Annotated in this window: 53 protein-coding genes and 2 pseudogenes (1 of these 55 running past the window's edge); 23 read left to right on the forward strand and 32 right to left on the reverse strand. The window is 65.9% G+C overall.

Annotated elements, in window-relative coordinates; translation table 11 throughout:
- Both BST12_RS15880 and BST12_RS15885 read right to left on the reverse strand, forming a co-directional pair.
- A pseudogene (locus BST12_RS15880) lies at positions 1-389 on the reverse strand (two-component sensor histidine kinase); the annotation flags it as partial.
- Positions 386-1,114 carry a response regulator transcription factor gene (locus BST12_RS15885; RefSeq protein WP_083114084.1) on the reverse strand — a complete coding sequence of 243 codons (729 nt, stop codon included), beginning with the start codon at positions 1,112-1,114 and terminating at the stop codon, positions 386-388. The gene BST12_RS15885 and the pseudogene BST12_RS15880, both read right to left, overlap by 4 nt.
- 86 nt (positions 1,115-1,200) lie before the next feature.
- Here BST12_RS15885 and BST12_RS15890 point away from each other — a divergent pair, with 86 nt between their 5' ends.
- The 3 genes from BST12_RS15890 to BST12_RS15905 all read left to right on the forward strand — a co-directional run bounded on the left by BST12_RS15890 (position 1,201) and on the right by BST12_RS15905 (position 3,200).
- A complete protein-coding gene (locus BST12_RS15890) occupies positions 1,201-1,494 on the forward strand; it encodes a hypothetical protein (RefSeq protein ID WP_083114085.1) in 294 nt (97 codons plus the stop codon).
- Between the two features lie 602 nt (positions 1,495-2,096).
- Complete coding sequence (locus BST12_RS15900) at positions 2,097-2,708, forward strand: TetR/AcrR family transcriptional regulator (RefSeq protein ID WP_083114086.1); 612 nt, start codon at positions 2,097-2,099, stop codon at positions 2,706-2,708.
- Between the two features lie 24 nt (positions 2,709-2,732).
- The gene (locus BST12_RS15905; RefSeq protein ID WP_083114087.1) at positions 2,733-3,200 is read left to right on the forward strand and encodes a nitroreductase family deazaflavin-dependent oxidoreductase; all 468 of its coding nucleotides are present in this window, start codon (positions 2,733-2,735) and stop codon (positions 3,198-3,200) included.
- On the opposite strand, the gene BST12_RS15910 is transcribed toward BST12_RS15905, so the two are convergent.
- The 3 genes from BST12_RS15910 to BST12_RS15920 are packed head-to-tail and all read right to left on the reverse strand — an operon-like array spanning position 3,197 to position 5,176.
- Positions 3,197-3,553, reverse strand: coding sequence for a DoxX family protein (locus tag BST12_RS15910; protein WP_083114088.1), 357 nt, complete (start codon positions 3,551-3,553; stop codon positions 3,197-3,199). The two genes, BST12_RS15905 and BST12_RS15910, sit on opposite strands and share 4 nt — an antisense overlap.
- A 9-nt stretch (positions 3,554-3,562) precedes the next feature.
- Positions 3,563-4,720 (reverse strand): SPFH domain-containing protein, encoded by a 1,158-nt coding sequence (locus tag BST12_RS15915; RefSeq protein ID WP_083114089.1) that lies wholly within the window; start codon positions 4,718-4,720, stop codon positions 3,563-3,565.
- Between the two features lie 21 nt (positions 4,721-4,741).
- Complete coding sequence (locus BST12_RS15920) at positions 4,742-5,176, reverse strand: NfeD family protein (RefSeq protein ID WP_083114140.1); 435 nt, start codon at positions 5,174-5,176, stop codon at positions 4,742-4,744.
- A gap of 57 nt (positions 5,177-5,233) precedes the next feature.
- Between BST12_RS15920 and BST12_RS15925 the strand changes: the two genes are divergently transcribed.
- Positions 5,234-6,139 (forward strand): hypothetical protein, encoded by a 906-nt coding sequence (locus tag BST12_RS15925; protein WP_083114141.1) that lies wholly within the window; start codon positions 5,234-5,236, stop codon positions 6,137-6,139.
- Here BST12_RS15925 and BST12_RS15930 read toward each other — a convergent pair.
- Genes BST12_RS15930 through fabG1 form a run of 3 tightly spaced genes read right to left on the reverse strand, consistent with a single transcriptional unit; the run spans position 6,105 to position 8,731 of the window.
- The gene (locus BST12_RS15930; protein WP_139801713.1) at positions 6,105-7,148 is read right to left on the reverse strand and encodes a ferrochelatase; all 1,044 of its coding nucleotides are present in this window, start codon (positions 7,146-7,148) and stop codon (positions 6,105-6,107) included. The genes BST12_RS15925 and BST12_RS15930 overlap by 35 nt on opposite strands.
- Before the next feature lie 10 nt (positions 7,149-7,158).
- Entirely contained in the window at positions 7,159-7,968 is an 810-nt protein-coding gene (inhA, locus tag BST12_RS15935; protein WP_083114091.1) for an NADH-dependent enoyl-ACP reductase InhA, read from the reverse strand.
- A gap of 19 nt (positions 7,969-7,987) precedes the next feature.
- On the reverse strand, positions 7,988-8,731 hold the full coding sequence (gene fabG1, locus BST12_RS15940; RefSeq protein ID WP_083114092.1) for a 3-oxoacyl-ACP reductase FabG1: 744 nt from the start codon (positions 8,729-8,731) through the stop codon (positions 7,988-7,990).
- A 151-nt stretch (positions 8,732-8,882) separates the two neighbouring features.
- On the opposite strand from fabG1, the gene BST12_RS15945 reads away from it, so the two are divergent.
- Positions 8,883-9,722 carry a DUF559 domain-containing protein gene (locus BST12_RS15945; protein ID WP_083114093.1) on the forward strand — a complete coding sequence of 280 codons (840 nt, stop codon included), beginning with the start codon at positions 8,883-8,885 and terminating at the stop codon, positions 9,720-9,722.
- A gap of 57 nt (positions 9,723-9,779) precedes the next feature.
- Here BST12_RS15945 and BST12_RS15950 read toward each other — a convergent pair whose 3' ends face one another.
- From BST12_RS15950 to BST12_RS15975, 6 genes are all read right to left on the reverse strand, one after another.
- On the reverse strand, positions 9,780-10,787 hold the full coding sequence (locus BST12_RS15950) for a VWA domain-containing protein (RefSeq protein ID WP_083114094.1): 1,008 nt from the start codon (positions 10,785-10,787) through the stop codon (positions 9,780-9,782).
- A gap of 43 nt (positions 10,788-10,830) precedes the next feature.
- Positions 10,831-11,784: a DUF58 domain-containing protein gene (locus BST12_RS15955; RefSeq protein ID WP_139801714.1), complete on the reverse strand. Its 954-nt coding sequence runs from the start codon at positions 11,782-11,784 to the stop codon at positions 10,831-10,833.
- On the reverse strand, positions 11,781-12,899 hold the full coding sequence (gene moxR1 / locus BST12_RS15960) for a chaperone MoxR1 (protein WP_083114095.1): 1,119 nt from the start codon (positions 12,897-12,899) through the stop codon (positions 11,781-11,783). The genes BST12_RS15955 and moxR1 overlap by 4 nt, the downstream gene beginning before the upstream one ends.
- A gap of 141 nt (positions 12,900-13,040) precedes the next feature.
- Complete coding sequence (gene ripB, locus BST12_RS15965; protein ID WP_083114096.1) at positions 13,041-13,778, reverse strand: NlpC/P60 family peptidoglycan endopeptidase RipB; 738 nt, start codon at positions 13,776-13,778, stop codon at positions 13,041-13,043.
- A gap of 9 nt (positions 13,779-13,787) precedes the next feature.
- Positions 13,788-15,203: an NlpC/P60 family peptidoglycan endopeptidase RipA gene (gene ripA, locus BST12_RS15970; protein WP_083114097.1), complete on the reverse strand. Its 1,416-nt coding sequence runs from the start codon at positions 15,201-15,203 to the stop codon at positions 13,788-13,790.
- A gap of 256 nt (positions 15,204-15,459) precedes the next feature.
- Positions 15,460-16,017: an Rv1476 family membrane protein gene (locus BST12_RS15975; protein ID WP_083114098.1), complete on the reverse strand. Its 558-nt coding sequence runs from the start codon at positions 16,015-16,017 to the stop codon at positions 15,460-15,462.
- Between the two features lie 303 nt (positions 16,018-16,320).
- On the opposite strand from BST12_RS15975, the gene BST12_RS15980 reads away from it, so the two are divergent.
- On the forward strand, positions 16,321-19,140 hold the full coding sequence (locus BST12_RS15980) for an aconitate hydratase (protein ID WP_139801715.1): 2,820 nt from the start codon (positions 16,321-16,323) through the stop codon (positions 19,138-19,140).
- Positions 19,141-19,161: 21 nt separating this feature from the next.
- Positions 19,162-19,725 carry a TetR/AcrR family transcriptional regulator gene (locus BST12_RS15985; protein WP_083114099.1) on the forward strand — a complete coding sequence of 188 codons (564 nt, stop codon included), beginning with the start codon at positions 19,162-19,164 and terminating at the stop codon, positions 19,723-19,725.
- Positions 19,726-19,731: 6 nt separating this feature from the next.
- Here BST12_RS15985 and BST12_RS15990 read toward each other — a convergent pair whose 3' ends face one another.
- The 6 genes from BST12_RS15990 to BST12_RS16015 all read right to left on the reverse strand — a co-directional run bounded on the left by BST12_RS15990 (position 19,732) and on the right by BST12_RS16015 (position 25,228).
- On the reverse strand, positions 19,732-19,923 hold the full coding sequence (locus BST12_RS15990) for a helix-turn-helix domain-containing protein (protein ID WP_083114100.1): 192 nt from the start codon (positions 19,921-19,923) through the stop codon (positions 19,732-19,734).
- Positions 19,924-19,984: 61 nt separating this feature from the next.
- The gene (locus tag BST12_RS15995) at positions 19,985-21,613 is read right to left on the reverse strand and encodes an ABC-F family ATP-binding cassette domain-containing protein (protein ID WP_083114101.1); all 1,629 of its coding nucleotides are present in this window, start codon (positions 21,611-21,613) and stop codon (positions 19,985-19,987) included.
- A 9-nt stretch (positions 21,614-21,622) separates the two neighbouring features.
- The gene (locus tag BST12_RS16000; RefSeq protein ID WP_211281286.1) at positions 21,623-22,471 is read right to left on the reverse strand and encodes an enoyl-CoA hydratase; all 849 of its coding nucleotides are present in this window, start codon (positions 22,469-22,471) and stop codon (positions 21,623-21,625) included.
- Positions 22,468-22,821: a thioredoxin gene (trxA, locus tag BST12_RS16005; protein WP_083114103.1), complete on the reverse strand. Its 354-nt coding sequence runs from the start codon at positions 22,819-22,821 to the stop codon at positions 22,468-22,470. Before trxA ends, BST12_RS16000 begins: the two co-directional genes overlap by 4 nt.
- A 43-nt stretch (positions 22,822-22,864) precedes the next feature.
- On the reverse strand, positions 22,865-23,227 hold the full coding sequence (locus tag BST12_RS16010; protein ID WP_083114104.1) for a thioredoxin domain-containing protein: 363 nt from the start codon (positions 23,225-23,227) through the stop codon (positions 22,865-22,867).
- An 18-nt stretch (positions 23,228-23,245) separates the two neighbouring features.
- Complete coding sequence (locus BST12_RS16015; RefSeq protein WP_083114105.1) at positions 23,246-25,228, reverse strand: heavy metal translocating P-type ATPase; 1,983 nt, start codon at positions 25,226-25,228, stop codon at positions 23,246-23,248.
- A 299-nt stretch (positions 25,229-25,527) separates the two neighbouring features.
- Between BST12_RS16015 and BST12_RS34270 the strand changes: the two genes are divergently transcribed.
- The 3 genes from BST12_RS34270 (at position 25,528) to fmdA (ending at position 30,321) form a co-directional block, all read left to right on the forward strand.
- Positions 25,528-26,634, forward strand: coding sequence for a PE family protein (locus BST12_RS34270; RefSeq protein WP_083114106.1), 1,107 nt, complete (start codon positions 25,528-25,530; stop codon positions 26,632-26,634).
- 109 nt (positions 26,635-26,743) lie between these two features.
- On the forward strand, positions 26,744-28,573 hold the full coding sequence (locus BST12_RS16025; RefSeq protein WP_083114144.1) for an acyl-CoA dehydrogenase: 1,830 nt from the start codon (positions 26,744-26,746) through the stop codon (positions 28,571-28,573).
- Positions 28,574-29,049: 476 nt separating this feature from the next.
- Positions 29,050-30,321, forward strand: coding sequence for a formamidase (gene fmdA / locus BST12_RS16035; RefSeq protein WP_083114108.1), 1,272 nt, complete (start codon positions 29,050-29,052; stop codon positions 30,319-30,321).
- 21 nt (positions 30,322-30,342) lie between these two features.
- Here the strand turns inward: fmdA and BST12_RS16040 are convergent, their stop codons facing one another.
- The 7 genes and pseudogenes from BST12_RS16040 to BST12_RS16070 form a co-directional block, all read right to left on the reverse strand.
- Complete coding sequence (locus tag BST12_RS16040; RefSeq protein ID WP_083114109.1) at positions 30,343-30,690, reverse strand: metal-sulfur cluster assembly factor; 348 nt, start codon at positions 30,688-30,690, stop codon at positions 30,343-30,345.
- Positions 30,650-31,145 (reverse strand): annotated as a pseudogene (sufU, locus tag BST12_RS16045) (Fe-S cluster assembly sulfur transfer protein SufU). The gene BST12_RS16040 and the pseudogene sufU overlap by 41 nt, the downstream one beginning before the upstream one ends.
- Positions 31,142-32,395: a cysteine desulfurase gene (locus BST12_RS16050; RefSeq protein ID WP_083114111.1), complete on the reverse strand. Its 1,254-nt coding sequence runs from the start codon at positions 32,393-32,395 to the stop codon at positions 31,142-31,144. The pseudogene sufU and the gene BST12_RS16050 overlap by 4 nt, the downstream one beginning before the upstream one ends.
- Positions 32,396-32,407: 12 nt before the next feature.
- Entirely contained in the window at positions 32,408-33,190 is a 783-nt protein-coding gene (gene sufC / locus BST12_RS16055) for a Fe-S cluster assembly ATPase SufC (protein WP_083114112.1), read from the reverse strand.
- A complete protein-coding gene (gene sufD / locus BST12_RS16060) occupies positions 33,187-34,356 on the reverse strand; it encodes a Fe-S cluster assembly protein SufD (RefSeq protein WP_083114113.1) in 1,170 nt (389 codons plus the stop codon). The genes sufC and sufD overlap by 4 nt, the downstream gene beginning before the upstream one ends.
- Positions 34,353-35,795, reverse strand: coding sequence for a Fe-S cluster assembly protein SufB (gene sufB, locus BST12_RS16065; protein WP_083114114.1), 1,443 nt, complete (start codon positions 35,793-35,795; stop codon positions 34,353-34,355). The genes sufD and sufB overlap by 4 nt, the downstream gene beginning before the upstream one ends.
- The gene (locus BST12_RS16070; protein WP_083114115.1) at positions 35,792-36,676 is read right to left on the reverse strand and encodes a helix-turn-helix transcriptional regulator; all 885 of its coding nucleotides are present in this window, start codon (positions 36,674-36,676) and stop codon (positions 35,792-35,794) included. Before BST12_RS16070 ends, sufB begins: the two co-directional genes overlap by 4 nt.
- A gap of 46 nt (positions 36,677-36,722) precedes the next feature.
- On the opposite strand from BST12_RS16070, the gene mptB reads away from it, so the two are divergent.
- The 5 genes from mptB to BST12_RS16095 all read left to right on the forward strand — a co-directional run bounded on the left by mptB (position 36,723) and on the right by BST12_RS16095 (position 42,080).
- Positions 36,723-38,429 carry a polyprenol phosphomannose-dependent alpha 1,6 mannosyltransferase MptB gene (mptB, locus tag BST12_RS16075; RefSeq protein WP_083114116.1) on the forward strand — a complete coding sequence of 569 codons (1,707 nt, stop codon included), beginning with the start codon at positions 36,723-36,725 and terminating at the stop codon, positions 38,427-38,429.
- Positions 38,426-39,367, forward strand: a complete 942-nt coding sequence (locus BST12_RS16080; protein WP_083114117.1) for an ABC transporter ATP-binding protein — start codon at positions 38,426-38,428, stop codon at positions 39,365-39,367. Before mptB ends, BST12_RS16080 begins: the two co-directional genes overlap by 4 nt.
- A gap of 59 nt (positions 39,368-39,426) precedes the next feature.
- On the forward strand, positions 39,427-40,137 hold the full coding sequence (locus BST12_RS16085) for an ABC transporter permease (RefSeq protein ID WP_245850349.1): 711 nt from the start codon (positions 39,427-39,429) through the stop codon (positions 40,135-40,137).
- Positions 40,138-40,290: 153 nt separating this feature from the next.
- Positions 40,291-41,220: a COX15/CtaA family protein gene (locus tag BST12_RS16090; protein WP_211281287.1), complete on the forward strand. Its 930-nt coding sequence runs from the start codon at positions 40,291-40,293 to the stop codon at positions 41,218-41,220.
- A gap of 152 nt (positions 41,221-41,372) precedes the next feature.
- Positions 41,373-42,080, forward strand: a complete 708-nt coding sequence (locus tag BST12_RS16095; protein WP_170062135.1) for an AMP-binding protein — start codon at positions 41,373-41,375, stop codon at positions 42,078-42,080.
- On the opposite strand, the gene BST12_RS16100 is transcribed toward BST12_RS16095, so the two are convergent.
- Positions 42,077-42,937, reverse strand: coding sequence for an ATP-grasp domain-containing protein (locus tag BST12_RS16100; protein ID WP_083114121.1), 861 nt, complete (start codon positions 42,935-42,937; stop codon positions 42,077-42,079). The two genes, BST12_RS16095 and BST12_RS16100, sit on opposite strands and share 4 nt — an antisense overlap.
- A gap of 19 nt (positions 42,938-42,956) precedes the next feature.
- Here BST12_RS16100 and BST12_RS16105 point away from each other — a divergent pair, with 19 nt between their 5' ends.
- Positions 42,957-43,931, forward strand: coding sequence for a quinone oxidoreductase family protein (locus BST12_RS16105; RefSeq protein WP_083114145.1), 975 nt, complete (start codon positions 42,957-42,959; stop codon positions 43,929-43,931).
- Here BST12_RS16105 and BST12_RS16110 read toward each other — a convergent pair.
- Positions 43,928-46,216 (reverse strand): PE family protein, encoded by a 2,289-nt coding sequence (locus tag BST12_RS16110; protein WP_083114122.1) that lies wholly within the window; start codon positions 46,214-46,216, stop codon positions 43,928-43,930. The two genes, BST12_RS16105 and BST12_RS16110, sit on opposite strands and share 4 nt — an antisense overlap.
- Before the next feature lie 180 nt (positions 46,217-46,396).
- A complete protein-coding gene (locus BST12_RS16115; RefSeq protein WP_083114123.1) occupies positions 46,397-47,311 on the reverse strand; it encodes a heme o synthase in 915 nt (304 codons plus the stop codon).
- A gap of 327 nt (positions 47,312-47,638) precedes the next feature.
- Here BST12_RS16115 and tkt point away from each other — a divergent pair, with 327 nt between their 5' ends.
- From tkt to BST12_RS16145, 6 genes are read left to right on the forward strand one after another with little or no spacing between them, the layout of a single operon-like run.
- Entirely contained in the window at positions 47,639-49,732 is a 2,094-nt protein-coding gene (gene tkt / locus BST12_RS16120; RefSeq protein WP_083114124.1) for a transketolase, read from the forward strand.
- Positions 49,733-49,747: 15 nt separating this feature from the next.
- Positions 49,748-50,866: a transaldolase gene (gene tal, locus BST12_RS16125; protein WP_083114125.1), complete on the forward strand. Its 1,119-nt coding sequence runs from the start codon at positions 49,748-49,750 to the stop codon at positions 50,864-50,866.
- On the forward strand, positions 50,863-52,419 hold the full coding sequence (gene zwf, locus BST12_RS16130) for a glucose-6-phosphate dehydrogenase (RefSeq protein WP_083114126.1): 1,557 nt from the start codon (positions 50,863-50,865) through the stop codon (positions 52,417-52,419). The genes tal and zwf overlap by 4 nt, the downstream gene beginning before the upstream one ends.
- Before the next feature lie 31 nt (positions 52,420-52,450).
- Entirely contained in the window at positions 52,451-53,362 is a 912-nt protein-coding gene (opcA, locus tag BST12_RS16135; RefSeq protein WP_083114127.1) for a glucose-6-phosphate dehydrogenase assembly protein OpcA, read from the forward strand.
- Complete coding sequence (gene pgl / locus BST12_RS16140; protein WP_083114128.1) at positions 53,359-54,102, forward strand: 6-phosphogluconolactonase; 744 nt, start codon at positions 53,359-53,361, stop codon at positions 54,100-54,102. Before opcA ends, pgl begins: the two co-directional genes overlap by 4 nt.
- Before the next feature lie 16 nt (positions 54,103-54,118).
- On the forward strand, positions 54,119-54,532 hold the full coding sequence (locus BST12_RS16145; RefSeq protein WP_083114129.1) for an ATPase: 414 nt from the start codon (positions 54,119-54,121) through the stop codon (positions 54,530-54,532).
- 28 nt (positions 54,533-54,560) lie between these two features.
- Here the strand turns inward: BST12_RS16145 and BST12_RS16150 are convergent, their stop codons facing one another.
- Both BST12_RS16150 and BST12_RS16155 read right to left on the reverse strand, forming a co-directional pair.
- Complete coding sequence (locus BST12_RS16150; protein WP_083114130.1) at positions 54,561-56,015, reverse strand: saccharopine dehydrogenase C-terminal domain-containing protein; 1,455 nt, start codon at positions 56,013-56,015, stop codon at positions 54,561-54,563.
- 2 nt (positions 56,016-56,017) lie between these two features.
- Positions 56,018-57,172 (reverse strand): type III PLP-dependent enzyme, encoded by a 1,155-nt coding sequence (locus BST12_RS16155; protein ID WP_211281284.1) that lies wholly within the window; start codon positions 57,170-57,172, stop codon positions 56,018-56,020.
- Positions 57,173-57,334: 162 nt separating this feature from the next.
- On the opposite strand from BST12_RS16155, the gene BST12_RS16160 reads away from it, so the two are divergent.
- On the forward strand, positions 57,335-57,671 hold the 5' portion of the coding sequence (locus BST12_RS16160; protein WP_083114131.1) for a TetR/AcrR family transcriptional regulator. Its footprint extends 263 nt past the window's final position; the window shows 337 of its 600 coding nt (coding positions 1-337); it begins with the start codon at positions 57,335-57,337; the stop codon falls past the right edge of the window.

The raw sequence follows: 57,671 nt of genomic DNA on the forward strand, positions 1-57,671 counted from the left end.
GGAGGTGGCGGCGGCGGGCCGGGCGGCGGGCCCGGTGGAAGCGGCGGCGGGTAGCCGGGCAATACCGGGACGGCTGGGCCGGCTTGGGTATCAGGACTGATGCTGCGATCGCCGTAGCTATTGCCGTCGGTGGTGACCAGCAGCGCCCGCACGCTGCCCCCGTTGAGTTGGGCGGCCAGTAACTCGGGTGGCGTGTTCGCGGCGCTCAGCGCATCCGCGCGCGATGTGGCCGCCAGCAGCCGATCGTGCAGACTTCGCCGGGCCTGCAATCCCAGGCTCACGTCGATGGTGAAACCGAGCACCACCAACAGCAGTGCCAGCAGCGCAATGACCATCAGCACCACCCGGCGCTGCAGTGATGGTGCGCGAGTCGCCGGCTCCGGCGTCATGAGCGCTGCGGCTGCAATCGGTAGCCCAGGCCGCGGACGGTGTGCAGTATCCGCGGCCCGTGCGTCTCGAGCTTGCGTCGCAAACTGCTGACGTGGACTTGCACCAGGTTGGGGTCATACGCGTCATATCCCCACACGGCGTTGAGGATCTGGGCGGCGCTGACGATTCGGCCGCGTTGCTCCACCAGGAAATGCAGTAGCCGCAATTCGGTGGCGGTCAGGTCCAACCGGTGTCCATCGCGCGCGGCCACACCGGCGTCGACGTCGAGCATCAGATCGCCCATCTGAATTACCTGTGGTAACCGGCCCCGACGGCGCAACACCGCCCCGACCCGCGACACCAGTTCGGCGAGTTCGAAGGGTTTGACCACGTAGTCGTCGGCTCCGCCGTCAAGGCCGCGCAACCGGTCCGGCAGACCGTCGCGGGCGGTGATCAACACGATGCCGATGTCGGCCCACTCACGGATGACGTCGATGAGCGCGAAGCCGTCGCGGCCCGGCAACATCACGTCGAGCACCACCAGGTCTGGTCGCATCCCTTCCAGGACTTCTTCCAATCCTGTTCCATCGCAACGTGTTTCGGTGTAGTAGCCGCCATCGGCCAACGCCTCGCTGACCATTTCGCGGATGGTCTCGGAATCTTCGACGACCAGAACCCGGGGTGCACCGACGCTGAACTGATCGACGCGAGCGCCGGCCGACCGGGCGCGCGAACAATCGGTCATGGCTTCATTGTTAACGCCTTGTTCTGAGATATGCCTGAAGCAGACTAGTTTCTTCATTACTCAAGTCCGACGACGTGGGGATAGACATGACTTCAGGCAACACCAACCCGCCCCCGCCGCCCGTTCCCAGCCCGCGCCATTCCACCGGGATGGTGATAGGAGCCGGGGTGCTGGGGTTGGTGATCGGCGCGCTCGCCACATTCGTATTGACCGGGCTGACTTTGAAGGTTCGCGTCGAGCTGCCGCCGCCTCCCTACCCGCAATTGTCAACGGCGCCGGTGAGCTATCCCCCGCCGCCAACCGGCCCGTCGACGACCGCACCCATCCCCGCTCCGGGTGGCTTGCCGGCACCGCCGGCTCCGCCGTTGCCGCCGCGCTGACTGGATCGCCTTCTTCAGATCCACTTCAAGTTCGTTCCCTACGGTCACCAGCATGACCACCGAAAACACCGATACCAATCCGAATATCGGCACCCCAGCCGCAGACCAAGGCACTGTCACCAATGCCGCACCGGTCGTGGCGACAGACCGTCCGCGCCGCCGGCATTCCACATCCGCACTCGTTGGCGCCGGAGTGGGCGGCGTGATCGTCGGCGCGCTAGGTAGCGCGGCGGCGTCCCTCTTCCTCTGGGCTTTTGCGTTCGGCCCGCCCCCGCCGCCGGGCCCAATGGGGCCGATGGGGCCGGGCGGGCCGCAGATGGCCTGGCATCACGGGCCGCCGGGAGTGGGCATGCCGCCAGGACCCATACAGGGCGGACCGCCTCCAATGCCCGGTCCCCCGGGAGGCCATGCGTTCCGGTTTGGTCCGCCACCGGGGGCGCCCGGTGCTGGCCGTCCTCCCATGGCGCCGCCGCCCGGAGCACCTGGTCAGGGACCTGGCGGCCCGGTATCGCCGGCGCCGACGCCACCGGCTAGTACACCCGGAACTCCCGGAACGCCACCCCGGTAAGCACCGTGGTGAACGGTTGTTTATATTTGTAAACGTGCGTTCACCTCAACCGGACGACCGAACAGCGCGAGCGCGTATACGCGACGAGGCGCTACGGCTGTTCGCAGAACGCGGTCCCGCCGCGGTCACGATGCGCGACATCGCGGCCGCGGCGGGCGTGTCTGCGCCTTTGTTGATCCGGCATTACGGCTCGAAAGATGGGCTGGTAGAGGCGGTCGACGCACACGTCGTCGCGACCTTCGAGGCGCTGCTGAGCAACATCACCGAGCAGACCGCCGGGCTCGACCAGGCTGCGGTGCCCAGTCTGCTCGACGGCCTGGCCACCCTTTTGCCGCCGGACTCCGCGATTCCGGCGTATCTGAGCCGGATGCTGATCACGGGCGGTCCGGCGGGATCGGCCCTCTTCGAGCGCCTGTTTCGGCTGAGCCAACAAACTCTCGACGAGATGGTTGCCGCCGGAACCGCAACTGCCGGTTCGGATTCGGCGGTACGCGCGGCCTTCCTGCTGGCCAATGATCTGGCAGTGCTGACGTTGCGCCCCCGGTTAACCGAAGTACTTGGCGTCGATCCGCTTTCGGAGGCGGGAATGCGGCGCTGGGCCGGCGAGGTGTTCGCGATTTACCGCGACGGCCTCGTCAGCACCTGACGTACGGAAGAAAGTGAGGCAAGGATGTCACGATTGGCCACGACCGGTGCACGGCTGCTGCGTTCCCGTCCCCTCGTGCGCGCCCCGATCTGGATCTACAAGGCCCGCGCCGGCGTGCTGTTCGGGTCTCGGACATTGATGCTCGAACACATCGGCCGCAAGTCGGGTGCACGACGCAATGCCGTGTTGGAAGTCGTCGATCACCCCGCTCGCGGCACCTACGTTGTGGCGTCCGGATTCGGACGAAAAGCCCAGTGGTTCCGCAACATTCAGGCCAACCCGCGTGTGCGCATCTACGTCGGCAGCCGCCGGCCCGTCCCGGCCACCGCGCGGGTTCTCGATCAGGAACAAGTCGACCGCACACTGGCGAGCTATCGCAGCCGCCACGCCGGTTATTGGGAACGGTTCAAACCAGTGCTCGAGCAGACGCTCGGTACTCCGATCACCGATACCGGCGTACCACTGCCGATGGTCGAGCTGCGTTTGGACTAGCCGCGCTCGGGCCCTCGTACCGTCATCAGCGCATACGTCGCCAGAAACGACGCGGCGGGAAGGGCGTTGACCACTTTGTCTCGTACGCGGATGTGCGCGGCCACGGCCAAGGCGAAGTACAACGTCAGCATCGCCGTCGTCAATCTGGCTAAAGCAGGGAACCGGCCAACCGACAACAAACCGACCGCCGAGAAGACCTTCACCACCGGCAGGACCGGCCGGACGGCTTCCGGAACTCCCAGATCGTCCAAGGTCTTAGCGATATACGAAGCCGGTATCGCGCACGCCACGGCATCGCCGACCTGGAAAACAGCAAGCGCCGCATAGGTTTTCGGTGAAGTGAGAACGCTCATCGGCGAAGCCTATTGACTCAGCTCGGGCGGTGCTCCGAAGGCGCCGTCGACCGGATTGCGGGAGAACACGTCTGTTTTTGCCCCACCGGCGGGCGGGGCCTGGGCGATCGCGGGATCCGAGTCGGTGGAAAACCAGTCGGCGACCTCGGCATCATCGTCGTCGGAGGCATGCTTGGGCAAGTCGTCGACCGGCGACGGCTCGAACCGAAACACGCCGTCCTCACCCGGGGTGCCGAGCAGCCGGGTGAAACCTTGCAATGCCGCACTGAAATCGCTGGGAACCACCCAGACCTTGTTTGCGTCACCGCGGGCCATCTCCGGCAACGTCTGCAGGTACTGGTAGGCAAGCATTTCCGGGGTCGGACGACCGGCCTTGATCGCGGCAAACGTTTTTTCAATGGCCTTGGCCTGCCCCTGTGCCCGCAGATAAGCGGCCGCTCGCTCGCCCTGCGCGCGCAGCACCCGGGACTGCCGGTCGGCTTCGGCGGTGAGGATCGCGGCCTGCTTGGCCCCCTCGGCGGCCAGGATCTGGGATGTCTTCTGGCCCTCCGCCTGCATGATCGCGGCCTGCCGGGTGCCCTCAGCCGTCAGAATCATCGCGCGCTTTTCCCGGTCGGCCTTCATCTGCTTTTCCATAGATGCCTGAATCGACGGCGGCGGGTCGATGCTGCGCAGCTCCACGCGTGCAACCCGCAGGCCCCACCGGCCGGTCGCCTCGTCGAGCACGCCACGCAATTGGGCGTTGATCTGGTCGCGGGAGGTGAGCGTCTGCTCCAGCGTCATGCCGCCGACGACGTTACGCAGCGTGGTGGTGGTGAGCTGCTCGACGCCGACGATGTAGTTGCTGATCTCATATACGGCCGCCTGCGGCACCGTGACCTGGAAATAGACGACGGTGTCGATGTTCAGGGTCAGGTTGTCCTCGGTGATCACCGGCTGCGGCGGGAACGACACCACCCGTTCGCGCAGGTCCACTCTCGCGCGGACGCGGTCGATGAAGGGCACCAACAATGTGAGCTGCCCGCTGACCGTGCGGCTGTATCGTCCCAGCCGTTCGATCACCGCGGCTTCGGCCTGCGGGATCAGCGCAACCGATTTAGCCACCACGATGATCGCAAAGATCACCAGGACGGCCAGCAACACCAAACCAGCTACCGCACCTTGCACCGGAGTTCCTTTCTCGAAGCACTATCCGTTTTTGAAGACCACGGCGGTGGCGCCGTCGATGTGCACGACGGTTACCTGCTGACCGGGCTCGTAGATATCACCCTCGTTGAGCGGGCGCGCTGTCCACACCTGACCGTCGAGCTTCACCTGGCCCTCGTCGCGGGCCACCCGATCAAGCACCAACGCGTTCTTGCCCTCCAGCGCCTTGACTCCCATCAGGACTCCTTTAGCCGGAGTCAGCCGTCTGCGCAACGTGGGCCGCACCAGCACCAGCAGCAGCAGCGAGACGATGAGGAATACCAGCCCGTCGGCCCATACCGGCCAATCCATCAACCAGCTGCTTCCGGCAGCCGCCAGGGCACCGCCGCCGAGCATCAACAAGAACATGTCGCCGGTGAGCGCCTCCGCACCGGCCAGCACCAACGCCGCGATCAACCAAATCAGCGCCACGGGCATGCGCACAGGATACGCGTGATCCGCCACGATGGCGGCGAGCAACTACACTGCGAGATCATGTGGTGTCCCAGTGTTTCGCTGTCGATGTGGGCCAACGCCTGGCTCGCGGGCAAGGCTGCGCCCGACGACGTCTTGGACGCGCTATCGCTTTGGGCCCCAACACAATCCGTGACCGCATACGACGCCGTGGCCGCAGGCCACACCGGACTGCCGTGGCCCGACGTGCACGACGTCGGCACCGTGTCACTGTTACAGACGCTGCGCGCCGCGGTGGGACGGAATGCGCTCTCCGCACCGGCACGGTTGCGCGGAACGATCAACGTCGTATTGCCGGTGCCCGGCGACGTGCGTGGGCTTTTCGCCGGAACGCAGTTCGAGCGCGACGCTCTGGCCGCAGGCGAAGCGGTGATCATCACCAATCCAGACGATCCCGGCAGCGCAATCGGGCTCGTCCCGGAGTTCGCCTACAGCGATCTCGACGAAACCGACGCAGCCGACGAAGGGGAGCTGAACCTACCGGAATTGTGTGCGCTGTCTTGGATGGTGTACTCGTTGCCCGGCGCGCCGGTGCTCGACCACCATGAGCTCGGCGATGCGGAATACGCACTGCGATCGGCGGTGCGCTCGGCGGCCGATGCGTTGAGCGCCATCGGGCTGGGATCGGCGGCCAACGATGTCGCCGATCCACGCGGCCTGGTCGAACAGCTGCTGGAATCCTCACGGCAACACCCGATTCCCGACCATGCCCCATCGCGCGCAATGCGGGTACTCGAGAACGCCGCACACGTTGACGCGATCATCACCGTCAGCGCCGGGTTGAGCCGATCACCCGGCTCAACCGTGCTCCAATCCGCCTCGCAAGGTCAGATAGCCACCGATGCGCTGCGACCGCTGACCGCGGTGGTGCGCTCGGCACGCATGGCCGCAATCACCGCGATCCTGCACTCGGCGTGGGCCGACTGATCTCGGCGTCTCGCGCCACGCAGTGCGGCGGACGACAGGGCTGTCCGTCCACACTCGCAAGGCAACCCGCTACCGGATCGTCGCCTTGCACCCGCAAAGGCTCACGCCCGTAACGTAATTCGTCGACCAAACCGGCGGCCAAGCGGGCGAACCGCCGATCGGCGTTGGGCGTGCCGGCCCGGGCTAACGTCATACCGAGTGCCTCGGCCTGCAATCGCAGTTCGTAGTCGAGGTCCCACACCACCTCGATGTGGTCGGCCACGAAGCCGATGGGACAGACGATTACAGCATCGGTGCCCACGTCGGATAACGCCTGGAGGTGGTCGGCAACATCGGGTTCCAACCACGGAACCTGCGGCGGCCCCGACCGCGACTGCCAGACCAAGTCGTATTCGGCATAGCCGGCGGCGGCGGCGACCAGCCTTGCGGCATAACCGACCTGGCGGCTGTACAGATTCGGGCCACAGCGCTGATCCGCGGCCAGCGGGATCGAATGTGCCGTGAACACCAACCGGGCATCGGGCGGCACCCGCTGCGCAGCGGCCGCGACGGCGTCAGCGAACATCTCGACGAAGAGCGGATGGTCGAAATACGGTCGCAGCTTGACCATTTCAGGAGCTCGCGGGCCGGCCGCCGCACGTGCCCGGGCGATGTCCTCGACGTACTGCGTGCAGCTGGAATAGCCACTCCACGCCGACGTGGCGAACACCGCGGTACGGCGAATGCCCTTGTCCCGCATAGCGATAACCGTGTCTTCGACGTAGGGTGCCCAATTGCGGTTGCCGAAGTAGACCGGCAGCCGCTGCTCGGCCTCCAGCTCCGTGATCAGCGCGCGGTTGATCCCGTTGATCGGTGATACGCCACCGAAATGTAAGTAGTGCTCCGCCACAGCATCCAGCCGCTCCGGCGGCACGTTTCTGCCTCGGGTGACGTTCTCCAAGAACGGCCGCACCTGCTCGGGCCCCTCCGGGCCGCCGAAGGACAGCAGCAGGATTGCGTCAAATTCCATTTGCGCAGCGTTAGAGCAACTGCGTGTGTGCGCCGCCATCGGCGAAGATGATGTCGCCGGTGGTGGCCGGCAGCCAGTCAGAAAGCAGTGCGCACACCGTCTTGGCGACCGGCGTCGGGTCTTTCATGTTCCAGCCGACCGGAGCGCGCTGATCCCAGCCCTCTTCGAGTAGCTGTATCTGCGCGCCGGCCTCCTCGCCAAGTGCGCCTCCGACGATGGCGGCCATGGCCAGCGTCCGGATCGGCCCTGCCGCAACAAGATTCGAGCGAACACCGTATTTGCCGGCTTCGCGTGCCACGAACCGGTTCACCGACTCCAGCGCGCTCTTGGCGACCGTCATCCAGTTGTAGGCCGGCATCGCCCGGCTCGGGTCGAAGTCCATGCCGACGATGGAGCCGCCGGAGTTCATGATCGGCAGCGTCGCTTTGGCCAGGGAGGCGTAGGAGTACGCGGAGATGTGGATGCCCTTGGAGACGTCCTCGTAAGGTGCATCGAAGAACGGGTTGATGCCCATGCCGGTCTGTGGCATGAAGCCGATCGAGTGCACCACGCCGTCCAGCTTGTTGCCGTCGCCGATGACCTCGGTCACCCGGCCGGCCAGGCTGGCCAGGTGCTCTTCGTTCTGCACGTCGAGTTCGATGAGCGGCGCCTTCTCCGGCAGTCGGTCCACGATGCGCTGGATCAGCCGCAACCGGTCGAATCCGGTCAAGACCAGTTGGGCGCCCTGTTCCTGGGCCACCCGCGCGATGTGGAACGCGATCGACGAGTCGGTGATGATCCCGCTGACCAGGATCCGTTTGCCTTCGAGCAGTCCTGCCATGTCCGTCCTTGCTTTTTCGTTAGTGGCCCATGCCCATGCCGCCATCGACCGGGATGACCGCGCCGGAGATGTAACTCGCGTCCTCAGAAGCTAAGAAGCTGACCACCCCGGCGACCTCGGCGGCGGTACCGACCCGCTTCGCCGGGATGAATTCCAATGCACCCGCCTGAATCCGCTCGTCCAGCGCGCGCGTCATATCCGTGTCGATGTAGCCCGGGGCCACCACATTCGCGGTCACGTTGACCTTCGACAGTTCGCGGGCGATCGAGCGGGCCATGCCGATCACACCGGCTTTGGACGCCGCATAGTTGGCCTGGTTGCCGATGCCCCAGCTCCCGGAGACCGAACCGATGAAGATCAATCGGCCGAACTTCTTTCGCTGCATGCTGCGCGATGCCCGCTGAGCCACCCGGAACGCCCCGGTGAGATTGGCGTCGATGACCTTCTCAAAGCGCTCCTCGGTCATCCGAATGAGGAACGCGTCCGCAGACAGGCCGGCGTTGGACACCAGGACCTCGACCGGCCCCTGGTGTTCCTCGACCTCTTTGAAGGCGCGATCGACGGCATCGTTGTCGGTGACGTCACACTCGACGCCGAATAGTCCCTCGGGCGCCCCCGATCCGCGGTGCGTGACGGCAACCTTGTGGCCGTCGGCGGCCAGCCGCTGCGCGATCGCCAAACCGATCCCCCGGTTTCCGCCGGTGACCAGTACTGAGCGGGAGACGAATGCGGGTTTGCCGCCATCGGTGGCTGTGTCAGTCACCCCGACAACCTATCGTCTTGGCGCCGCAGCGCCGAAATCGGCTCGCGCTGTTCACTCGCGCGAACGTAACGTGGCTGCGACATCAGGCTGCCGATTTCGCACTGGCGTTACGCTGGCGCGGGCTGTCGGTCGGGGTTGGCACACTTTCGCCATGACTGACCCGTTTCTGGGCAGCGAGGCCATAGCATCCGGTGCAGTAACCCCCTATGAGCTGCGCAGTCGCTATGTTGCGCTGCATCGGGACGTATACCTGCCGCGCGCCGTCGAGCTGACGCCGATATTGCGCGCAAAGGCGGGCTGGCTGCGTTCGCGGCGGCGGGGCATCCTCGCTGGCTTCTCCGCCGCTGCCCTACACCGCGCCAAATGGATCGACGCGTCGCTGCCCGCGGCGATCATCGACACCAACCGCCGCCCGGCGACCGGCATACAGGTTTGGGAGGAGCGCATCGCCGACGATGAGATCGCCCTGATCGACGGCATACGCGTGACCACCCCACCCCGGACCGCGCTTGACCTCGCCAGGCGATGTCAGCTCGGCCTTGCTGTCACTGCTGTCGATGCACTCATGCAGGCGACCGACCTCAAGCTGGTCGAGGTGGAGCCATTGATGGACCGCTATTCCGGCCGGCGGGGTATGAAGGCCGCTCGAGCCGCCCTCGAATTGGTAGACGGCGGGGCGCAGTCGCCGAAGGAAACCTGGCTGCGCCTGCTATTGCGGAAAGCTGGATTTCCCCCGCCGCAGACACAGATCGCGGTACGTAACGAATGGGGTTGGGTGGAAGCGTATTTGGATATGGGCTGGGAGGACATCAAAGTCGCGGTCGAGTACGACGGCGATCATCATCGGTCCAGTCGCTATCAATACGCAAAGGACATCCGCCGTCTGGAAAAGCTCGAGGCCATGGGCTGGATCGTCGTCCGGGTCATCGCCGAAGACCACCCGATTGACATCATCCGCCGTGTCCACGACGCACGTGCGCGACGAGCGTAACGGTGCTGCGAGAAATCGGGTCGGATGTCGCAGTGGCGTTACGCTCGCCGAGCAACGCTAGGTCGGCAAGCGGCGGTTGATCAGCAGCGCCGCCAGACCCGCGAGTGCCAGGATCAGCGCACCGAGCCGCAGCCAGCCCACACTCGCGTCACCCTTGATGGTCTCGTAGCCGATCTGCTGTTGCAGTGACGCGTAGACGGCTTTCAGCTCCTGCAAGGTGGCCGCGTTGTAGGAATTCCCGCCGGAGAGCTGGGCGACCTTCTTCATCGTCTCGTCGTCGACGGGCACCGGCTGGCGCTGGTCGTTGATTTCGACGAAGCCGTAGGGGGTGCCGAACGAAATGGTCGAGATCGGCACGCCCTGATCCTTGGCGGTGCGCGCGGCGGTGTAGGCGCCCTTGGGGTTGTCCGGGTTGGTCGGCATCGTCTCCTTGCCGTCGGAGAACAACACGATGCGCGCCGGCGGCGGTGTGTCGCCGCCGCCGATGACCGCGCCGACGGTCGCGATGGCCTGCAGAGCGGTGAAAATCGCCTCGCCGGTCGCGGTGCGGTCGGCGAACTGCAGCTTGTCGAGTGCGGCCTTGGTCGCATCACGATTGGTCGTCGGCGACACCAGCACCGTCGCGGTCCCGGCGTACGCGATGAGGCCGAGGTTGATGCCCGGGGTCAGCTCGTCGGCAAAACTCTTGGCGGCCTCCTGCGCGGCGGCCATCCGATTGGGCTCGACATCGGTGGCCCGCATCGACTGCGACACGTCGATCACCAGCATCACCACTGCGCGGTTGCGCGGAATGCGGACGTCGTTCGTGGGTCCGGCCATCGCGATGGTGAACAACACCAGCGCCAGCGTCAACAGGATCGCCGGGATATGCCGCCACCGCGAGGGGCGCTTGGGCGCCACGCTCTCCAGCAATTCCATGTTGGCGAACCGCAACATGCGTCGTTGCCGGGCGAGCTGCAGCACTACGTAAAGCGCGATCAGCCCGGCGACGGCGAAAAGAAACAGAAAGAACCACGAGTGTTCGAAGCCGGACAGCGTCATCGGCCCGAGCAACGGCAACGTCATAACAGACCCGTCATCCTGTTTGTGCCTGTCCTGTTTGTGTCCGTCACCGGCGTCCCGCCATTGCCCCGCGCCGGCGGGATGAGACGAAACGCACGATGTCGCCAATCCAGTCGCGGTCGGTGCGAAGCGTCATCACCGGCGCCCCGCAACCGCGAATTGTGCGCGCCACGTCGGCACGATGCGCCGCGGCGGCCCTGGCGAAGTCGGTCTGCAACTGGGCGTCGATGGTGAATTCGCGAACCGCCCCGGACTCGGCGTCCTGCAGGACCACATCACCGATATCGGGCAATTCGACGTCACGCGGATCGAGCACCTCGATGGCCAGCACCTCGTGGCGGGCCGCAATCGCGCGCAGCGGCCGCATCCAGTTGATCGGCCCGAGGAAGTCACTGATGATCACCGCCATCCCGCGACGGCGTTCCGGCCGGCGCAGCGCGTCGATGGTGGCCGCCAAGTCGCCACGTACCCCCGTGGGCGCCTTGGGCGTGGTCGCGATGGTGCGCAACATGGTGTGCACGTGCTCCCGACCGGAACGCGCCGGGACGCGAATGGTGTTGGCGCCGTTGGAAATCAGGGCGCCAAGTCGGTTTCCGCCGCCCACATTGAGGAAGGAGATGGCCGCCGCGGCCGCCACCGCCAGGTCGCGCTTCTCGCAGACGGCGGTGCCGAAGTCCAGGCTGGCCGACATGTCGACCACCAGCCAGGTCTCCAGCTCACGGTCGGCGATCATCTGGCGGACATGCGGATGGGTGGTCCGCGCGGTAACCGCCCAGTCCATTCGGCGCACGTCGTCACCGGGCTGGTAGAGGCGCGACTCCCCCGGCTCGGAACCCGGGCCCGGAATCAGGCCGAGGTGGTCACCGTGCAGGATGCCGTCCAGCTTGCGGCTGACAGTGAGCTCCAGGGTGCGCAGCGCCGCCGCGAGCTTCGGGTCGTCGATGGTGCCGCGGAGCATCGACGGCGGATGCACGACGGCCGGGGTCTTAGAATCTGTCACCGACCGCCAGCCGCCACCGTGGCGCCCTGCATCACCGGAGCCACCGAATGTCCTTGCTGCGGAACGGCATTCACCTGCGGCATGGCGACCGTCTGCAACACCCGGTTGATGACGATCTCCGAGGAGATCTCGTCGGCCAGCGCGTCGTAGGTGAGCACCAACCGGTGTCGCAGCACGTCGGGAATGACGTCGATGACGTCCTGCGGGATGACGTAGTCACGTCCGCGGACCAGCGCGAGCGCCCGGGAAGCCGCGATGATGCCCAGCGAGGCACGCGGCGAGGCGCCGAACGCGATCCAGGCCTTGACGTCGTTCATGCCCAGCTGCTCGGGGTGGCGCGTCGCGGTGACGACGCGAACCACATAGTCCACCAGCGCGTGGTGCACGAAGCAATTGGCTGCCACACCCTGCAGCCGCAGCAGATCGCCGGTGTTGAGGATCTGCTTGGCCTGCGGCGGGGTGACACCCATCCGGTAGATGATCTCCCGCTCCTCTTCGGGCGACGGGTAGCCGACGTTGATCTTGAACAGGAAGCGGTCGCGCTGGGCTTCCGGCAGCGGGTAGACGCCCTCCTGCTCGATCGGGTTCTGCGTCGCCATCACCAGGAACGGGTTGGGCAGCGGGAAGGTCTTGCCTCCGATGGAGACGTGCCGCTCGGCCATGACTTCGAGCAGCGCGGACTGCACCTTCGCCGGCGCACGGTTGATCTCGTCGGCGAGCAGGAAGTTGACCACCACCGGGCCCAGCTCGGTGTCGAACTCCTCCTTACCCTGCCGATAGATGCGAGTTCCGACGATGTCGGTGGGCACCAGGTCGGGCGTGAACTGGATACGGGCAAACGTCCCGCCGACCACGCGCGCGAAGGTCTCGACCGCCAGCGTCTTGGCGACGCCGGGAACACCTTCCAGCAGCACGTGCCCCTTGGCGAGCAGGCCGACCAGCATCCGCTCCACCAGCTGGTCCTGGCCCACGATGATCCGCTTTACCTCGAAGATCGCCCGTTCCAGGGTGTGTACCTCGGCGGCCAGCCCGTCGGCACCGCCCGACGGTGCCTCATGAGCCGGCGGGCCCGACTGCCCACCCGGACCCGGGTAACCGCCACCTGCTGATGTCATCAATAACCCTCCACAGCTCATTTGGACACGACTGCCAACACGACAAATGTCACCGGGCAGCGACGTGCCCGGGTTCAACTATTCCAGGCCTGCGGGAATCCGTCGACGCCGCCATCCCCGCCTGGCAAATCAGACTCAGGGTCAGTAGTCGATGATCCGAGTCACGAACGGCGTCATACCGGACTTGCGTACCGGGCTGATGGTGACCTTTCCGGCGCTGCCCGACGCCTCCAGCATCTGGCCGTTGCCGAGGTACATGGTGACGTGCTGGCTGCCGTTGGGACCGTAGAAGATGAGGTCGCCGCGCCTGGCCTGCGCAGGCGGTATGTGCTTGCCGGCGTTGTACTGGTCGCCGGAAAACCGCGGGATCAGCACGCCTACCCCGGCAAATGCGTAGCGCATCAGGCCCGAGCAGTCGAAGCCGACGGTGCCCGCACCGGAGTCGACGCCCTTACTGGGACCGTCCAGCGTGCCGCCGCCCCAGGAATACGGCACCCCCATCTGCGAGCCGGCCCGCCGGATCACGTACTCGATTGCCTGCCGGCCGTTGGCCCGCGGAATCCGGCTCGGGCTGGTGTTGCCGCCGCCGGGAGCCGCGGCGGGAGCGCTCGGGCCGCCGAGCCCCAGCCCGCTGAGAAACTGCCGGCCCAGATCGATCGTGGTTTGGGTGGCCTGCGCGGTGGCCTGCAGCGAGGCGTTGGCGACGGCCAGCGGATCTCCCGGGGCGCCTGCGCTTACGGCGGCGGGCAGGGTGGGGTCCCATTCGCCGGGATCAGCGTCGGCCGGAGCGGCCACAGCGATCACGAGCCCGGCTACCAACCCCAGAATCAAGGGAGTGATCCAGGCTAGGTTGATCAGACGAAATCGCTTGTGGCGCATAAGACCTCGTTAGTACTCGATATAGCGGACCACGAAGGGCGTCATGCCGCTGGTGCGCACCGGCGCGGTACGCACTTTCAAACCGATGTCGGGAGCCTCGAGCATCTGGCCGTCGCCGAGGTAGATCGTCACGTGCTGGCTACCGCCGGGGCCGTAGAAGATGACGTCGCCGCGGCGCATCTGCGACGTTGGGATCTTGCGGCCCAGGTTGTACTGCGAACCCGAGTAGTGCGGCAGCTTGATGCCCACTCCGGCGAACGAGTACAGAACAAGCCCCGAGCAGTCGAAGCCGGTGATATTGGCCCCGGAGTCGATTCCATGGCTGGGGCCGGCCGCGTTGCCACCGCCCCAGGAATAAGGAACACCGATCTGGGACATGCCGCGCCGGATCACATACTCGGAAGCCTGCCGCCCGTAAACGCGTGGAATCCGGCTTGGGGTGGCCGCGGTGGGGGCCGCATTCGTGATGCCGGTGTCGGTGGGCTTGAGGATGCCCAACTGCTGCAGGAAATTGCGCCCCATTTGGGCTGTGACCTGCGCCGAGGTCGCCGAATAGCCGAGCACCTGGTTGACCACCGCGATCGGGTCGCCCGGGATGTTGGCGCTGGGGATCTGGGGCAGCGTAGGGTCCCAGCCGTCCCAGTGCCGGCCGCCGCCCGGGCCCGATCCCGTGTCCCACATGTTTGGCGGCATGCCCTGTCCGCCGGAGGAGGTCCAGGCGACGAGTTTGGCCGCTTGGAGTTTGGCTTCGGCCTCGTCGCGCTCGGCAGCCAGTCGGTTGACCTCGTCGCGCTGCTGGTCGAACGTGCGCTGCGTGTCGGTCAGGGCCGCGACGGCGGCGTCTTGGCTGGACTTCGCATCGGCGGCGGCCTTGTCGGCCTTCTCCTTGGCCAGCCGCGCCGCCGATTCCTTATTCACCTGCTCGGTCCGGGCCCGCTGCAAATTGGCCATCACCGTCTGCGCGCTGGCGGTCAACGTCCGAGTCGCGGTCGCGGCGGCGATCATGTCGTCGGGACTCTTGGCGGTGAGATAGCTGTCCGACGGACCGTTCATATAGGTGGCGGCCGCAAACGTGTTGAACCGGCGCTGCGCCGCGGCGATCGCGTCATTGGCGTCCTTGACCGAGTGCTGGCTCACCTCGAGCGCGTGCTGGGCCTCGGCCGCGTTCTCCCGCGCGGTCTCGACGGCGACCATGGCCTTGTTGACGCTCTCCTGCTCCGTCTGCACCGCAGCGCTGAGGTCTTCCAAGCGCTGATTGGCCTTGGCGACATTGGCTATCAGGACGGCCATGGCGTCGGCATTGGGGTCCGCGTGCACCAAACCCGGCGTGCCCATCAACAGGGCGATGCTCACCACCGAAGGAATGGCCGGGCGCACGAACCTGGCGGCCGTTCGCGAAGCGGAGCTGCTGCGGGTCCGTCTCATTCGCTCAGGTCTCCTATGGGCTCAAAAATGGACGGACAGCGCCAGTTTTCACCGAAAAGCGCCAAAGGCATCACAAGCATCATTTGCACCGTACGTCACAACTGACGCTAAAGAAACGTATGTCACCGCTAAAGAAACGTATGTCACAAAGTGCACCCGGGACGTGCGATGAATGTGACCGAACGGTTATCTAGGGAGTTTGCCGAAATAGGCGGCAAGCTTGTGCGGCGGCACCAACCTTAGCGGATTTACCTGCTTAGATGCCCGAGCTTGGCTCTTCTGCCGCGACTGTGGCAGTTCCAGTGGATGTTGCTGGTTGCCTACTGCGCAGCTGCCGGAAGCGGGTGCCGACGGCCGCTGCCAACACACCAATCAGTACGAAAATGGTGAACGCAGTCCAGGGAAACTCCGGGGTAGTCAACTCATTCAAAAAGTTCTGCGCAGAGTGCACCGCGTTGCCCGTCTTGGAATGGTCCTCGCCCGCTTCCAGCGTGACCCGCGGGTAGTGCGTGCTGTAGCTGCCGACGTAGCTGGGGCTCAATGCCAGGACGGTGGCGTCGGGATAGTCGGCGCCGACGACGGTGGCGATATCGCGCAGGGGTGTGTCGTTGGGCGGGTTGTGGTCGAGCAGGACGATCTTGAGGTCGATGCCGTGGTCGTGCGCCTCGTGGACCACGCCGAGCAATCCCGGCACATCTGCCGGTGGTGCGCTTACGCCGACCGCGGCGACTTGCGACTTGACCGCGTTCATGTCGACGTCTTGCGGAATGTATGCCGGCAGAAACGGAATGATCTGGGGTTCATGGCCGGTCATCGCGTCGCTCCTCCAACTGAATTAAGAAGCACCGTACCTGTCGCCCGCGGCGCCGCTTCCGCGACACATACGCCAGGCACACGACTCGCCGACGCGGGGGTGCGTAGCTTATGTCTCGGCGCGGCGGCGTGAGATCTGGATTTCGAGGGTTTGCAAGATGCGCTCCTTGGAGAAGACTGACAATCTGCGCGTGCCACACAATGCAGGACAAGCGTACTGTTAAAGTGGCTCGCGTATTTGAAGGCAATCGAAGCGCCCGTCGGCACGGCCCGTCGACGGAAGAACTTAATCCTGGGAGTTGATGTGACTAGCAAAGATTCGGAGAATTCGTTCGGAGCCCGTGACACCCTGAAGGTCGGTGACAAAAGCTACGAGATCTATCGTCTCGACGCCGTCCCCAATACCGAGAAACTCCCCTACAGCCTCAAGGTCCTCGCCGAAAACCTGCTGCGCAACGAGGACGGCAGCAACATCACCAAAGACCACATCGAGGCGATCGCGAACTGGGACCCCAACGCGGACCCCAGCATTGAGATTCAGTACACGCCCGCCCGTGTCGTGATGCAGGACTTCACCGGCGTGCCCTGCATCGTCGACCTGGCCACCATGCGTGAGGCCATCGGCGATCTGGGCGGCAAGGCCGAGAAGGTCAACCCGCTGGCGCCGGCCGACTTGGTGATCGACCACTCGGTGATCGCCGACCTGTTCGGCCGGGCCGACGCCTTCGAGCGCAACGTCGAGATCGAGTACGAGCGCAACGGTGAGCGCTATCAGTTCCTGCGCTGGGGGCAGGGCGCTTTCCGCGACTTCAAGGTGGTGCCGCCGGGCACCGGCATCGTGCACCAGGTCAACATCGAATACTTGGCCAGCGTCGTCATGGACCGTGATGGCGTGGCATACCCCGACACGGTCGTGGGCACTGACAGCCACACCACGATGGTCAACGGCCTGGGCGTGCTGGGCTGGGGCGTGGGCGGCATCGAGGCCGAGGCCGCGATGCTCGGCCAGCCGGTGTCGATGCTGATCCCGCGGGTGGTCGGCTTCAAGCTCACCGGCGAGATCCAGCCGGGCGTCACCGCTACCGACGTGGTGCTGACCGTCACCGAGATGCTGCGCAAGCACGGGGTGGTCGGCAAGTTCGTCGAGTTCTACGGTCAGGGCGTGGCCGAGGTGCCACTGGCCAACCGCGCCACCCTGGGCAACATGAGCCCCGAATTCGGTTCCACCGCAGCGATTTTCCCGATCGACGAAGAGACCATCTCGTATCTGAAGTTCACCGGACGCAGCGAGGAACAGCTGGCGCTGGTCGAGACCTACGCCAAGGAGCAAGGTCTCTGGCACAACCCGGAGCACGAGCCGGCCTTCTCCGAATACCTGGAGCTCGACTTGTCCGACGTGGTCCCGTCGATCGCCGGGCCGAAACGTCCCCAGGACCGCATCTCGTTGGCAGACGCCAAAGCTACGTTCCGCGAACAGATTTGCGATTACGTCGGGGACGACCCGGACAAGAAGGAGTACTCGAAGCTCGACGAGACGGTCGACGAGTCCTTCCCGGCCAGCGACCCGGGGCAGCCGTCGAACGGCCATGCCGACGATCACGCCGACAAGGTGCAATCGGCGGCTGCGCACGCCAAAGGCCGGGTGAGCAACCCGATTACGGTGAAGTCCGAGGAATACGGCGAATTCGAGCTCGACCACGGCGCGGTGGTGATCGCCGCGGTCACGTCGTGCACCAACACCTCCAACCCCGAGGTGATGCTGGGCGCGGCGCTGCTGGCCCGCAATGCGGTCGAGAAGGGCCTGGCGTCCAAGCCGTGGGTGAAGACCACCATGGCCCCCGGCTCACAGGTGGTCAACGACTACTACGACAAAGCCGGCCTGTGGCCGTATCTGGAGAAGCTCGGCTTTTACCTCGTCGGCTACGGCTGCACAACCTGTATTGGCAACTCGGGCCCGCTGCCTGAAGAGATCTCAAAAGCGGTGAACGACAACGACCTTTCGGTCGCGGCCGTACTCTCCGGCAACCGCAACTTCGAGGGCCGGATCAACCCCGACGTGAAGATGAACTACCTGGCGTCGCCACCGCTGGTCGTGGCCTACGCACTGGCCGGAACCATGGACTTCGACTTCGACTCGCAGCCGCTGGGCAAAGACAAAGAAGGCAACGATGTCTACTTGAAGGACATCTGGCCGTCGCAGAAGGACGTGTCCGACACCATCGCCTCGGCGATCAACCAGGAGATGTTCACCAAGAACTACGCCGACGTGTTCAAGGGCGACGAGCGGTGGCAGAACCTGCCGACGCCGAGCGGCAACACCTTTGAGTGGGACTCAGAATCGACCTACGTGCGCAAGCCTCCGTACTTCGAGGGGATGTCCGCTGACCCCGAGCCGGTCAAAGACATCAAGGGCGCCCGGGTACTGGCGCTGCTCGGAGATTCGGTAACCACCGACCACATCTCCCCCGCCGGTGCCATCAAGCCGGAGACCCCGGCAGCGAAGTACCTCGACGAGCACGGAGTGCAACGGAAGGACTACAACTCCTTCGGTTCCCGGCGCGGCAACCACGAAGTGATGATTCGCGGCACGTTCGCCAACATCCGGCTGCGCAACCAACTGCTCGACGACGTATCCGGCGGCTACACCCGCGACTTCACCAAAGATGATGCCCCGCAGGCGTTCATCTACGACGCGGCGCAAAACTATGCCGAACAGGGCATTCCGCTGGTGGTGCTGGGCGGCAAGGAGTACGGGTCCGGTTCGTCGCGTGACTGGGCGGCCAAAGGCACGCTGCTGCTGGGCGTCCGAGCGGTGATCACCGAGTCGTTCGAGCGCATCCACCGGTCCAACCTGATCGGCATGGGCGTAATCCCCCTGCAGTTCCCCGAGGGCAAATCCGCCAAGGAGCTGGGTCTGGACGGCACCGAGGTGTTCGACATCACCGGTATCGAAGAGATCAACAACGGCAAGACGCCCAAGACGGTGAAGGTCAAGGCCAGCAAGGACTCCGGCGATCCGATCGAGTTCGACGCGGTGGTGCGCATCGACACCCCGGGCGAAGCGGACTACTACCGCAACGGCGGCATTTTGCAGTACGTGCTGCGCAACATGCTGAAGTCCTAACCAGGCGACCCACGCCCTGGCATGCCTAAAGTCAGCGAGGATCATCTGGCGGCTCGCCGCCGCCAGATCCTCGACGGCGCTCGCCGATGCTTTGCCGAACACGGCTACGACAGAGCCACGGTCCGGCGTCTCGAGCAGGCGATCGGGATGTCGCGCGGCGCGATCTTCCATCATTTCCGGGACAAGGACGCGCTGTTCTTCGCGCTGGCCCATGAGGATGCCGAGCGGATGGCCGACGTTGCCTCCCGCGAGGGACTCATCCAGGTGATGCGCGACATGCTGGCCGCTCCAGAACAGTTCGACTGGCTGGCCACCCGGTTGGAGATCGCCCGCAAGCTGCGCAACGATCCCGAGTTCAGCCGCGGCTGGGCAGAGCGTTCGGCGGACCTGGCCGCGGCGACGCACGATCGGCTGCGCCGGCAGAAGGAGGCACACCGGGTGCGCGAGGACGTTCCCGGTGACGTGCTGCAGTCCTACCTGGAACTGGTGCTGGACGGTTTGGTAGCCCGGCTGGCGTCCGGTGAAGACCCGCGGCGACTCTCCGCGGTCCTCGATCTGGTGGAGAACTCGGTGCGGCGCAACTAGATTCGGCTAGCGCGGCCTGGCTCGGTGGTTGGGGCCGCCGCGGCTACGCATCGTGGTACCCGACTCGCGCAGCATGCTGTGCACCGATCCGTAGGACCGGCCGGTGGTGGCAGCAAGGTTGCGGATGCTGGCGCCGCCCTCGTAGGCGTTGCGCAACTCGCGCATCAGCTGATCGCGCGTCTTCTTCGACTTACGCATGGCACTTAGGGTAAGAACCTGCTGCCCCGGACGGGCCGCTTTTGCGCGAATACCCGGTACGTCAGGCCAGCTCGATGAGATCCCGGTACTCGTCGGACCAATAGTCTTCGGTGCCGTCGGGCAACAGCACCACGCGTTGCGGGTCGAGCGCCTCCGCCGCCCCGGGGTCGTGCGTCACCAACACCACCGCGCCCTGATAGCTGCGCAATGCGTCGAGCACCTGCTCACGCGAGGCCGGATCGAGGTTGTTGGTCGGTTCGTCGAGCAGCAACACGTTGGCGGTGGACGCCACCAACCCGGCCAGCGCGAGGCGGGTCTTCTCGCCGCCGGACAGGGTGCCCGCGGGCTGGTCGAGCTGCGGGCCGCTGAACATGAACGCACCCAGCAGGCCCCGCAGGTCCTGTTCACCGGATTCGGGTGCGGCGTGCCGAATGTTCTGCCACACGGTGTCGTCGTTGTCGAGCGTGTCGTGCTCCTGCGCAAAATATCCAATGCGCAAACCATGCCCGGGTTCCAGGCCACCGGTGTCAGGCTGCTCGACGCCGGCCAGCAATCGCAGCAGCGTGGTCTTGCCGGCTCCGTTGAGCCCAAGCACCACCACGCGGGAGCCGCGGTCGATGGCCAGATCGACACCGGTGAACACTTCGAGCGATCCGAACGTCTTACTCAGCCCCTTGGCCACCAGCGGGACACGGCCGCACGGGGCCGGGGTGGGGAACTTGATCCGGGCCACCTTGTCGGCGACGCGCTCCTCGTCCAAAGCGGCCATCATGCGGTCCGCACGGCGCAACATGTTCTGTGCCGCAACGGCTTTGGTGGCTTTGGCGCCCAGCTTGGCGGCCTGGGTCCGCAGTGCGGCGGCTTTGCGTTCGGCGTTGGCGCGTTCCCGGCGGCGACGCTGTTCGTCGGTGGCCCGCGCGTCGAGGTACTTCTGCCAGCCCATGTTGTAGACGTCCATCTCGCCGCGGACCGCGTCCAAGAACCAGACGCGGTTGACGACATCGCCGATCAGGTCGACGTTGTGGCTGATCATCACCAGTCCGCCGGTGTGGGTGCGCAGGAAATCGCGCAGCCAGCCAACCGAATCCGCGTCGAGGTGGTTGGTCGGCTCGTCGAGCAGCAACGTCGTGGAAGACCCTGCGCCGGTGTCGGAGGCGGCGAACAGGATGCGCGCCAGCTCGACCCGTCGGCGCTGGCCGCCGGACAGGGTGCGCAGTTGCTGTGTCAGCACCCGTTCAGGCAGCCCCAGGCTCGCGCAGATGCGGCCCGCTTCGCTCTCGGCGCCGTAGCCGCCCAGCGCGACGAAGCGCTCTTCGAGTTGACCGTAGCGGCGGATGGCGCGGGCGCGGGCGTCGTCGTCGGCAACCTCGGCCATCAACGCCTGCTGCTTCTCCAAGTCGGTCAGCAGCACGTCGAGTCCGCGCGCCGACAGCACCCGGTCGCGAGCCAGCACCTCGAGATCGCCCTCTTTGGGATCCTGTGGCAGATAACCGATTTCACCGCTACGAGCGACCGACCCGGCGTACGGCTGGCCCTCTCCGGCCAGGATGCGCAGGGTCGTGGTCTTGCCCGCACCGTTGCGCCCGACCAGCCCAATCCGGTCGCCGGGCTGGATACGCAGGTCGGGGCCATCGGGCGAGAGCAGGATGCGCGCGCCAGCGCGGACCTCGAGGTCCGTGGCCGTGATCACAATCGCTCCCTATTTGTCGTCAGTGAATACCGGCGGACGCCTCTCTGCGCGCGCGGCAACCGCTTCTTCGAAGTTGGCGGTCAGCAGCCGGACGAAAAGCTGACCCAGGCCCTCGGCCTGCATATGCCCTTCCAAGCTGGCGGCGTCCAGTCCACTCCACAGCGTACGTTTGGTCAACTCAATTCCCGGGCGGGAGAACGCCGCCATCCGGGCCGCGATCGCGTAGCAGGTGTCCAGCAGCTGGCCCTCGGGCACCTGACACGACACCAGCCCGATCCGTTCGGCCTCCTCGGCGCTGACATCGCGCCCGGTCAGCATGATCTCGAACGCCCGCGACGATCCGATGGCCCTGGGCAGCAGGTAGCTCAGCCCCAGCTCGCTGGCGGTCAGCCCGTTGTTGATGCCGGCGGCGCGGAAATAGGCGGTGGTCGAGGCCACCCGGATGTCGGCGGCCAGCGCCAGGCACAGCCCGCCGCCGATGGCGGGGCCGTTGACGGCGGCAATCACGGGCTGGTGCAGCCGCCGCAGCGCGAGGATGACGTCGTCGAGCAACTCCATCGACCGCAGCGCGTACGTGGGCCGGGTCAAATCCTCGACGTGCGGCACGGCTCCGGCGGATTTGTGGTCCGCGCCCGAAGAAAACCCGCGACCGGCCCCGGTCAGCACCACCACCCGCACGGCGTTGTCGTAACTGACTCGCTCCAGGGCCTCCTTCAGCGGCACCATGACGTCGAAGGCCATGGAGTTCATCCGCTCAGGCCGATTGAGGGTGATCAGCGCAATCTCGGGCCGGGGGTTCTCAACAAGGACCAGACTCACGCTGGAAACGGTAGCCCAAGCGCCAGCGATCGCCCCTATTCGGCGGGTGCGCCCGCGTCTTCTGGGACCTCGTAGTCCTTGAGCTGCTGGATGAGGTCCTCCAGCGCCGCGGGAGGAAGCGCGCCGGCCTGATTGAACAGCAGCTGGCCCTTCTTGAAGGCCATCAGCGTCGGGATGGACCGGATCTGCGCGGCCGCTGCCAGCTCCTGCTCGGCTTCGGTGTCAACCTTGGCGAACACCACGTCGGGATGCTTCTCCGAGGACGCCTTGAATGTCGGCGCGAAGGCACGACACGGGCCACACCAGGAGGCCCAGAAATCGACGAGCACCATGTCGTTGCCATTGACGGTTTCATTGAACTGCGCGGCAGTGAGGTCTTGGGTAGTCACGCCAGCCCTAACGACAGACGGCGCTGTTCTTGTTCCCCACCGGTCATAACAGGCCCCGCTGAGCCGCGGCCGGGTCAACTCCGAACTCGTATGCGCGCAGCTGCCGCACCAGATCCCCCATGACCGACGGGTTCGCGATGCCGGCTTGTTTGAACACCAGTTTGCCCCGCTTGAAGGCCATCAGCGTGGGCAGCAACTTGACCCCGGCGAGCTCCACCAGGTCCGTCTCGGTTTCGTAGTTCACCTTGCCGTGGACGACGTCGAAGTGTTTGTCGGACGAGCCCTCGTAGGTGGGCGTGAACACGTCGCAGGGGCCACACAGCGGCGCCCAGAAGTAGACCAGCACATTCTCATTGGCATCGATGGTGTGCCGGAAAACCGCTGCCGTGAGGTCTCGGGTACCCACGACCAGGAGCCTACGACGTCAGCGGGAGGGGCAGGAGGGGGATGCCGCAGCCCGCCAGGACCGGTTGGTCAGCAGCCGCATGCCGTTGAGCGCGACCAAGACGGTGGATCCTTCGTGACCGGCCACCCCCAGCGGTAGCGGCAGCTGCCCGAACAGATCCCACAACACCAGCACGCTGATAAAGGTGGCCGCGATGGCGAGGTTGGCCGTCACCACCCGCCGTGCGTGCCGGGCCAGCCCGATGATCGTCGGGATGGTGTGCAGCTCGTCGCGCACGGTGACGCCGTCTGCGGTCTGCAGGGTGAGGTCGGCTCCGGCCCCCATGGCGATGGAGGTGCGGGCCGCGGCCATCGCAGGGGCGTCGTTGACGCCGTCGCCGACGACGAGCACCCGGTGTCCGCCGGCCTCGAGGGCCCGGACCGCCTCCACCTTCTGCTCGGGCAGCAGTGCCGCACGGACGTCGGTGATTCCGGCGTGCAGCGCGACGCGCCGGGCGGCGCGCCCGTTGTCACCGGTCAGCAGCACCGGCGGAGCCGAGGTCAACGCGGTCAACGAAGCCACCGACCGCGCGGCGTCCGGGCGAACCTGATCGGTGAGTCCGAGCACGCCCACCGCTATCCCGTCGACCAGGACGATGGCGGCGGTGGCCCCGGCCTCCTCGATCTGCGCCAGTTCGGGCGGCGGGCTACCCCGGTAGCTGTGCGGGCTGCACACCTCGACGAACTCACACCCCACGGTGGCGCGCACGCCGCGGCCCGGCAGCGCCCGGAAATCCTCGGCGGGCAAGATGGCGATGCCTCGGCAGCGAGCTTCCTCCACGATGGCCCGCCCCAGCGGGTGCTCGCTGGATTGTTCTGCGGCAGCGGCCAATTGGAGGAGACGGTGGCTGTCGACCGTGTCGGGGTCAAGTGGCTGCAGAGTCGTCAGCCGCGGGACGCCGCAAGTCAGGGTGCCCGTTTTGTCCAGCGCCACGATGCTGGTGTCGGCGAGGTGTTCGACGACGACGGCGGATTTGACGAGGACTCCGTGCCGGCCCGCGTTGGCGATCGCCGAAAGCAGCGGCGGCATGGTGGCCAGTACCACCGCACAGGGTGAAGCCACGATCATGAAAGTCATGGCGCGCAGCAGGACCTGCTGCGGATGGCCACCCATCATCAGCGGGATGACGATGAGGGCGAGCGTTACCGTCACCATGCCCAATGAGTAACGCTGCTCGATCTTCTCGATGAACAGCTGAGTTTTGGCTTTGGTGGCCGAGGCTTCGGCGACCAGCTCGACCATTCGTGCCACCACGGTCTGAGACGGGTCGCGCGCGACGACCAGCTGCAGCACACCCGATCCGTTCAGGGTGCCGGCGAATACCTCGTCGCCGGTTTCCTTGGCCACCGGCATCGATTCGCCGGTGATCGAGCGCTGGTCCACCTCCGAGTCCCCGGACAGCACCAGCCCGTCGGCCGGTATCCGCTCCCCCGGCCGCACCACCACGTGGTCGCCGATCGTCAGCTCGCCGGCCCCGATGACCCGCTCCGTACCGTCGTATTCGATCAGCACGGCCTGATCCGGCGCGAGATCCAGCAGCCCCTTGACCGAGTCGGCGGTGTGTTTGGTGGCCACGTCGTCGAGTGCACCGGACGTCGCGAAGATGACGATAAGCAGTGCGCCGTCGAAGATCTGCCCGATCGCGACCGCACCGATGGCGGCGACGATCATCAACAGGTCGACGTCGAGGGCCTTATTGCGCAACGCCTGTGCACCTGCCCATGCCGAACCCCAACCGCCGGCCAGATAACAGCTGAGATACAGCGTCCACCAGACGGTTTGGGGCGCACCGTTGCACTGCGCTGCCAGCCCGGCCAGAAACAGCGCCAGCGCGGCCGCCGCCCAGCGCACCGACATCACCGACCACAGCGCCGCCCGCCAACTCAAAGGCCGGGCAATTGCACTGGGAACGCGGTCGAAAGAAGCCTCTTGGGCGGTCACTTCGAGAGCGGTCAAAGTCATTCCGGCGGCCTCACAGGGGGGTGGGACTTCCTCAGGATGAACCGAGTCTAGGGACGCAGCGATCGCCGGAAATCTCGATTGCATTGCGGTATGCGATTGAATTGGTCACTGGCACAAGGCAAGCGGGCAACGCCCGGTTTGAGGTCTCTTCAGCCGCCCGCCCGGGCAGCGCGCAGCGGATTGAATTTGCGCGTGCGCAACGAAAATTCATTTTGGGCGGGTTCGAAAAATCGAAAACCACGGCGAACGAAAAGGGATAAGATTTTTCGGTCGCTGGCGCTTCACTGGGGAGGTTCGGGATGTCGTTCTTGCTCGCTAACACGGAATCTGTGTCGCAGGCGGCCGGAAATCTGGCCCGCATCGGTTCGGCGCTCAGCGCCGCCAACTCGGCAGCGGCGGCCCAGACCACCGGCGTGGCAGCCGCGGCCGCCGATGAGGTGTCGGCCGCCGTCGCGGCATTGTTCGGTGCACACGGCCAGAACTTCCAGGCGGTCAGCGCGGACGTCGCGGCCTTCCACGACCAATTCGTACGCAACGTGTTCGGCGGCGCTCAGGCCTACGCGACCGCCGAGGCCACCAACTTCGGCATCTTCCAGCCGATTGCCGATCTGATCAACGCGCCCGCTCTGGCGGCGTTCAACCGGCCGTTCATCGGTAACGGCGCGGACGGCACCGCGGCGAACCCGAACGGGCAGGCCGGCGGAATCCTGTTCGGCAACGGCGGTAACGGCTTCTCGCCGGGCGTCGCCGGGAAAGCCGGCGGTAGCGGCGGCGGCGCGGGGTTGTTCGGCAACGGCGGCGCCGGCGGTGTCGGCGGAGCGGGCGCGAACGGCGGCAACGGCGGCTGGGGCGGGTTCCTGTACGGCAACGGCGGTGCCGGCGGCACCAGTGGTGGCGGCGGCGGCGCCGGCGGTATCGGCGGCTCCGCACTCCTGGTCGGGTCCGGCGGCTTCGGCGGTATCAGCCCCAACGGCATGGGAGCCGGCGGCGCCGGCGGCAACGGCGGGGTGCTGTACGGCAACGCCGGCGATGGCGGCAGCAGCTTCCTCGGCGGCGGCGGTGACGGCGGAAAGGCCTATCTGCTGGGCGGCGGCGGTAACGGCGGCGACGCCCTCTCCGACGGCAGGGCCGGGGCCGGCGGCAACGCGGGTCTGCTGTTCGGCAGCGCCGGCTTCGGCGGCACCGGCTTCTCCAACGCCGACGGCGGCGCCGGCGGCCAGGGCGGTCTGTTCAGCAGCGGCGGGGCGGGTGGCAACGGCGGGCCGTTGGCCGGCAACGGCGGAAACGGCGGCAACGCGATATTGATCGGCAACGGCGGCGCCGGCGGCCACGCCGGAGCCGGCGGTACCCCCGGAACCGGCGGCACGGGCGGGCTACTCTTCGGCCAGCGCGGCGCCAACGGCTAGTAATACCAGGTCAACGCGCCGTAACAATGGTTACGGTTGCGTACGTTTTCTCCACTCGTAGAAACTAGGCCCGGTTACGGGCCGATCCACGTGAGTGAAGGGAACCGCATTGGGGCACTACATCGCCAACGTCCGCGATCTTGAGTTCAACCTGTTTGAGGTGCTTGAGATAGGCGCCGTTCTCGGCGAGGGCCGCTACAGCGATCTTGATGTCGACACGGCCCACACGATATTGTCCGAGGCCGCTCGCCTGGCCGAAGGTCCGATCGCCGAGTCCTTCGCCTTCGCCGATCGCAACCCACCGGTGTTCGATCCGGCAACGCACTCCATCAGCGTGCCGGACGAGTTGATCAAGACGGTGCAGGCGATCAAGGATGCCGAGTGGTGGCGCCTGGGCCTGGCCGAGGAGATCGGCGGCATGCCCGCGCCGCCGCCCCTCACCTGGGCCGTCAACGAAATGATCTTCTGCGCCAATCCGTCGGCGTCCTTCTACCTGCTCGGCCCCGTGATGGCCAATGCGCTTTACATCGAGGGCAACGAGCAGCAGCGCAAGTGGGCGGCGATGGGCGTCGAGCGTGACTGGCAGTCCACCATGGTGCTCACCGAACCCGACGCGGGCTCCGATGTAGGTGCCGCGCGCGCCAAGGCTTTCGAACAACCCGATGGCACCTGGCACATCGAGGGTGTGAAGCGGTTCATCTCCGGCGGCGACGTCGGGGACACCACCGAGAACATCTTCCATCTCGTCCTGGCCCGGCCCGAAGGATCCGGCCCGGGTACCAAGGGATTGAGCCTGTTCTACGTTCCCAATTACCTTTTCGATCCCGACACCTTGGAACTGGGTCCGCGCAACGGCGTGTACGTGACCGGGCTGGAACACAAGATGGGGCTGAAGTCCTCCCCCACCTGCGAGCTGACCTTCGGCGCCACCGATGTGCCGGCCGTCGGCTACCTGGTCGGCGACGTGCACAACGGGATCGCGCAGATGTTCACCATCATCGAGCACGCTCGCATGACGATCGGCGTCAAGTCGTCGGGCACGCTGTCGACGGGATACCTGAACGCGCTGGCTTACGCCAAGGAGCGCATCCAGGGTGCCGACCTGACCCAGATGACCGACAAGACCGCGCCGCGGGTCACCATCATGGCCCACCCCGACGTGCGGCGCAGCCTGATGACCCAGAAGGCCTACGCCGAGGGGCTGCGGGCGCTGTATCTGTATGCCGCCGCGCACCAGGATGCCGAAGTGGCGCAACGTGTTTCGGGCGCGGACCCCGATCTGGCGCACCGCGTCGACGATCTACTGCTGCCAGTGGTCAAAGGCGTGGGCTCAGAACGTGCCTACGAAATCCTGACCGAGTCGCTGCAGACGCTGGGCGGCTCCGGCTTCCTGGTCGACTATCCCATCGAGCAGTACATCCGCGACGCCAAGATCGATTCGCTCTACGAGGGCACCACGGCCATCCAGGCGCTGGATTTCTTCTTCCGCAAGATAATCCGCGACCACGGCCAGGCCCTTCAGCACGTGACGGCCCAAATCAGCCGCACCATCGAGAACATCGATGAGTCACTGAAGCCGGAAGCCGAGCTGCTGCAGACCGCACTCGACGATTGCACGGCGATGACCGGTGCGCTGACCGGGTATCTGATGTCGGCCGCGCAGAATCCCACCGACATCTACAAGGTGGGGCTCGGGTCGGTGCGGTATCTGCTGGCGATCGGCGACCTGCTCATCGGCTGGCGACTGCTGGCGCAAGCGAATGTCGCTCGTGCCGCCTTGTCCGACGGGCCGTCCGCCAGCGATGAAGCGTTCTATCAAGGCAAGATCGCAGTCGCGGCGTTCTTCGCGAGGAACATGCTGCCGAAGCTGGGTGGGGTACGCGCCGTCATCGAGTCCATCGACGACGACATCATGCGTGTCTCCGAAGACGCCTTCTGAGGTTTGTCGGCGGGACCCTCAGGCGCCAATCTGGTCTGCGCCGTTAGTGGCGCGGCAGTTTGCGGTGTAGTGGGTTAGTGGTCACCTTCGCCCCTGTGGATTGAGCGGGTGGCAAGCGGTTGACGACGTCGGGTACATCGGCGGTGGCGCGGGTGCGGTCGTGGAGTCGCATCGCGGTAGAGCGGCCGATGCCGATCATGGGCGCGGTGGGAATTCTTGTGGCCACGCCGGCGCAGTGCGGGCAAACGGCGCTGTCGGGTACTGCCGCCATCCGATGCTGCTCAGCAAATCTCGGGCAGCCCTGCGTGCAACGGAACACATAGCTCGGCATGCTGGCGACTATAAAGCCTTGGCGCCGGACGTGTGCTGCCAGAAGATCATCAGGACCATCACAGTCAGCCACCAACCTCGAATGAAACGGTCGTGCGCAAGCCTGATTCCAATCGATTCGTCGCGAGCTGACCAGAGAGTGCAAAGTGCCCGAACTGCTTTTCCCGCTGGATTCAAGTAAGAAGTTCAACGAGCAACAGATTATAGGCCACAATCGTTGGCATCCAGATATTCCGGCGGCCGTCACGGTGAAGCGCGATTCCACATTCCGTGCGCATTGTCGCGAGTGGTTCGACGGGGCCATCCACAACGACGATTCGGCCGAAGACATCCTCAATGCTCCGCTAAAAGGCGTGCATTGCCTGTCCGGCCCATTCGCGATCGAGGGTGCCGAGCCGGGCGACCTGCTTATCGTGGACATCCTTGATGTCGGTCCTATCCCCCAAGAAGATTCCGGTCCGCTGGCCGGACAGGGCTGGGGATACACCGGAATTTTCGCCAAACTCAATGGCGGTGGATTCCTCACTGATCAATTTCCCGATGCCTACAAGGCGATCTGGGATTTCTCCGGGCAAAGTGCGACTTCGCGGCATGTTCCCGGGGTCAAGTACACCGGCATCGTGCATCCCGGCCTGATGGGAACAGCCCCATCCGCGCAGTTGCTGGCGAAGTGGAACAAACGCGAGGGTGCACTCATCGAGACCGACCCGCACCGAGTGCCGCCTCTGGCGCTGCCGCCGGAACCCGAGGACGCCATTTTGGGAACGCTGAGCGGCGACGAATTCGGCCGTGTCGCTGCCGAAGCGGCCCGCACGGCACCGCCCCGCGAGAACGGCGGAAACCAGGACATCAAGAACCTCACCAAAGGCACCCGGGTGTTTTACCCGGTCTTCGTGCCCGGTGCGAATCTGTCGGTCGGCGACCTTCACTTCTCGCAGGGCGACGGCGAAATCACCTTCTGCGGCGCGATCGAAATGGGCGGGTTCATCGACTTGCATGTCGACGTGATCAAAGGGGGCATGGAGACCTACGGAGTCTATGAGAATGCGATATTCGTGCCGGGGAACACCGACCCTCTGTACTCGCAATGGATCGCATTCTCGGGCACATCGGTGACGCTGGATGGCGAACAAAAGTATCTCGATTCCGATCTCGCATACAAACGCGCATGTCTACACGCGATCGACTATCTGACCAAATTCGGCTACAGCCCCGAGCAGGCGTATCTGCTTCTTGGATCTGCCCCCATTGAAGGCCGTCTATCGGGTGTGGTGGACATACCGAATTCGTGCGCCACCGTCTATATTCCAACAGCGATTTTCGATTTCCCGGTGCTTCCGTCCGCGGCCGGGCCACATCAAATCGATCCCGGCATCGGGGCGCCACGCGCCAGCTTCAGCGCCGGCACAAAGGCATGATCGCAGGCCTGGTCGTGCGATTCAGACGGTGAAGCCGAGCGCCCGTAGTTGCTCGCGCCCATCCTCGGTGATCTTGTCCGGACCCCACGGCGGGTTCCAGACCCAATTGATCCGAATCTCGTCGACCAGACCACTGCCGACCAGCGCGCTGCGCGACTGGTCCTCGATTACATCGGTCAGCGGGCACGCGGCTGACGTCAGGGTCATATCGATCAGCGCGACGGTTCCCTCGTCGCCCTCCTCTACATTCAAGCCGTAGACCAGCCCGAGATCGACCACGTTGATGCCCAGCTCGGGGTCGACGACGTCGCGCATCGCCTCCTCGACGTCAGCCAGGAATTCCTCGTCGGGTGCGGCGGTTTCGCTCATTTATCGACCTCCTCGAGGGCTTGGGCCAGGGCATCTTTGAAAGCCATCCAGCCGAGCAGCGCACATTTGACCCGCGCCGGGTATTTGGCCACTCCTGCGAACGCTACTCCGTCGCCCAGGACTTCCTCGTCTCCCTGCACGGTTCCGCGCGAGGAGATCATCGCGGTGAAGGCGTCGAGGGTTCTCAGCGCTTCCGGCACTGATTGGCCGATCACCTGCTGGGTCAACACCGAGGTGGCTGCCTGGCTGATCGAACAGCCCTGGCCGTCATAAGAGATGTCGTCGATGGTCTCGCCGTCTTCTGACAGCGCAACTCTTAACGTGACTTCGTCGCCGCAGACCGGGTTGACGTGATACACCTGCGCGCCGAAGGGCTCGCGCAGGCCGCGGTGCTGTGGGTGTTTGTAGTGATCGAGGATCACGTCCTGGTAGATGTTTTCCAGCCGCAAAGTCAGTCTCTCCCAAAGAAATCCAGCGAACGACGCACGCCGGCCACCAGCCGGTCCACCTCGTCGGCGGTGTTGTACACCGCGAACGAGGCCCGTGCCGTGGCCGCCAGACCGAACCTGCGGTGCAGCGGCAACGCACAGTGATGTCCGACTCGCACCGCCACACCGTCGTCGTCGAGCACCTGCCCCACGTCGTGGGCGTGCACGCCGTCGACGATGAACGACACCGGCGAACCGCGGTCCTGCATTTCAGTGGGCCCGATGATGCGCACACCGTCGATACCGGAGAAGCCCTCGATGGTCTTGGCCACCAGTTCGCGCTCGTGGGCCTCGACAGCGTCCATGCCGATGGCGTCGAGGTAGCGAGCCGCGGCGGCCAGCGCGACCACCTGTGACGTCATCGGAGTACCGGCCTCGAACCGCTGTGGCGCCGGCGCGTAGGTAGACGCTTCCATGGTCACCGTCTCGATCATCGACCCGCCGGTGAGGAACGGGGGCATCTTGTCGATGAGTTCACGCCGGCTATACAGCACGCCGATTCCGTTGGGGCCCAGCATCTTATGGCCGGAGAAGGCGGCGAAGTCGACATCGAGTTCGTGGAAGTCGACCGGCTGGTGCGGCACCGACTGGCAGGCGTCCAGCACGGTCAGCGCGCCGACCTCTTTGGCGCGGCCGACCAGCTCGGCGACCGGCGCCAGCGCACCGGTTACATTCGAATGATGGCTAAAGGCAACGACTTTGACGCGACCATCCAGTTGCAGGCTGTCCAGGTCGATGCGCCCGTCTTCGCTGACACCGTACCAGCGCAGGGCGGCTCCGGTGCGCCGGGCCAGCTCCTGCCACGGAATCAGGTTGGCGTGATGTTCGAGTTCGGTGGTGACGATGACATCGCCCGGACCGACAGTCCGCTCGAAACGGCTGTCTCCCAACGCATATGACACCAGGTTGAGCGATTCGGTGGCGTTCTTGGTGAACACCAGCTCGTCGCTGTCGGCGCCGACGAATGCGGCGATGTCGGCACGGCCCTGCTCGTAAGCGTCGGTAGCCTCTTCCATCAACTGGTGTGCGCCGCGATGTACACCTCCGTTGGAGGTGACGAGAAACTCGCGCTCGGCATCGAGAACTTGCAGTGGCCGCTGCGACGTCGCGCCGGAATCCAGGTACGCCAACTGATTTCCGCCACGCATGACCCGCTTCAGGATCGGGAAATCCGCCCGGATCGCCGCGAGGTCCAGCGGGGTCACTTGCGCCGTCACGTCAGGCCCCTGTCAGACTTTCTCAGCCGCCGCTTGGGTGAAGCGCTCGTAGCCATTCTGTTCGAGTTCGTCGGCCAGCTCAGGTCCACCGGATTCGGCGATGCGGCCGCCGACGAAGACGTGCACGAATTCCGGATGGATGTAACGCAGGATGCGGGTGTAGTGGGTGATCAGCAGAAGCCCGCCATGCTCGGCTTCGGCATACCGATTCACGCCCTCGCTGACCACCCGCAGCGCGTCGACGTCCAGGCCGGAGTCGGTCTCGTCGAGGATGGCGATCTTGGGCTTAAGCAGTTCCAGCTGCAGGATCTCGTGCCGCTTCTTCTCACCGCCGGAGAAGCCCTCGTTGACGTTGCGTTCGGCGAAGGCCGGGTCGATGTCGAGTGCGCCCATCGCGGCCTTGACTTCTTTGACCCAGTGCCGCAGCTTGGGGGCCTCACCCCGGATCGCGGTGGCCGCCGAACGCAAGAAGTTCGACACCGAAACGCCGGGCACCTCGACGGGATACTGCATGGCCAGAAACAGTCCGGCACGCGCCCGTTCGTCGATGCTCATCGCCAGCACGTCAGCGCCGTCCAGCGTGATCGATCCGGACGTCACCTGGTATTTGGGATGGCCCGCGATGGCGTACGACAGGGTGGACTTGCCGGAGCCGTTGGGACCCATCAAGGCATGCGTCTCACCGGATTTCACGGTCAGGTCGACGCCCTTGAGGATGGGTATTTCGCGCTCCCCTTCGGCGGCGTTGGGGTTGTCGACGCTGACGTGCAGGTCGTTGATTTCCAGGGTCGTCATGAGGCGATTGATCTCGATTCCGTGATTTCTAGCTCGTGTTCGATGGCTGTGGTGAGGCGTTCGCGAACCTCGGGCACCGCGATCTTGGAGATGATTTCGCCGAAGAAGCCGCGGATCACCAGTCGCCGGGCTTGTTCTTCGGGAATGCCACGGGAACGCAAGTAGAACAGCTGCTCGTCGTCGAAACGGCCAGTGGCACTGGCGTGTCCGGCCCCGGCGATCTCGCCGGTTTCGATCTCGAGGTTGGGCACCGAGTCCGCACGGGCGCCGTCGGTGAGCACCAGGTTGCGGTTCACCTCGAAAGTGTCGGTACCAGTGGCCTCGGCGCGGATCAGCACGTCGCCGATCCAGACGGTGTGCGCGTCGGGCAGCGACGACGCCGGATCTCCTTGCAGCGCACCTTTATACAACACGTTGGACTTGCAGTCGGGGTACGCGTGGTCGACCAGTAGCCGGGACTCGAGGTGCTGGCCGTCGTCGGCGAAGTACAGACCCAGCAGTTCGGCGTCGCCCCCGCTTGCGGTGAACCGGACGTTGGCCGTCAGCCGGACCACTTCGCCGCCCAGCGTGACAGCGACGTGGCGCAGCACCGCATCCTTGCCCAGCCGGGCGTGCTGGGCGCTGAGGTGGACGGTGTCGTCGGCCCAGTCGGCGATCCACACCACGGTGAGCCGGGCGGCGTCGCCGACGACGAATTCGACGTTGTCGGCATAGGTTCCGCTGCCGCGGTGGTCGATGACCACGACAGCCTCGCCCAGTTCCTCGACCCTGATTTGCAGATGTCCGTAGGCCACCGCACCTTCGCCGGGGCCGGTGACGGTGATGTTCACCGGCTCGACCACCTGGGTGTCGCGACCGACCGTAACCAACGTGGCGGAGTTGAACGACGAAAACGCTTGGGCCGCAACCCGGTCGGCCGGTATGCCGGCTTGTCCGAGCCGCTCGTCGCCACGGCGGACCGTTTCGGTCTGGACGCCGGGGTGCTCGCTCACGGTGATCTCCGCCGTGCCGTTGGCTTTGGCGGAGCCGTCGTGCAGCCCACGCAATCGCTTCAGTGGGGTGAACCGCCAGAGTTCGTCGCGGCCGTGCGGAACCTCGAAAGCGTCAACATCGAACGACGCGAACAGCTCGCCCTTGTTCAGAGCGGCTTTAGTAGGGACGGTCATCCGACCGCGCCCTCCATCTGCAGCTCGATCAGCCGGTTGAGCTCCAGGGCGTACTCCATGGGGAGTTCCTTGGCGATCGGCTCGACGAAGCCGCGCACGACCATGGCCATGGCCTCGTCCTCGGTCAGCCCGCGGCTCATCAGGTAGAAGAGCTGGTTCTCGCTGACCTTGGACACGGTGGCCTCGTGACCCATGGTGACGTCGTCCTCGCGGATGTCGACATACGGGTAGGTGTCGCTGCGGCTGATCGTATCGACCAGCAGCGCATCGCATTTCACGCTCGACTTGGAACCGTGGGCGCCCTTGTTCACTTGCACCAGCCCGCGGTAAGAGGTGCGGCCACCGCCACGCGCAACCGATTTGGACACGATGTTGCTCGACGTGTTGGGAGCCAGGTGCAGCATCTTGGCGCCGGTGTCCTGGTGCTGGTCTTCGCCGGCGAACGCCACCGACAACACCTCACCCTTGGCGTGCTCGCCGGTCATCCAGACCGCCGGGTACTTCATGGTCACCTTGGACCCGATGTTGCCGTCGATCCACTCCATGGTGGCGCCCGCTTCGGCGCGGGCGCGCTTGGTGACCAGGTTGTAGACGTTGTTCGACCAGTTCTGGATTGTCGTGTAACGGCAACGGCCACCTGGCTTTACGATGATCTCGACCACCGCGGAGTGCAGTGAATCCGACTTGTAGATGGGCGCGGTACAGCCCTCCACATAGTGGACGTAAGCGTTCTCGTCAACAATGATCAGAGTTCGCTCGAACTGGCCCATGTTCTCGGTGTTGATCCGGAAGTAGGCCTGCAGCGGGATGTCGACGTGCACGCCGGGCGGAACGTAGATGAAGCTGCCGCCTGACCACACGGCGGTGTTCAGCGCGGAGAACTTGTTGTCGCCGGCCGGGATGACGGTGCCGAAGTATTGCTTGAAGATCTCGGGGTGTTCCCGCAATCCCGTGTCGGTGTCCAGGAAGATGACGCCCTGGGCCTCCAGGTCTTCCCGGATCTGGTGGTAGACCACCTCGGATTCGTACTGCGCGGCTACTCCAGCGACCAACCGCTGCTTCTCGGCTTCCGGGATGCCCAGCCGGTCGTAGGTGTTCTTGATGTCCTCGGGCAAGTCATCCCAAGACGCGGCCTGCTTCTCGGTCGAGCGCACGAAGTACTTGATGTTGTCGAAGTCGATGCCTTCCAGGTTGGAACCCCAGTTCGGCATCGGCTTGCGGTCGAAGATCCGCAGCGCCTTGAGCCGGGTCTGCAGCATCCAGTCGGGCTCGTTCTTCTTCGAAGAGATGTCGCGGACCACCGCCTCGGACAACCCACGCTGCGCGCTGGCGCCCGCGACGTCGGAGTCCGCCCAGCCGTAGCCGTAGTTACCCAGCGACGCTATCGCCTCTTCCTGGGTCAGCGGCTCAACGACGGTCTTGCTGGCCTCGAGTGTCATGTGGACGCTCCTCTGGTGCTTGTTGTGTCGATCATGGTGCGCCGCTCTCCCCCGCAAGCGGGAGGTGCCCCCACCTCATCGCTTCGCGATGCATCGTCGGCGGCGCGGCGCGGGCTGGGCGCCCCACTGGGTGGCATTGCAAGTGGCACGTGGGTGGTGCAGGCGCAGTCGCCGTTGACGATGGTCGCCAGCCGCTGCACGTGGGTTCCGAGCACCTCGGCCATGGCCTGCTGCTCGGCTTCGCACAACTCTGGGAATTCCTCGGCTACATGCGACACCGGGCAGTGGTGCTGGCAGATTTGCACACCGTGGATCGGTCCGCCCACCCGGGTGGTGCTGGCGACGTAACCGGCGTCGGTCAGCGCACCGGCGATCCGCTCGGCCGCGGCCTCGACCGCCGCGTCTTCGGGGCCGTCGGCAACCGCGACGCCGGACAGGATGGCGTCGATGCGGCGGCGCGCGAACGTGCGCACCGCGTCCTCGCCGCCGATTTCCCGCAGTTGCCGGATAGCCGCGGCCGCCAGATCGTCGTAAGAGTGGTCGAGTTTTGCCCGCCCGTGGGACGTCAGACGGTAGCGCTTGGCCGGACGCCCACGACCCACCTGTTGCCAGGCCGCCGCCGCCGCGGATTCGGCGTCACCGGCATCGATCAGGGCGTCGAGGTGACGGCGGACACCGGCAGCCGATAGGCCCAGGCGCTCACCGATCTCGGAAGCGGTGATCGATCCGGATTCCAGCAATAACCGCACGATGGCGCGGCGAGTGTGACCATCCGTTCCGGCAGCAGCGGCTGCAGGCACAGCAGCATCCAGTTCGGATTGGATTTTCACAACACCAGTGTGACGCAATTCCAGCGCCCGGTCTAGGAAGGGTGCCCTCACGTGACGAGCGCAACAGCGGTTCCGCACGTGCGGCTAGTCTGCTTTGATGGCAGCCCGCCACCACACGCTGAGCTCGTCGATCGCCAGCTTGCACGGCGACGAGCAGACGGTGGGCTCGCCACTCAATTCAGCCGAACTCACCGCGCTGCGGCGCACCCGGCTGTTCGGCGCAACGGGCACCGTGCTGATGGCGATCGGCGCGCTCGGCGCCGGAGCCAGACCGGTCGTCCAAGACCCCACCTTCGGCGTCCGGCTGCTCAACCTGCCGTCGCGCATCCAGACGGTCTCGCTGACGATGACCACCACCGGCGCGGTGATGATGGCGCTGGCCTGGTTGATGCTGGGCCGGTTCGCCCTGGGCAAGCGGCGCATGTCGCGCGGCGACCTCGACCGCACCTTGCTGTTGTGGATATTGCCGCTGCTGATCGCGCCGCCGATGTACAGCAAGGACGTGTACTCCTACCTGGCCCAGAGCGAAATCTCACTGGAGGGCCTCGACCCCTACCGGGTGGGCCCGGCCTCCGGCCTGGGGCTTGGCCATGTATTCACCCTGTCGGTGCCCAGCCTGTGGCGGGAGACCCCCGCGCCATACGGTCCGCTGTTCTTGTGGATCGGACGCGGCATTTCCGCACTGACCGGGGAGAACATCGTCGCCGCGGTGTTGTGCCACCGCCTGGTGGTGCTGATCGGTGTGGGGTTGATCGTGTGGGCGACGCCGCGGCTGGCGCGCCGCTGCGGCGTCGCCGAAGTGAGCGCCCTGTGGCTGGGCGCGGCCAACCCGTTGCTGATCATGCACCTGGTTGCCGGAATCCATAACGAGGCGCTGATGCTCGGCCTGATGCTGACCGGCGCCGAATTCGCACTGCGCGGCATCGATTCTGCGCACCTGCGGCCCTCATCGTGGCGGCTCGGCCCGGATTGGGAACCGTTGGGCATGTTGCTGGGCGGCTCGATCCTGATCGTGCTGTCGTCGCAGGTGAAGCTGCCCTCGATGCTGGCAGTGGGTTTTGTCACGATGGCCCTGGCCTTCCGCTGCGGGGGCACCTTTAAGGCGCTGCTGCTGGCCGGCGGCGGCATGGCCGGACTGTCCCTGGCGGTGATGGCCCTCGTCGGCTGGGCCAGTGGGCTCGGGTTCGGCTGGATGTACACCCTGGGCACGGCCAACGTGGTGCGCAGCTGGATGTCGCCGCCGACACTGCTGGCCCTGGGCACCGGACAGGTGGGGATCCTGCTGGGCCTGGGCGATCACACCACCGCGGTGCTGTCGCTGACCCGTGCCATCGGCGTGCTGATCATCATGGTGATGGTGTGCTGGCTGTTGCTGGCGGTGTTTCGCGGCCGGCTGCACCCAATCGGCGGCCTCGGTGTGGCCCTAGGCCTGACGGTGTTGCTGTTTCCCGTCGTGCAGCCCTGGTACCTGCTGTGGGCGATCATTCCGTTGGCCGCGTGGGCGACCCGGACGGGGTTCCGGGTGGCCGCGATCATCGTCACCCTCATCGTCGGCATTTTCGGCCCGACGGCCAACGGCGATCGCTTCGCGCTGTTCCAAATCGTGGACGCCACGCTGGCAAGCGCCCTGATCGTGGTGGTGCTCATCGCGCTGACATATCACCAGCTGCCGTGGCGCCGATTGCCAGAGGAAAACGACGAACCGAACCAGGCGATCGCGGTGCCCGCCGCCCAGGTGACAGACACCCCGAGGGCCACCCCTCGTTCCGAGGCGGCGCCCGACGCCTACGCTGACTCCACGTGAGCTCGCCCCCACACTCCCGCGAAGTCGTCGTTCGGCTGCGCGGGGTGGGCAAGCAGTACGGGGCCGTCACGGCAGTTTCTGGCCTCGATCTGGAAGTACACGCCGCCGAAGTCATGGCCCTGCTGGGCCCCAACGGCGCCGGTAAGACCACAACCGTCGAGATGTGCGAGGGCTTCGTCCGTCCGGATGCGGGCACTATCGAGGTGCTCGGGCTGGACCCCATCCGGGACAATGCCCGTTTGCGCGCACGCATCGGCGTGATGCTGCAAGGTGGCGGTGGTTATCCGGCGGCACGCGCCGGGGAGATGCTGAAACTGGTCGCGGCTTATGCCGCCGACCCACTGGATCCCGATTGGCTGCTGGAGACCCTGGGCCTCACCGAAGCGGCCCGCACCACCTATCGACGGCTCTCCGGTGGACAGCAGCAACGGCTGGCGCTGGCCTGCGCGCTGGTCGGCCGTCCCGAACTGGTGTTCCTCGACGAGCCCACCGCGGGCATGGATGCACACGCGCGTCTGCTGGTGTGGGAGCTGATCGATGCGCTGCGCCGCGACGGCGTCACCGTGGTGTTGACCACCCATCAGCTCAAGGAGGCCGAAGAACTCGCCGACCGCCTGGTCATCATCGACCACGGGGTGACCGTGGCCGCCGGAACACCGACGGAATTGATGCGCAGCGGCGCCAAAGACCAGTTGCGGTTCACCGCGCCGCCACGGCTCGACCTGTCGTTGTTGGCCGCCGCTCTGCCGGAGGATTACAAGGCCACCGAGGTGACGCCGGGCGAGTACCTGGTCGAAGGCCCGGTCGACCCGCAGGTGCTGGCGACGGTTACCGCCTGGTGCGCACGCATCGACGTACTGGCCACCGACATGCGCGTCGAGCAGCGCAGCCTCGAGGATGTGTTCCTAGATCTCACCGGCAGGAAGTTGCGATCGTGACCGACGTGTTCCCCGCGGGAACGTTCGCCCCCGACCCGCGCCCCAATGCGGTGCCCAGGATGCTGGCCGCGCAGTTCGGTTTGGAGCTCAAGCTGCTGCTGCGTAACGGCGAGCAACTGCTGCTGACCATGTTCATCCCGATCACACTGCTGGTCGGGCTCACCCTGCTGCCGCTCGGGTCGTTCGGACCGCACCGCGCCGCCACTTTCGTTCCGGTCATCATGGCGCTGGCAGTGGTGTCCACCGCATTCACCGGCCAGGCGATAGCGGTCGCGTTCGACCGCCGGTATGGGGCTCTGAAACGCCTAGGGGCGACGCCACTCCCGGTTTGGGGAATCATCGCGGGCAAGTCGCTGGCGGTGGTAGCCGTCGTATTTCTGCAGGCAATCATCTTGGGCAGCATCGGTTTTGCGCTGGGTTGGCGGCCGGCGGGGGCGGCACTGGCGTTGGGCGCGGTGGTCATCGCGCTGGGCACCGCGGGTTTTGCGGCACTGGGCCTGCTGCTCGGCGGCACGTTGCGCGCCGAGATCGTCCTGGCCGTCGCCAACCTGATGTGGTTCGTCTTCGCCGGGTTCGGCGCCCTGACGCTCGAGACCGACATGATCCCGGCCTCGGTCAAGTGGCTTTCCCGGTTGACGCCGTCGGGCGCACTGACCGAGGCGCTGTCGCAGGCGATGATCCTGTCGGTGGATTGGTTCGGGATCGTCGTCCTGGCGGTGTGGGGCGCGCTGGCGACGCTGGCCGCGCGGCGCTGGTTCCGGTTCACCTGAGTCGGTTGACTGCTGTTCGCGACACATAACCGAGGCACACGACACGCCGACGCGGGTGTGCCTCGTTTATAACTCGTCGCGACGCCCGCTTCTACTACGTGACGTAGTTGTCGTTACGATCGGGCGGTGCCCGTCGGACGAGTACTGCTGCGGTTGGTGGACCTGCTCCCCAACCCGAGCCTGCGCGTCCAGCGAATCGTAGCCGCGGCCGTCATCCTGACCCAGGGCGGTATCGCCGTCACGGGCGCGATCGTACGGGTCACCGCCTCGGGTCTGGGCTGCCCGACTTGGCCGCAGTGTTTCCCGGGCAGCTTCACACCCGTGGCCGTCGCCGAAGTACCGCGCATCCACCAAGCCGTCGAGTTCGGCAACCGCATGGTCACATTCGCGGTGGTCATCACCGCGGCGCTGGCCGTGCTGGCCGTCACCCGGGCCCGGCGCCGCACCGAGGTCCTGGTCTATGCGTGGCTGATGCCGGCCTCGACGGTGGTGCAGGCGATCATCGGTGGCATCACCGTGCGCACGGGACTGCTGTGGTGGACGGTCGCCATCCATCTGCTGGCCTCGATGACGATGGTGTGGCTGTCGGTGCTGCTCTACGTGAAGGTCGGCGAGCCCGACGACGGAGTTGTGCATGAGCGGGCAGCCAAGCCGCTGCGGGTGCTGACGGCGCTGAGCGCGGTCAATCTGGCCGCGGTCCTGGTGACGGGCACGCTGGTGACTGCGGCCGGCCCGCACGCGGGTGACAAGAGCCCCAGCCGAACCGTGCCACGCCTGATGATCGAGATCACCACGCTGGTGCACCTGCACTCGTCGCTGCTGGTTTCCTATTTCGCACTGCTGGTCGGGCTGGGATTCGGGCTACTGGCGGTGCACGCCGCCCGGGCGACCAGGGTCCGGCTCGCCGTGCTGCTCGCCTTGGTTGCCGCGCAGGCCGCGGTCGGCACCGCCCAGTTCTACACCGGTGTGCCGGCCGCCTTGGTCGCGGTACACGTTGCCGGCGCCGCCGCCTGTACGGCGGCCACCGCGGCGCTGTGGGCATCTATGCGACATAGGGAAGCCGGCGAATTAAACCCAGCCTGACGCCCGCCTTAGGGGGACAACCGTTCCGCCGAACGGTGGACTCCAACTAGCTACGGCTAGCGGATACATTTCCGCCGATCGTAGGGCGAGACTGGTTATGGCCAACTTCACTCCACCAGCCGTCGTGTGCGGCCATGAGGTCAGGAACACCCATGAGCGTCAATCTATTAGCGATGAATCAGACGGCACTTGACGAGCGGGCTGTTCCGCTGGCGCGAACGCAGTTGGGTGTGTGGCTGGCACAGCAGACGGACTTTTCCAATAGCACCGACCGGACTGCCCCGGCAGTGTCGGTTCCGCAGTCGTTCAGCGAGCAAGTGGCTCGCGCTCCCGAGGCGATCGCGCTGGTCTCCAACGGCACCTCATGGACCTACCGCGAGCTCGAGGAAGCTGCCAACCGACTCGCCCATCTCGTCGCCGCACACAACGCCGGCCCTGGCGCTGTGGTCGCTTTGATGTTCGAACCGTCGGCTCAGGCAATCATCGCGATGCTGGCGGTGCTGAAAACCGGTGCGACCTACCTGCCCATCGACCCGGCACTTTCGGATGCCGAGGTTGCATTCCTGCTCGACGACGCGGCTCCCAAAGCGGCTATCACCGTCACGACCCAGGCCGGCCGGCTGGCCCACCACGACCTGCCCGTCATCGATATCAATGACCCGGTCATCAACACCTCCTACCCCACCCATGCACTCCCCCATCCCAACCCTGACAACGTCGCCTACATCCTGTATCCAACGGTCGCCACCGGAAGCCCCAAAGGGTTAGCAGTCACACACCACAACATCGCTACCCAGAACCCGTCCGACCATCGCTCGATCTGGGAGATTTGGGGCGGTTTCCTGCGCACGCACGCCTAATCGCCGAAGCCGTATCGACGCGAGAACGGACCGAGGTCCAGCCGCTCCAAAGCGGATTCGACAGACAGCGCGAACTCCCGCTGGGCCAGATCGCGCGCGCGTGAGTCCAGTCGCCGCCAGCCCAGCGACGGATCCACCAACTGCAGTTCCAGCAATCTGTCGCCGACGAGATGCACTCGCGCGTACAGCAACTCCTCGACACGCACGCCCGCCTGGATGGCCGCGGCGGCCAGCGCTGCGGTCCCCACATCCCAGAGCTCGAAGTCGGCCTCGCCCTGACGCAGCACATCTTCCTGGGCGACAAACGCGTGCGACGGCGTGCCGCCGAGGAAAACCAACACCGTCTCAGAACCCGAACCAGTCTGCACCGAAACCCGGTGGCCGGCATCCTGCAAATCGGCGATGTGGGCCGCGGCTGCGGACCGGTCACTGAAACGCCTCGTGCCAGTGCCGATTTGAGGGCCGACAAAGAGAGGGCCGGCGCTGGGCAGCCGAAGCGGCCGCCCCGGCGCGTACACCTCGGCGGGCACCGCGGGCACTCCCCGTGCCGCGAGATCGGCCAGGTAGCGCCGGTTGGCGTTCCAGGCGACGACGGCGGGCGCGTTCAGCAGACTCTGCACGCCGGTGCTCCAGGTTAGGAATTCCTCGAGCCGCGCCGCGTAATCGCGGGGCGCCCGCAGGATCACCAGGTGGGCGCGCTCGGTCTCCGGGTCGTCCCAGGACAGCCAACGCGCATGCAGTCCGCGCCGACGCAGGGCGCCGACGAGACCGGCGTCGTCGCCGTCACCAGCGACTTGCCCTGGCCAACCCGCCAACACGATGCGCGGGTGGAAGACGTCCGGGCGGGCGAGCTTCATGCTCGGGCATGATAGCCAGGTGCACGCAATCGAAGTCACCGAAACCGGCGGTCCCGAGGTTCTGCGCTACGTGGGGAGGCCACAGCCCGAGCCCGGCCACGGCGAGCTGCTGATCAAGGCCGAGGCTATTGGCGTCAACTTCATCGACACCTACTTCCGCTCGGGCCAATATCCGCGAGAGCTGCCCTTCGTCATCGGCTCCGAGGTGTGCGGCACCGTGGCGGCAGTAGGTGACGGCGTGGCAGGCTTCGACGTGGGCGACCGGGTGGTCAGCGCCTCAGCGAACGGCGGATATGCCGAATTCGCCACCGCCCCAGCCTTTTTGACCGCCAAGGTACCGGGCAACGTCAGTTCCGAGGTGGCGGCCTCGGTACTGCTCAAGGGGCTTACTGCGCATTACCTGCTGAAGTCGGTGTATCCCGTGCAAAGTGGTGACACGGTGCTGGTGCACGCCGGCGCCGGCGGCGTCGGGCTCATCCTCACTCAGTGGGCCACTCACCTGGGCGTGCGAGTCATCACCACCGTCTCGACCGCCGAGAAGGAACGACTGTCCCGCCAGGCCGGCGCCGCCGAAGTGCTGTCCTACCCCGAGGACGCCGCACAGTTCGGCGGCAAGATCCGTGAGCTCACCGGAGGCGCCGGTGTGCAAGCCGTGTACGACGGCGTGGGGGCCACTACCTTCGACGCCAGCCTGGCCAGCCTGGCGGTGCGCGGCACGCTGGCGCTGTTCGGCGCCTCCAGCGGGGCGGTTCCACCGTTCGATCCGCAACGCCTCAACGCGGCCGGCTCGGTATACCTGACTCGCCCGTCGCTGGTCCACTTCATTCGCACCGCCGACGAGTTCGGTTGGCGGGCAAAGGAATTGTTCGACGCTATCGGTAGCGGCGCCGTCACCATCGAAGTCGGCGGACGGTACCCACTAGCCGACGCCGCCCAGGCCCACCAGGATCTGCAGGGCCGCAAAACCACCGGTTCGGTGGTCTTGCTGCCTTAGCCGTTCTCGCCTAGCAGACTGCCGCCCTTGCCGCCGCCACCGTTGGTGCCGGAATAGAGGGCGACCCCGCCGTGGCCGCCATTGCCGATGAGCCACCCGCCCCGACCGCCGTCGCCACCTGGCCCAAGAGCGATTTTGCCGCCGTCACCGCCATTGCCGAACAAGCCGATCGCATCTCCGCCGTGCCCACCGTGCCCGGGCCCCGGCCCGAAGTCGAGCCCCGCGGTGTAGCCACCATCACCACCATCGCCGAACAGCAACCCGCCGTTTCCGCCATCGCCCCCATTGCCCGATCCGCCCAAAATCAACGCGCCGCCAGCGCCGCCGTTCCCGATCAGCCGAGCATTCCCGCCGCGGCCGCCGCTTTCCTGGTCGCCCACGCTTCCGATGGTGTCGCCGCCGGAACCACCGTTACCGATCACCCCAGCGATACCACCGCAGCCGCCGACGCCGCTGACTCCGTTCGCGGAGCACCCGCCGGAACCGCCGGCTCCGCCGGCGCCGAACATCCCGATGGCGTCGCCGCCCGCGCCGCCCGCGCCGCCCGCGCTATTGCCGGTGATGTCTGGCGAGGTCCCGAACCCGCCGGCCCCCCCGTGACCACCGTTTCCGAGCAGCCAGCCACCGGTGCCGCCGCGACCACCGCTCCAGGCGATGGCGCCAGACCCGCCCGTGCCGCCTTGGCCACCGTTTCCGATCAACCCGGCATTGCCGCCGTTTCCGGCAGCGGGGTTGGCCGCGGTGCCGTTGCCGCCGTTGCCACCGTTGCCAAACAACAGTCCGCCGTCTTGGCCGTTGTGTCCCGGCGCTCCATCGGCCCCGTTTCCGATGAGCGGACGGTCCAACATCGCCTGAGTAGGGGCGTTGATGGCACGAAGTGCCGCGTCGACCGGGCTGGCGGTCTTGCCCGCAACGCCGCTCGGGCCACCGCCCTCGCCGGCACCACCGGAACCTCCTTGACCGAACCACCGCGCGTCACCCCCGTTGCCGCCCGCGCTGGGCGTACCGCTGCCGCTGACGCCACCGCAGCCACCGGCACCGCCGGTGCCGAACAGGCCACTCGTCCCACCATGGCCGCCGTTTCCACCGGCGCCACTGAATCCGATACCGCCCGTTCCGCCGGCTCCACCGTTGCCGAACAATCCGACGGCGTCGCCGCCATTGCCGCCGTCACCGCCGAAGGCGCCAGTGCCGCCGTTACCGCCGTCGCCGAACAGCAATCCTCCTCTGCCGCCGTTGCCCGCCGTTGCGATTTTGATGCCGACGCTGCCGCCGTTGCCGCCATGGCCGAAAAGCCCGATGGCGTCCCCGCCATTGCCGGCCGTACCCGGTGTGCCCGCACCGTAGGGCATCCCGATGTTGTAGCCGCCGTCGCCACCGTTGCCCCACAGCAGACCGCCGTTGCCGCCATGTCCCCCGTTGCCAGATCCACCGAAAATTTGCATACCGCCCGCGCCGCCGTTGCCGATCAGGCGAGCGTTGCCACCGTCGCCGCCGGAATTCCAGATGCTGTCGCCGCCTGCGCCGCCGTTACCGATCAATCCACCGGTGCCTCCGTGTCCGCCGAGTCCTGAGGTGACTATGCCGATGCCTCCGGCTCCGCCCGCGCCGCCGCGGCCGAACAGCCCGATGGAATCTCCACCGGCACCGCCTGCGCCACTCGTGGAATGGAGGTCGGTGCCACCGCCACCTGCTCCGCCACTCCCGCCATTGCCGACCAGTAACCCACCAGTTCCACCCCGACTTCCGGCGCCGCCGGTCGAACCGCTGGCGCCGGCCCCACCACGCCCACCGTTGCCGATCAACCCGGCGTTGCCACCGTTGCCCGCGCTCCCGGTGGCGGTGGCGGCGTTTCCGCCGTTACCGCCATTGCCGAACAGCAAGCCGCCATCTCCGCCGTTGTGCCCCGGCGCTCCGTCAGCGCCATCGCCGATGAGCGGGCGACCCAGCAACGCCTGGGTAGGCGCATTGATCGCGCTCAACAGCAGCTGCAGCGGGTCGGCGTTGGCGGCCTCGGCCGCCGCATAGGCGCCAGCTCCGGCGCCCAGTGCCCGCACGAAATCTTCATGAAATTGCGCTGCCTGCGCACTGACCTGGTGATACGCCCACGCGTTCGCGATGAACAACTCGGCGAGTGCCGACGACACCTCATCAGCGGCAGCAGCCGCCACCTCGGTTGTCGGTACCACCGCCTCCAGATTGGCGGCATCGATCGACGAACCGACACCCGCCAGTTCGGTTGCCGCCGTTGCCAGCAGATCCGCAGTGACGGTCAGGTAGGTCATGGCTAGGAACCTCTCGGTCGGCGTGTTGGTACGCCAGACGATGGCTCAGAGACGTTGAGCAAACCCTGTGCAGCGGATGAATGCGGCTGGTCCAGGTGAGATCCAGCGAAATTTTGACGATTAGCCGCTTCCTACGTCACACGGCGCCGCAGCTACGCGCCGCATCTAGCGCGAGCGGCCTCAGAACAGCGTCGGTAACGCGATCGCGGAGTCAACCGCCAACGCGCAGAACACCAACGCGAGGTAGTTGTTGGACTGCAGAAACAGCCGCAGCGGCTTCACCGGCTCGCCGGCGCGAACCCCGGCGTAAAGCTGGTGAGCCATCGCCAGGAACCACACCCCGCCCAACAGCGCCACGACGGCGTACAGCCAGCCGGTGGCCAGCGTCAGCACCAGTGTCGCTGCCACGGTCAGCCAGGTGTAGATCAGGATGTGCTTGGTGACCTGACGTTCGGTGGCCACGGCCGGCAGCATCGGCACGCCGGCCGCTTTGTAGTCCTCCTTGTACCGCATGGCCAACGCCCAGGTGTGCGGCGGAGTCCAGAAGAAGATGATCGCGAACATCACCAGCGCCGGCCAGGTGATCGTCCCGGTGATGGCCGACCACCCGATCATCACCGGCATGCAGCCCGCCGCGCCGCCCCACACCACGTTTTGCGAGGTGCGCCGCTTGAGCAGCAGCGTGTAGACGAACACATAAAACGCGACCGTCGCCACGGCCAGCAGCCCGGACAACAGGTTGGTGGTCCACCACAGCCAGAAGAAGGAGCCGACGCTCAGCACCAGGCCCAGCACCAGGGCGTTTCTCGTCGGCACCGCGGCGCGGGCCAGCGGCCGTCGCGCGGTTCGCTTCATCACCTTGTCGATATCGGCGTCGGCGACACAGTTGAGCGTGTTGGCGCCCGCGGCCGCCATCATTCCGCCGATCAGCGTGTTGAGGATCAGCAGTGGCTGAACGGCGCCCCGGTGGGCGAGCAGCATGGCCGGTATCGCGGTGACTAAGAGCAGCTCAATCACGCGCGGCTTGGTCAACGCCAGGTATGCCAGGACCGTACTAGTCATTCGGCCCGGCGCGACGCGCCCGCGAACGCTCACGCATTAACTCCTCGGGGATCGCAGCCGCGCGCAGCTTCTACTACGCACGATGGTAGACGGCATGACCCCGGCCTCGGCGCCGCAGGGTCGATTCGGCAGAGATTTTTCCGCATTCCGGCACTGATGCAAAGCGCCGGTGGCCGGCAGGTTACTTTTCACGGGGACTCCGATGGGTACCCCCTATCTGGGCCTGCAGCGACCCGCAATCCCGCACTAGGGTTAAATCGTCCGGCTCCTCATGCGGGCAACCTGCCCGCATCGTCGCCGGACTAGGGTGGGATTGATCAGTTTGATGACTCCGGACCTTAGGACTGAGGACTGAATTTAGTGACCACACTCGAAGAGATCTCCGCGTTAACTCACCCGCGCCATCCCGACGACTGGACCGAGATCGATTCGGCTGCGGTCGACACCATCCGGGTGCTGGCCGCCGACGCCGTACAAAAGGTCGGTAACGGTCACCCGGGAACGGCGATGAGCCTGGCGCCGCTGGCCTACACGCTGTTCCAGCGCGCCATGCGCCACGATCCCAGCGACCCGCACTGGCTGGGCCGCGACCGGTTCGTGCTCTCTTGCGGTCACAGCAGCCTGACCCTGTACCTGCAGCTTTATCTCGGTGGCTTCGGTCTGGAACTGTCCGACATCGAGGCACTGCGCACCTGGGGCTCCAAGACCCCGGGCCACCCGGAGTTCCGGCACACCAAGGGAGTCGAGATCACCACCGGCCCACTCGGCCAAGGGTTGGCGTCGGCGGTAGGCATGGCGATGGCGGCACGCTACGAACGCGGCCTGTTCGACCCGGACGCAGAACCCGGGACCAGCCCGTTCGATCACCACATCTATGTGATCGCCTCCGACGGCGACATCGAAGAGGGGGTGACCTCCGAGGCGTCGTCGCTGGCCGCGGTCCAGCAGCTGGGCAATCTGATCGTGTTCTACGACCACAACCAGATCTCGATCGAAGACGACACCGACATCGCGCTGTGTGAGGACACCGCCGCCCGCTACCGCGCCTACGGCTGGCACGTCCAGGAGGTCGAGGGCGGCGAAAACGTCGTCGGCATCGAGGAGGCCATCGCCAATGCACTGGCGGAAACCGGCCGGCCGTCGTTCATCTCGCTGCGCACGATCATCGGCTTTCCGGCGCCCAACCTGATGAACACCGGCAAGGCGCACGGCGCGGCGCTGGGTGACGAAGAGGTGGCTGAAGTCAAGAAGATCCTCGGCTTCGACCCGGCCAAGAATTTCGAGGTGCGCGACGAGGTGATCGCGCACACCCGCAAGCTGGTGGACCGGGGCAGCGAAGCGCACGAGAAATGGCAGTCGGAGTTCGACGCCTGGGCGCAACGCGAACCGGAGCGCAAGGCGCTGCTGGATCGGCTGACGGCCGAAGAGCTGCCCGACGGCTGGGACGCCGACCTGCCGAGTTGGGAACCGGGATCAAAGGCGCTGGCCACCCGCGCCGCATCCGGTGAAGTGCTGTCCGCGGTGGGACCGAAGCTGCCCGAGTTGTGGGGTGGCTCGGCCGACCTGGCGGGCAGCAACAACACCACCATGAAGGGCGTGGATTCCTTTGGCCCGCCGTCGATTTCGACCAAGGACTACAACGCGAGCTGGTACGGTCGCACGCTGCACTTCGGGGTTCGCGAACACGCGATGGGCGCCATTTTGTCCGGCATCGTGCTGCACGGCCCCACCCGCGCCTACGGCGGCACGTTCCTGCAGTTCTCCGACTACATGCGTCCGGCGGTGCGCCTGGCGTCGCTGATGGACATCGACACCATCTATGTGTGGACGCACGACTCGGTCGGCTTGGGCGAGGACGGCCCTACCCACCAGCCGATCGAGCACCTTGCGGCGCTGCGCGCCATCCCCAACCTGTCGGTGGTCCGGCCGGCCGACGCCAACGAGACGGCGTACGCTTGGCGGACAATCCTGGCCCGCGGCAACGGAAGTGGGCCGGTCGGGTTGATTCTGACCCGCCAGGGTGTGCCGGTGCTGGAGGGCACGAACGCCGACGGGGTGGCCCGCGGCGGCTACGTCTTGGGCGGTGGCAACCCGTCCGACGACGCAGACGTGATCATCATCGCCACCGGCTCCGAGGTCCAGCTCGCGGTCGAGGCGCGGAAGCTGTTGGCGGACAAGGACATCATTGCGTACGTGGTGTCCATGCCCTGTCTCGAGTGGTTTGAATCTCAACCGCAGGACTACCGCGACAGCGTGCTACCGCCGGACGTGTCGGCCCGGGTGGCCGTCGAAGCCGGAGTTGCGCAGTCCTGGCACAAGCTGGTCGGCGACACCGGCAAGATCGTGTCGATCGAGCACTACGGCGAGTCGGCCGATTACAAGACTTTGTTCCGCGAGTACGGCTTCACAGCCGAAGCCGTTGCTGACGCCGCGGAAGAAGCACTCGATAACTGAGAAAAGGTGATTGAGATGACCCAGAACCCCAACCTTGCCGCGTTGAGCGCCGCGGGGGTATCGGTTTGGCTGGACGACTTATCGCGGCACCGGATCAAATCCGGAAACCTGCAAGAACTGATCGACACCAAGAGTGTCGTCGGGGTGACCACCAACCCGTCGATCTTCCAGAAGGCACTCGCCGATAGCGACGTATACAACGACCAGGTCTCCGAACTGGCCGAGCGCGGTGCCGACGTGGACGCCACGATTCGCACCGTCACCACCGACGACGTGCGCAACGCCTGTGACGTCTTGCGGCCGCAGTGGGAGTCCTCCGACGGGGTCGACGGCCGGGTTTCGATCGAGGTCGACCCGCGGCTGGCGCACGACACCGACAAGACCGTCCAGCAAGCGATCGAGCTGTGGAAGATCGTCGACCGGCCCAACCTGTTCATCAAGATCCCGGCCACCGAGGCCGGCCTGCCGGCCATCACTTCGGTTCTGGCGGAAGGGATTTCGGTCAACGTCACGCTGATCTTCTCCGTCGAGCGGCATCGGGCGGTGATGGACGCTTACCTGGCCGGTTTGGAGAAAGCACGCGAAGCAGGCCACGACCTGTCCAAGATCCATTCGGTGGCATCGTTTTTCGTCTCGCGCGTGGACACCGAGGTCGACAAGCGGCTGGAACGCAATGCCTCGCAGGAGGCGCTGGCGCTGCGCGGACAAGCCGGTGTCGCCAACGCCCGGCTGGCCTATGCGGCTTACCAGGAAGTCTTCGAAGGTGGCGATCGCTACCAGGCGCTCAAAGCAGACGGGGCCCGGGTGCAGCGACCACTGTGGGCATCGACCGGCGTCAAGAACCCGGACTATTCCGACACCCTCTACGTCACCGAGCTGGTCGCGCCCCACACGGTGAACACCATGCCGGAGAAGACGATTGACGCCGTCGCCGACCACGGTGTGGTCACCGGTGACACCGTCAGCGGCACCGGTTCGGATGCCCAGCAGGTGTTCGACAAGCTCGAGGCGGTCGGCGTCGACCTGCGCGACGTGTTCATCGTGCTCGAGAACGAAGGCGTGGAGAAATTTGAGGCGTCGTGGAACGAGCTGCTCGAGGAGACCCAGGCGCAGCTCGATTCCGCCACCAAATGAACGCCGCAGCTGCCCGTAGTTCTAACACCGCCCAGTGGCACAACCCGTTGCGGGACAAGCTGGATAAGCGGCTGCCCAGAATCGCCGGCTCGTGCGGCATGGTGATTTTCGGCGTCACCGGCGACCTGGCTCGCAAGAAGGTGATGCCCGCGGTCTATGACCTGGCCAACCGGGGCCTACTGCCACCCACCTTCGCTCTGGTGGGATTCGCCCGGCGGGACTGGGAGACCCAGGATTTCGCCACGGTGGTCTACCAGGCCGTCAAGGAGCACTGCCGCACGCCGTTTCGGCAGGAGAACTGGGATCGGCTGGCCGAGGGGTTTCGTTTCGTACCAGGCTCATTCGACGACGACCAGGCGTACGCCCGGCTCGCCGAGACGCTGGAAAAGCTGGACGCTGAACGTGGCACCGGCGGCAACCACGCCTTCTATCTGGCGATCCCGCCGAAATCTTTTCCGGTGGTGTGTGAACAGCTGCACAAATCGGGACTGGCCCGGCCGCAGGGCGACAGGTGGAGCCGGGTGGTTATCGAGAAGCCGTTCGGTCACGACCTGGACAGCGCCCGCGACTTGAACAAGGCGGTCAATGCGGTATTTCCGGAGGAAGCGGTCTTCCGGATCGACCACTACCTGGGCAAAGAGACGGTGCAGAACATCCTGGCACTGCGGTTCGCCAACCAGTTGTTCGACCCGATCTGGAACGCGCATTACGTCGATCACGTGCAGATCACCATGGCCGAAGACATCGGGCTGGGCGGCCGGGCCGGCTACTACGACGGCATCGGCGCGGCGCGCGATGTCATCCAGAACCACCTGATGCAGCTGCTGGCGCTGACGGCCATGGAAGAGCCGGTCAGCTTCAAACCGTCGGCGTTGCAGGCCGAGAAGATCAAGGTGCTTTCGGCGACTCAGCTCGCCGAGCCACTCGACGAAACCACCAGCCGCGGGCAATACGCCGCCGGCTGGCAGGGCGGGGAGAAAGTCGTCGGCCTGCTGGACGAGGAGGGGTTCGCCGAGGACTCCACCACCGAGACGTTCGCGGCCATCACCCTGGAGGTCGACACCCGCCGCTGGGCGGGGGTTCCGTTCTATCTGCGTACCGGAAAACGCTTGGGCCGCAGGGTGACCGAGATCGCCCTGGTTTTCAAGCGTGCCCCGCATCTGCCCTTCGACGCCACCATGACCGATGAGCTGGGCACCAACGCCATGGTCATCCGGGTGCAGCCCGATGAGGGGATCACGTTGCGGTTCGGCTCCAAGGTGCCCGGCAGCGCGATGGAAGTCCGCGACGTCAACATGGACTTCTCTTACGGCTCGGCGTTCGCCGAGGATTCGCCAGAGGCCTACGAGCGGCTGATACTTGACGTGCTGCTCGGCGAGCCGTCGTTGTTTCCGGTCAACGCGGAGGTCGAATTGGCTTGGGAGATACTCGATCCCGCCCTTGATTTCTGGGCTTCACACGGCAAGCCCGACCCCTACGAGGCGGGCACCTGGGGGCCGGAGTCGGCGTTCGAGATGCTGCGGCGCACCGGCCGGGAATGGCGGCGGCCATGAGCACTGGCGACCGTGACGAGGAGCGCCGCTGATGATTGTCGATCTGCCTGACACCACCACCACCGCGGTCAACAAGAAGCTCGACGAGCTACGCGAAAAGATCGGTGCCGTCACGATGGGCCGGGTACTGACGCTCATCATCGCGCCGGACAGCGACGCCGTGCTCGAAGAGTCCATCGAAGCGGCCAACGATGCCAGCCACGAGCACCCCAGCCGGATCATCGTCACGATGAGAGGCGACCCATACGCCGACGAGGCCCGGCTCGACGCGCAACTGCGCGTGGGCGCGGACGCCGGTGCCGGAGAGGTTGTGGTGCTGCGGCTTTCGGGTCCGCTGGCCGGCCACGCCGACAGCGTCGTCACCCCTTTCCTGCTGCCCGACATCCCGGTGGTGGCCTGGTGGCCGGACATCGCACCGGCGGTGCCGGCCCAGGACCCGTTGGGCAAGTTGGCGATTCGGCGCATCACTGACGCCACCAACGGCGTCGACCCACTGTCGGCCATCAAGAGCCGGCTACCCGGCTACACGGCCGGCGACACCGACCTGGCATGGAGCCGCATCACCTACTGGCGAGCACTCCTGACGTCGGCGGTAGACCAGCCGCCGCACGAGCCGATCAATTCGGCACTGGTATCCGGCCTGAGATCCGAACCGGCACTTGACATCCTGGCTGGCTGGCTGGCCAGCCGGATCGACGGCCCGGTGCGCCGCGCGGTGGGCGAACTGAAAGTCGAGTTGGAGCGCAAGAGCGAGACGATTGTGCTGAGCCGGCCGCAGGAGGGCCGGACGGCCACCCTGAGCCGGACGGCGCGGCCGGATGCCCTGGTTCCGTTGGCGCGCAGGGTAACTGGTGAGTGCCTGGCCGAAGACCTGCGCCGGCTGGATCCAGACGAAATCTACTTCGCCGCGCTGGAAGGCATCAAGAAGGTGCAGTACGTGTGAGCACCGACATCGAAACCTTTCCAGACGCCAAGGCCTTGGTCGAGGCTGCCGGCAACCGTCTGATCGACGCGATCGGCGCCGCCGTTGCCGCGCGGGGCCGTGCGTTGATCGTCCTCACCGGAGGAGGCAACGGCAACGCCCTGATGAGCTACCTCGCGGACCAGGGATCACGGGTCGACTGGTCCAAGGTACATCTGTTCTGGGGCGACGAGCGGTACGTATCCGAGGACGACGACGAACGCAACGAGAAGCAGGCGTGTGCGGCGTTGCTCGATCACATCGATATCCCGTCGAGTCAGGTGCATCCCATGTCCTCCAGCGACGGCGAATTCGGCACCGACATAGATGCCGCGGCCCTGGCCTACGAGCAGGTGCTGGCCGCCAACGCGGAGCCGGGCAATCCGGCACCAGATTTCGATGTGCACCTGCTGGGTATGGGTCCCGAGGGCCACATCAACTCGTTGTTCCCGGACGCCGCGGCGGTGCGTGAGACCACCCGGTTGGTGGTTGCGGTAGAAGACTCCCCCAAGCCGCCAGCCCAACGAATCACCTTGACGCTGCCCGCGGTTCGGCGGTCCCGCGCGGTGTGGCTGCTGGTGTCGGGGGCGGGTAAGGCCGACGCGGTGGCCGCCGCCGTCGGCGGCGCCGACCCGGTTTCACTGCCGGCCGCCGGAGCCGTCGGGCGCGAGAACACGCTGTGGCTGTTGGACGCGGACGCCGCGGCCAAGCTTCCTGGCTAACCGCGGACGGGTCATAATGACCCTCATGGCAGACAAGACCACGCGCAGCACATCCGCGCGCAGCACGCCCGTGCGAAGCCGCGTGAAGACCCTCACCCAGGCGGCATTGAACGCCGACCGCACGGTGGAGCAGGTCGAAGACGTCCTGGACGGCCTGGGCAAAACCATGATCGAGCTGAACAGCTCGCTGGCGGCCCTCAACGCGACGGTCGAGCGCCTCGAGGGCGGCCTGGATCATCTCGAGGGCACGTTGCAAAGCCTGGACAATCTCGCGAAGCGGCTCATCGTGCTGGTCGAACCGGTGGAGGCGATCGTCGAGCGGATCGACTACATCGTGGGCCTGGGTGAAACGGTGATGACACCGCTGTCGGCCACCGAGCACGTGGTGCGCGGCGTCATGGACAGACTGCGAAACCGCACGGCCCAGTAGTCTGTGACGGACACTTCCCGGTCCCCCGTTACCGGGATTCGCTGACCAAAAACGTTTGGAATTGCCACATGTCGGCATCGGTGAGTTCACTGCCGCCATTGAACGGGTCGACGAAGTTCTGCAGCGGCGACCAGTCGACCGGCTGCGATATGAACGGACCGAGGTAGGGCATCGCGTGCTGCAGGACAAAGCGATGCGGCAGGTCGTCGGGCAGGCAGACACCGCGCTCGGGCTGCTCGATCACGTATTGCACCGCCGCAAGCAGTCCCGCGGCGACTTGGACCGTGGTCGCGTTCTGGTGTGGCACGAGTTCCCTGGACTCATCGATGTCGAGCAATGAACCTATCCACCAACTGCCGAACGGGTGGCCCATCAGCAGGCAACCGAGTTCGTCACGCCCGCTGACGATGTCGTCGCCCATGATTCGATGTTTGGGCTGCAGCACGTAGTTGCGCATGTGCATCTCATGCAGGCTCGCGATGGCGGCATCGGCCGGGCAGTAGGCGTAGTGGACCGTGGGCCGGTATACCACGATGCCACCGGTTTCCACGGTGAGCGATTCCGAAATCGAGAACGCCTCGCCGTGTCTGATCACCATGCCGACGATGTCGCCCGACGGCACCCACGATCGCACCCAGGTGCGGCAGCCCGGCCGGGCCAGACAGATCTGATTGCCTGGACCGCGGTCATGGGTCTGGGCGCCCGGCGGCAAGGTGCGTTCGTGTGTGCCCCAACCCATTTCAGCCGGTGCGATGCCCTCTTCATAGAAGCCCTCGACCGACCAGGTATTGACGAACTCATTGACGCGCTTGGGTTCTGCGCTGATTTGGGTATCGCGCTCGGAAATGTGGATCACCGCGACGTTCAGGTGCTGCGCCAGACGGTTGTAGGTGCCGGTTCGCCTGGCCGCCTCGACGAGGTCACGTCCCCGTCCCGCGGTGGCCCGCTCGGCCAGCCACAGATCGGCGATGTCGTCGAGTGCCGCTTTCACGAAGTGCGACACCAAGCCGGGATTGGCGCCATGGTCGAGAACCGCGGTTGGGCCCTTGTTGCCACCCCAGGTGGCATACATGTCACGCAGGGCCATCTGACGCGCGTAGAGCGTCCGCTGCACCGGCGGCTCGGTGCCGAAACCCGCGTAGGGATCCCACAATTCGACCGAAGCGTTGACGTAACGGACGCCATGTGAGTGGCACCAGTCGAGTAGCGCCGCGGTCTCGAGGTTCCAGGCCAGGTCGACGATCAGGTCTCCGGGGCCGACGTGCTCGGCGAATATGCGGGCGTAGTTGTCCTTGGTGATCCGCTGCTGCAAGAAGTGCGCGCCCTGATCCTTGACCCAACGCGCGTCGTCGCCCGGATCACCGAAATCGATCACGGTGTAGTTGCTCGGATCGAGCGGGACGTGTTTGAACAGCAGCGGCAGCGTGCACCGCGAGACGCTGCCAAGGCCAATGACCAGGACGCGACCGGGAACCAGATTCACAGCTAGCAGACCTCTTCCAGGTAGTCGGCGCTCGCGGGCTGTTCACTCACCGGTATGCAATGCAGCGGCAGCGGTTCGAAACCGTTGAATGCCGCGCTGCAGTAGACACTGGTATAGGCACCGGCACTGAGCATCGCCAGGACATCGCCAGGCTGGAGATCAAGCGGAAGCTGGTACTTGTTGCGTTCGTACATGATGTCGGCGCTGTCGCAGGTCGGGCCGGCCAGAACGACTGGGCCGCTGCGGTTTTCGTCACCGTTGGTGACGATGCGATAGCGAATGGCCTCGTCGAGCGTCTCGGCCAGGCCGCCGAACACACCGACGTCGATGTACACCCAGCGTTCGTCGTCTTCATATGCTTTGCGCGACGCCAAGATGACTTCGCTGAAGAGCACACCGGCGTCACCGACGATGTAGCGGCCGGGCTCCACCATCAGCCGGGGCAGCCCACCCGGAAAGCGAGCCCCGAGTGCGTCCCGGATGGCCTTGCCGTAGACCTCGATCGGCGGAATCTTGTCGACATACTGAGCAGGGAATCCGCCTCCCAAATTGATCAGGTCGAGGTTGAGCCCCGCTGCGGCGGCGCGGTCGAACACCTGGCGGACCCGCCTAAGCGCTTTGCCCCACTGCGAGACGTCACCCTGCTGCGATCCGACGTGAAAACTCACGCCGCGGGGATTGAGGCCGAGGTCGCGGGCCCGCAGCAGAAGATCGGCGGCCATGTCGGAGGCACAGCCGAACTTTCGGCTCAGTGGCCACTGCGCCCCCTGCCCTGAGGTGAGGATCCGGCAGAAGACGTCGCTGCCGGGCGCTTCGTCGGCGATCTTTTCCACCTCGCCGCAGCTGTCCACGGCAAACAGCCTGACCCCGCGCTGGAATGCGAACCGGATGTCGCTGCGCTTTTTGGTCGTGTTGCCGTAGGACAGCGATTCGGGCCGCGCACCGAGTCGCAGACACAGTTCCACTTCCGCCGGGCTCGCCACATCGAAGCAGGAACCGAGCCGGGCCAGCAACGCGATCACTTCGGGCTGGGGGTTGGCCTTGACCGCGTAATAGATATCCGCGTGCGGAAGCTCTTTGGCCAGAGCCCGGTACCGCGCCGCGACGACATCAAGATCCAGGATCAGACACGGCGTGACGGGTGTTGTCTGGCTCACATACTCGGCAATCCGTGGGCTCAGCGAGCCCGTCGGCCAACGCTTCTCGCACCAACCCTGGGTGCGGACCGACCTTGATGTCAATTCAATCGTCATATAAGCGAGTTACTCCTGAGACGGCGGGAGTAGTCAAACGACTACCAGATTGGGTATGGTAGTCACATGACTACCAAATCAGCAACCCCGGCCCGGAAGATGCCCAAGGGGCGCGAACGGATGGTGGCTGCGATCCTGGAGGCCGCCGGCGACTTGTTCGCTGAGCGGGGCCCCGCAGCGACGTCCATCCGAGATATCGCCACTCGTTCAAAAGTGAACCAGGGGTTGGTGTTTCGTTACATCGGCAACAAGGAGCAGCTGGTCGGTGCGGTGCTCGAACACCTGGGCACGAATATGGCCGAGGTGCTGCACTCCGAAGCGCCAGCCGACGTCGTCGACCGGGCGGTGGATCTGCACATGCGGGTCTTGGCCCGGACGCTGCTCGACGGCTATCCGGCGGACC

Origin of the sequence: Mycobacterium angelicum (assembly GCF_002086155.1) — a bacterium.
Taxonomy (GTDB): Bacteria; Actinomycetota; Actinomycetes; order Mycobacteriales; family Mycobacteriaceae; genus Mycobacterium; species Mycobacterium angelicum.

What these genes read in the sequence shown, in the direction of transcription:
- BST12_RS15925 (WP_083114141.1), top strand. Translation starts at nt 5,234, where the DNA reads ATGTGGTGTCCCAGTGTTTCGCTGTCGATGTGGGCCAACGCCTGGCTC.
- BST12_RS15890 (WP_083114085.1), top strand. Translation starts at nt 1,201, where the DNA reads ATGACTTCAGGCAACACCAACCCGCCCCCGCCGCCCGTTCCCAGCCCG.
- BST12_RS16145 (WP_083114129.1), top strand. Translation starts at nt 54,119, where the DNA reads ATGACCCTCATGGCAGACAAGACCACGCGCAGCACATCCGCGCGCAGC.
- BST12_RS16095 (WP_170062135.1), top strand. Translation starts at nt 41,373, where the DNA reads ATGAGCGTCAATCTATTAGCGATGAATCAGACGGCACTTGACGAGCGG.
- ripA (WP_083114097.1), bottom strand. Translation starts at nt 15,203, where the DNA reads ATGAGACGGACCCGCAGCAGCTCCGCTTCGCGAACGGCCGCCAGGTTC.
- BST12_RS15885 (WP_083114084.1), bottom strand. Translation starts at nt 1,114, where the DNA reads ATGACCGATTGTTCGCGCGCCCGGTCGGCCGGCGCTCGCGTCGATCAG.
- BST12_RS15990 (WP_083114100.1), bottom strand. Translation starts at nt 19,923, where the DNA reads ATGCGTAAGTCGAAGAAGACGCGCGATCAGCTGATGCGCGAGTTGCGC.
- BST12_RS16015 (WP_083114105.1), bottom strand. Translation starts at nt 25,228, where the DNA reads ATGACTTTGACCGCTCTCGAAGTGACCGCCCAAGAGGCTTCTTTCGAC.
- BST12_RS15950 (WP_083114094.1), bottom strand. Translation starts at nt 10,787, where the DNA reads ATGACGTTGCCGTTGCTCGGGCCGATGACGCTGTCCGGCTTCGAACAC.
- zwf (WP_083114126.1), top strand. Translation starts at nt 50,863, where the DNA reads ATGAACGCCGCAGCTGCCCGTAGTTCTAACACCGCCCAGTGGCACAAC.
- BST12_RS16110 (WP_083114122.1), bottom strand. Translation starts at nt 46,216, where the DNA reads ATGACCTACCTGACCGTCACTGCGGATCTGCTGGCAACGGCGGCAACC.
- BST12_RS16100 (WP_083114121.1), bottom strand. Translation starts at nt 42,937, where the DNA reads ATGAAGCTCGCCCGCCCGGACGTCTTCCACCCGCGCATCGTGTTGGCG.
- BST12_RS16040 (WP_083114109.1), bottom strand. Translation starts at nt 30,690, where the DNA reads ATGAGCGAAACCGCCGCACCCGACGAGGAATTCCTGGCTGACGTCGAG.
- BST12_RS15920 (WP_083114140.1), bottom strand. Translation starts at nt 5,176, where the DNA reads ATGCCCGTGGCGCTGATTTGGTTGATCGCGGCGTTGGTGCTGGCCGGT.
- sufD (WP_083114113.1), bottom strand. Translation starts at nt 34,356, where the DNA reads ATGACCGTCCCTACTAAAGCCGCTCTGAACAAGGGCGAGCTGTTCGCG.
- ripB (WP_083114096.1), bottom strand. Translation starts at nt 13,778, where the DNA reads ATGCGCCACAAGCGATTTCGTCTGATCAACCTAGCCTGGATCACTCCC.
- BST12_RS15975 (WP_083114098.1), bottom strand. Translation starts at nt 16,017, where the DNA reads ATGACCGGCCATGAACCCCAGATCATTCCGTTTCTGCCGGCATACATT.
- BST12_RS15945 (WP_083114093.1), top strand. Translation starts at nt 8,883, where the DNA reads ATGACTGACCCGTTTCTGGGCAGCGAGGCCATAGCATCCGGTGCAGTA.
- BST12_RS15910 (WP_083114088.1), bottom strand. Translation starts at nt 3,553, where the DNA reads ATGAGCGTTCTCACTTCACCGAAAACCTATGCGGCGCTTGCTGTTTTC.
- BST12_RS34270 (WP_083114106.1), top strand. Translation starts at nt 25,528, where the DNA reads ATGTCGTTCTTGCTCGCTAACACGGAATCTGTGTCGCAGGCGGCCGGA.
- opcA (WP_083114127.1), top strand. Translation starts at nt 52,451, where the DNA reads ATGATTGTCGATCTGCCTGACACCACCACCACCGCGGTCAACAAGAAG.
- sufB (WP_083114114.1), bottom strand. Translation starts at nt 35,795, where the DNA reads ATGACACTCGAGGCCAGCAAGACCGTCGTTGAGCCGCTGACCCAGGAA.
- sufC (WP_083114112.1), bottom strand. Translation starts at nt 33,190, where the DNA reads ATGACGACCCTGGAAATCAACGACCTGCACGTCAGCGTCGACAACCCC.
- BST12_RS15930 (WP_139801713.1), bottom strand. Translation starts at nt 7,148, where the DNA reads ATGGAATTTGACGCAATCCTGCTGCTGTCCTTCGGCGGCCCGGAGGGG.
- tal (WP_083114125.1), top strand. Translation starts at nt 49,748, where the DNA reads ATGACCCAGAACCCCAACCTTGCCGCGTTGAGCGCCGCGGGGGTATCG.
- BST12_RS16085 (WP_245850349.1), top strand. Translation starts at nt 39,427, where the DNA reads ATGCTGGCCGCGCAGTTCGGTTTGGAGCTCAAGCTGCTGCTGCGTAAC.
- mptB (WP_083114116.1), top strand. Translation starts at nt 36,723, where the DNA reads ATGGCAGCCCGCCACCACACGCTGAGCTCGTCGATCGCCAGCTTGCAC.
- inhA (WP_083114091.1), bottom strand. Translation starts at nt 7,968, where the DNA reads ATGGCAGGACTGCTCGAAGGCAAACGGATCCTGGTCAGCGGGATCATC.
- moxR1 (WP_083114095.1), bottom strand. Translation starts at nt 12,899, where the DNA reads ATGACATCAGCAGGTGGCGGTTACCCGGGTCCGGGTGGGCAGTCGGGC.
- BST12_RS15905 (WP_083114087.1), top strand. Translation starts at nt 2,733, where the DNA reads ATGTCACGATTGGCCACGACCGGTGCACGGCTGCTGCGTTCCCGTCCC.
- BST12_RS15985 (WP_083114099.1), top strand. Translation starts at nt 19,162, where the DNA reads ATGCCTAAAGTCAGCGAGGATCATCTGGCGGCTCGCCGCCGCCAGATC.